Below are 55,435 nucleotides of genomic sequence, written 5' to 3' on the forward strand. Positions count from 1 at the left end.
CGGCTGCGCCATGCCGATGGCCGGTGGGTCTGGGTGCTCAGCCGCGGCCACGTCGCCGAGCGCGATGCCGACGGCCGCATCCTGCGCATGGTCGGCAGCTTTGCCGACATCACCGACGTGAAGGCGGCCCAGGCGGCACGCGAGCAGCAGCACGCGGCAGAGCAGGCGAACGCGATGAAGTCGCAGTTCCTCGCGCGCGTGAGCCACGAGCTGCGCACGCCGCTGAACGCGGTGCTGGGTTTCTCGCAGCTGCTGCGGCTCGACACCGCGACGCCGCTGCACCCCCAGCAGCTCGAGCGCGTCGACCACATCGAGCGCGCCGGCCAGCACCTGCTGCGCCTGATCACCGACCTGATGGACCTGAGCAAGGTCGAGGTCGGCGCGATGGACATGCACAGCGTGCCGGTCGACCTGCGGGCGCTGGCGGACGAGGCGCTCGCGATGGTGGCAGGCGACATCGCACAACGCCGGATGCAGCTCGAGCGCGCGTTCGACCCCGAGCTGCCGCCGGTGCTGGCCGATCCGCTGCGGCTGAAGCAGGCGGTGCTGAACCTGCTGTCGAACGCGATCAAATACGGTGCCCCCGGCGGAACCGTCCGGGTGACGCTGCACCGCGCCGAGGCAGGCGCACTGCAACTGGCAGTCTGGAACACCGGCCCGGGCCTCAGCGACGAACAGCTCGCGCGCCTGTACGAGCCGTTCAACCGGCTGGGCCGCGACACCGGTGCCGAGCCCGGCAGCGGCATCGGCCTGGCGATCAGCCGCCAGCTGATCGAGAGCATGGGCGGGCGCATCGACGCTCGCAGCCAGCAAGGCGCCTGGGCGGAGTTCACGCTCACCCTGCGCAGCGCGCCGGTGCCCGCCGCGGGCTGACCGCCGCGCGCGCCGTCGGCGCCGCATCCGACGCGCGGCCGCGCTCCGGCCGCTTCGAACCATGTCGTGGCCCACCACTTGCTTTACCGTCTGTCACACGGACGTCATCAACACATACCTGTTTGTGACGGACTGAACAGCTGCGGTTTCCCCGGGCTCACAACCGGGGCCGCTCTGCGCACGATGAGGGCAGAGGCAAGGGGCCGGCCGATGGACCGACCCTGCGCACATGGCGGCAGCGGAGGGATCCTTTCGCTGCCTTTGTTTTGGCGCCAGAGATCCTGGCACTTGATCGAGGGATGCGAATGTTTCGCTTGAAGTACATCAGCGCCACCGTCATGGCGCTGTGCGCCGCCGGCTCTGCGCCGGTCTGGGCCCAGTCCGACACCCCGGCCCCCGAGACCCCGGGCACCGCGCAGAAGACGCTGCAGCGCGTCGAGGTCACCGGCTCGCGCATCAAGCGCATCGATGCCGAGACCGCCTCGCCGGTGCAGGTGATCACGCGCGAGCAGATCGACCGCTCCGGTGCGCAGTCTGTCACCGAGCTGCTGGGCCGCCTGCCCGCGAGCAACGCCGGCAACTTCAATTCGAATGCGGTCGCGAGCTTCACGCCCGGCGCTGGCGGCGTCTCGCTGCGCGGCCTCGGTGCGCAGGCCACGCTGGTGCTGATCAATGGCCGGCGCATGGCACCGTACGGCTTCGCATCGGGCGGCCAGCAGTCGTTCTTCGACATCAATTCGATCCCGCTCGACGTCGTCGAACGCATGGAGGTGCTGCTGGACGGCGCGTCGGCCATCTACGGCTCCGACGCGATCGCCGGCGTCATCAACGTGATCCTGCGCAAGAACTACAACGGCCTGTCGCTGTCGGGCTCGGGCTCGCAGTCGGGCTACCACGACGGCGCCTCGGGCAAGTTCAGCACCACCTGGGGCAAGGGCGACCTCGACAACGACAAGTACAACTTCTTCCTGAACTACTCGCACGAGCAGCAGAACGCGGTGAAGGCCTCGGCGCGGCCGATGACCTCGACCGCCGACTTCCGGCGCTTCGGGCTGACCGACCTGCGGTCCACCTACGGCTACCCGGGCAACCTCTACTCCACCGGCGGCGCGTTCCTTGCCCCGATGCCGGGCTGCACGCCGCTGAACGACCCGACGGCGGCCGCCAACGGCCGCTGCATCTACCAGGGCACCGATCACCAGGATGTCATCCCCGAAACCAAGCAGGACGCGCTGTTCGGCGCCGGAACGCTGGACCTCGGCGGCGGTTTCGAGCTGTTCGGCGATGCGCTGTTCGTGCGCAACAAGTACAACGGCGAGTCGCCTTCGTACAGCAGCTCGACCTACCAGTCGACCGGCACGCTGCCCAACGCCTACATCACGCTGCCGGCCAACCACCCGCAGAACACCACCGGTGCCGACGTGGCGTTGCGCTACCGCTTCATGGACGTGCTGCACACCACCGAGGTGACGGCCGACACGTCTCGCCTGGTGTTCGGGGGACGCGGCGTCATTGCCGGCTGGGACGCCGAAAGCGCGCTGATGTACTCCGGCACGCATGCCCGCGTGTGGACCAACGGCCTGCTGAACGATTCGGTGCTGATCGGCGGCAACGTGCTCGATGCCAACGGCGTCGCGAACCCGAACTTCATCTTCGGCAACCCGGGCGCGAACAACCCGGCGCTGATGGCCGCGCTCTACCCGACGCTGCACGATGAAGGCAAGACCAAGACCACGTCGATCGACGTGCGCGGCTCGCGCGAGCTGATGAAGCTGCCGGCCGGCGGGCTGGGCCTGGCGATCGGCGCCGAGTTCCGCCGCGAGTCGTTCAAGAGCACGCCGGACCCGCTGACCGCCAACGGCGACATCAGCGTGCTGGGCGGCTCGTCGTCGGACGGCAGCCGCAACGTCAGCGCGTTCTTCGCCGAGCTGTCGGTGCCGATCACGAAGTCGCTCGAAGCCTCGCTTGCCACGCGGACCGACCGCTACAGCGACTTCGGTTCGGCCACCGTGCCGAAGGCCGGCATCAAGTGGAAGGTGGCGTCGAACCTCGCGCTGCGGGCCACCTATGCCGAAGGCTTCCGCGCCCCGTCGCTGACCGAGACCACGCAAAGCCCGTCGACCGGCTTCTATTCGCTGCGCGATCCGAAGCTGTGCCCGGACCCGAGCGACACGACCAACCCGCAGTGCGATGCCTCGATTCGCGCGATCTCGGGCTCCAACCCGAACTTGCAGCCCGAGAAGTCGAAGAGCCTGACGGCCGGCATCGTGTTCGAGCCGAGCGACAACGTCTCGTTGTCGTTCGACGCGTACAAGATCAAGCGCCGCGACGAGATCGCGTCGATCGATCCGGACTACCTGCTGGCCAATGAATCGACCTACCCGGGTTACGTGCAGCGCGATCCGGTGACGCAGGAGATCCAGCAGCTGAACCTGCAGTACACCAACCTCGGCTCGACCAGGGTGTGGGGCTACGACATCGAGCTGAAGGCGCGCCAGGACCTCGGCTCGGCCGGGCGCGTCGGCCTGACCATCGTCTACAACAAGATGCCGCGCTACCTGGTGGCCAACGTGAAGGACGCACCGGAAGTCGACTATGCCGGCACCTACAGCCAGCCGAAGGAACGCTTCAAGGCCGGCATCGACTGGGACATCGGCGACTGGTCGACCACGCTGACCGGCAACTACACCGGCGGCTTCCTGCGTGCCTTCTCGCCGGCCGACCTGAGTTGCCCCTATTCGGGCGGGGCACACCCGGAACTGTGCCGCGTGAAGGCCTGGTCGACGGCCGACCTGTACGTGGCCTACAAGGGCATCAAGAACCTGACGCTGAGCGTGAACGTCGACAACATCGAGAACCGCGAAGCACCGCTCGACGAGAACCGGGTCACCCGGTACTTCGCGTACAACGCGGGCTACCACAGCCAGATGGGCCGCAAGGTCACGCTGGCGGGCAAGTACACGTTCTGGTGATGCGAAGCGGCGCCAGCCGCAACTGCAACTGCAGCGAAGGGGGCCCGCGAGGGTCCCCTTTTTTCATCGGGCGCCGACCTTCTTTTTCGATTCGATTCCGGCACGCGCTCGTTCGAACCCCGGACCGCCGCTGACAAGATCCGTGATCATCACGTTCTGGCAATCGGATTCGTACAAGAGGCAAAGCCGCCGCCGATCGCTGCTGTAGTCGATGTCCGCCGACAGGGCCTTCAGCAGGAGCTGGACAAATGCTTTCGCTTCGAGGCCGCTGTACCGATACGACGCGATGTAATAGACGAGACCGCAGTCATAGGGTTCACGATAGAAAGTCGTGTGGCCACTGAGCTTCTGCAGCCAGGATGTCTCGGAGTTGTGCTGCGCGCACTCCTGCAACGCATTCCTGACGAGGCCGTCCTCCTGGTGGGCGTCGATGAGGCCCGACTCGCGAAGAACGAACAGCTTCAGGAACTCCGCGCTTCCTTCCGTCAAATATCTGCCATACGGATTCTCGAACAGCGATGGGTGTTGCGCCTTGTGCGCCAACTCATGCGCGTACGTGCGTGAGAAGACGTCGGCAATGTCTTCGGGCAGCGGGTTCGGATTGTCGTAGGTGATGCGAATGAGGTTGAGCGCGTCGCCGCCATACCCGAAGTATTTCCCCTGGTTGTGAGTCAATGCCACAACCGCGCTCGTGGACTGAACCGCCTCGACGCCGAGATCTTTCCTGTAGTAGTCCGAGATCACCGGGAAGGCGTGTTTCAACCGACGCACTGCGGGGCCCGGGATGGCGCGGTCGAAGTACGCCGCATCAGACATGTCGGGATCCGATTCATTGGTGAAAAAGACGGATTTGTAGAAAACGTCGCGCCCATCGATCCGGAGCTTTCCGCTGTACGACTTGCCGTCCCACAGGATCCGCTTGCCCTCGATTTCGAAGGTCACGTCGCCGCAGGAATCGCCGGGATGGAAGTAGGGAAGGTGCAGGTAGATCCCACCTCCCTGCCGTGCAGCGACAAGGTACTTGCCCAATTCCTTTTCAGAATTGAGTCGCCTGAGGAAGACACGATCCGATTCCTTGCGAAAGCCCGGTGAATCGCCGTACACATCGGCCGGAAGGCCGGCAGTGCAAGCCTCATTCCCCGGGATCAGCACAATCTTCACATCGTCCGACACCTCGGAGAGGCGCACCACCATGGCGGCATGGGCGCAGCCTGTGACGAGGGCAAGAAGAACACAGGTCCGCTGGATTCGTCTGATCATGGTCTGTGGGCCTCACGCCTCGCGCTTGAGATCGCGGAACGCCGCGAACAGCCACGACCGCATGCCGACCACCAGCGTGTACGCCCGCCGCTGGTCGGCCGGCAGCTTCTGGTCGGCCAGGTGCTGCTGCGCGAAATCCTGCCCGACGCGCTGCAGCCGCTCGACGAAGCTCGCGGCCAGGCTGGTGCCGATCTGGCCGTGCACCAGCATCATCAGCTCGCCCTCGCCGTCGAAGCCGCTGTTGAAGTAGTCGTCGGCCACGTGATCGCGGAAGAACGCCATCACCGGCCCGTTCGGCCGCCAGCGGAAGGTCTTCGCCACCTGCAGCCGGTAGCGGTTCATCGGCCGCAGCTCGATGATGCCGAGCCGGTCGAGCTGCAGCAGGTAGCGCACGCAGTCGGCCTCGCTGAAGGTGTAGGTGCCGATCATCTGCTCGTAGGTCCACTGGCTCATGCAGCAGATCGCCAGCAGCAGCAGCCGGCGGTCCGCCACCACCGCCTTCTCCTGCTCGAGCGTCAGCTCGCGGCGCAGCGGCTGCGCATCGGCGATCTGGCGCGCCAGTTCGGCGAAGTCCATCTTCAGCACGCGCAGCACGTCGTCGATGCGCGACAGCGGCATGTCGCCCTTCGCGAAGATGCGCTTGATGCTGGATTCCGACATGTCCAGCTCGTCGGCCAAGCGGGCGTAGGTGATGTCGGCGCGCTTCAGCTCGGCCTTCAGCGCCTGGACCAGGTCCTGGGTGGTGCTCATCTCGACCTTCAAAAAGTATCGCCAGACGATACCTGATGGCCATGCCGCCGCAACCCCTCCTGGGAGGGATTGAACTTCGGTTCGGAACGAATGAACATCCGCTCCGTCATCCACCATCCATCGAGAGTTCCATGCAAGCCACCCTGATCCGCAAAGACACCAAGGCCTGGAAGGCCCAGGTCTGGATCTCGTTCGGTACCGCCGCGACGCTGTGCGCGACCGGCCTCGCCTACCTGCCCGGCGAAGACATCCAGCGCGCCTTCATGGTGATGGGCTACGTGTTCTGCCTGTCGACCGCGTTCGCGCTGGCCAAGTACATCCGCGACAACGAGCTGCGCAAGAACGACACGCCGATGTGGGGCTTCGTCGTGTGGGGCGGCTTTGCGCTGGCGATGGCGCTGACCGGCTGGGGCCTGTGGCGCATGGACATCAACCCGACCTGGAAGGCCTACCTGGGCGTGTGCTGGCTGTTCCTGATCTCGAGCGTGTTCACGCTGGCCAAGACGCTGCGCGATGCCCACGAAGCGGCGCTGGCCGAAGCCCGCCGCGACGGCATGCGCTCGATGCGCGAAGCCGAGTGAGCGCCCTTTCCTCTCCACCGGAGACGACCATGAAGCCCCTTCGACAACCGGCCCTGCATGCCCTGATCGCGGCCAGCCTGCTGGCCGCCGCTGCCCCGGCGGTGCATGCCCACCCGCCGAACGCGTCGGACGCCAGCGCGCTGTCGCTGCTGCCGATCGCGATCTCGGTCAGCGCACCGGTGACGCTGCTGTCGGCCGGTGCGGTCCTCAGCGTCGTCGCGGTCGAGGCCTCGGCCGACGGCGCGGTCTGGGTGCTCGAACGCGCATCCGACGGCGCCCGCGCCAGCCTGCGCCTGTCCGGCCAGTTGGCCGGCGCGATGTCGGTGGCCGCCGGCACCACGGTGATGGTCGCGGCGATCAGCACCGGCTGGGTGCTGTCGGCGGCCGGCCAGGCCATCGCCTTCATCCCGAACGAGATCGGCAAGGCACTGCTCTACAACGAGCGGGTCACGCTGTGAACGCCCGGGCGGTGCTCGCGCTCGCGCTGCTGGCCGCGGCGCCGGGCGCCCAGGCCGGCCGCTCGTGCGAGCGCAGGCTGCCCGACAGCCGCAGCGTCGAACGCGCGATGACGCTGGCCGAGCACACCGCGCAACGCCTGGACGCGAGCGGCGCGCAAGTGGTGCTGCTGGCGCGCGTCGGCCAGAACCTGAGCGAGTACGGCCAGCGCTACTCGCACGTCGGCATCGCGTACCGCGACACCCCCGGCGCGCCATGGCGCATCGCGCACAAGCTGAACCAGTGCGGCACCGCGAAGGCCGCGGTCTACCGCCAGGGCCTCGGCGAGTTCTTCCTCGACGACCTGTACGACTACGAAGCCGGCCTGGTCGTGCCGATGCCCGAGGTGCAGGCCCGGCTGCTGCCCGCGCTGCGCGACAACCGCCGGCTGGCCCAGCTGCACACGCCGGCCTACAGCATGGTGGCCTACCCGTGGGCGCAGGCCTATCAGCAGTCGAACCAATGGGCGATCGAGACGCTCGCGGCAGCGCAGGAACCGTCGATCTCGACCCGCCCGCAGGCCCAGGCCTGGCTGCGCGAGCACGGCTACGTGCCGGACACGCTGCACCTGTCGGCCTTCCAGCGGCTCGGCGCGCGCATGACGGCGGCCAATGTCGCGTTCGACGATCACCCGAATGCGAAGCGATTCACCGATCGCATCGAAACCGTCACGGTCGACTCGGTCTTTCGCTGGATGGGCCGCAGCGGACTGGGCGGCGCGGTCACCGTTGTGCGGTAGATTGCCCGGCGGCGCACCAGACGACCACCCGACAACCACCAGGAGACACCGTGGACCCCCACGCGCACCCCAACCAGTTCGCGCTGCTCGGCCAGCGCCGCTTCGCGCCGTTCTTCTGGACGCAGTTCCTCGGCGCCGGCAACGACAACCTGTTCAAGTTCGCGTTCACCGTGCTGGTCACCTACAAGGTGCAGGTGTCGTGGTTGTCGCCACAGCTCGCCGGGCTGGTGATCGGCGCGCTGTTCATCCTGCCGTTCCTGCTGTTCTCGGCCACCAGCGGGCAGCTGACCGACAAGTACGACAAGACGCGCGTGATCCAGCTCGTCAAGTCGCTCGAGATCGCGATCATGCTGCTGGCCGCGTGGGGCTTCTGGGCCACCAACGTGCCGGTGCTGCTGGCTTGCGTGTTCCTGATGGGCCTGCATTCCACGCTGTTCGGCCCGGTGAAGTTCGCCTACCTGCCGCAGCACCTGGGCGAGCGCGAGCTGACCGGCGGCAACGGCATGGTCGAGATGGGCACCTTCGTCGCGATCCTGCTCGGCCAGGTGGCCGGCGGGCTGCTGGTGGGCATCCCCGAGGTCGGGCGCCACTACGTCGCGATCGGATGCGTCGCGGTCGCGCTGCTCGGCCGGCTGACCGCGCAGTACGTGCCGCCGTCGCCGTCGACCGACCCGGGGCTGAAGATCAACTGGAACCCGGTCACCGAGACCTGGCGCAACCTGAAGCTCGCGAACCAGAACGTCGCGGTGTTCCGCTCGCTGCTCGGCATCTCGTGGATGTGGTTCTTCGGCGCGGCCTTCCTGTCGCTGTTCCCGGCCTTCGCGAAGGAGGTGCTGCACGGCGACGAGCAGGTCGCGTCGCTGCTGCTGGTGGTGTTCTCGATCGGCATCGGCACCGGCTCGCTGCTGTGCGAGGTGGTGTCGCGCCGGCATGTCGAGATCGGCCTGGTGCCGCTCGGCGCGATCGGCATGAGCATCTTCGCGATCGACCTGTTCTTCGCGTCGCGCGGGCTGCCGCCGTCGGCGCAGCTGTCGCTCGCCGGCTTCGTCGCGGTCAGCGCCCATTGGCGGGTGATGGCCGACCTGGCGCTGCTGAGCCTGTTCGCCGGGCTGTACAGCGTGCCGATGTACGCGATGATCCAGCTGCGCTCGCAACCCAGCCACCGGGCCCGCATCATCGCGGCCAACAACATCCTGAACGCGCTGTTCATGATCGTCAGCGCGGTGCTGGTCGGCGCGCTGCTGAAGGCGGGGCTCTCGATCCCGCAGGTGTTCCTGATCGTCGGCGTGCTGAACGCGGTCGTCGCGTTCTACATCTTCCTGGTGGTACCGGAGTACCTGCTGCGCTTCATCGCGCTGATCGCCACGCGCTGCATCTACCGCTTCAAGGTGCGCGGCGACGAGCACATCCCGCTGAAGGGCCCGGCGATCCTGGTGTGCAACCACGTCAGCTTCGTCGACGCGGTACTGCTGATGGCAGCCAGCCCGCGGCCGATCGCCTTCATCATGGACCACCGCATCTTCAAGCTGCCGGTGCTGGGCTGGATGTTCAAGCTGGCCAAGGCGATCCCGATCGCGCCGCAGCGCGAGAACGCCCAGGTCTACGAACAGGCCTTCGAACGGGCACGCGCGGTGCTGGCCGACGGCGAACTGGTGTGCATCTTCCCCGAAGGCGCGATCACGAAAGACGGCCAGCTCGGCGAGTTCAAGGGCGGCGTGATGAAGCTGCTCGAAACCCACCCGGTGCCGGTGATCCCGCTCGCGCTGCAGAACCTGTGGGGCTCGTTCTTCTCGCGGGTGGAGCAGGGCGGCGCGATGGTCAAGCCGTTCCGGCGCGGCATGTTCAGCCGCGTCGGCATGGTGGCCGGCCCGCCGCTGGCCGCCGGCGACGTGACGCCGGACGGGCTGCGCACGCGCGTCGGGGAGCTTCTCGCCAGTTGAGCTTGGACCGCAGAGAGGCGGGCCGAGCGCCGGGCCGCCCCGAGCCGGGCGAGGGGCTGTCATCCTCCGGGCACACCGATTGCCCCTTGGGTCTTGCATCCTTCAGCTCGACCCATACCTACAAGCCGCCATGAATCTTCCGAACCTGTCCTTCCTCGGCCGCCGCGGCAACGACTGGGATTTCCAGGCCGTGTGGCCTTCGCTGCAGCGCGCTCGTCATTGCATGGTCACGACGCGCCTGAACAGCGGCAACCCGCACGCCGCCCGGGTGCGGATCTCGATGACCTCGGGGGATGGCCCGCCCCACGTCTGGCTGATGGTGCCGCGCGACAGCCGCCTCGCGCACGACATCGAACTGGATCCGAGCCTGACGCTGTCGTTCAGCGAACCGCGCTCGCAGCAGCTGGTGCATCTGACAGGCGAGGTCGCGCTGGTCGAGGCGCACCACAACCCGGTCTACCTGCACCCGAGCGTGCGCCATGCGCCGGACCTGACCGTCGTCGAAGGCGAGCAGGATTTCGTGATGCTGCGGGTCGACATCCCGAGCGACCAGCGCCCGCGCACGCAGATGGACAGCGGGCGTCCGGCCGACTTCAGCATCTCGCGGCCGCAGCCGTGGTCCGAGACGATGCCGTCGGCCTGAATCTGCGGAGTTGATTCGCCCGGGCCGCGCGCTCAGCGACCCGCGACGATCGCCCGCGAGAAGGTCTTGCGCACCGTCGCCAGGTGCCGCCGCATCGCCTGCCGGGCGGCCGCCGGGTCGTGCGCCGCGATCGCTTCCAGCACGCGCCGGTGATCGTCGACCGCGGCCACATGCAGGCCGGGCGTCGTGAACAGGGTTTCCATCCGCTCCTGCATCGGCGTGTAGCGCTGGTCCCACAGCGTCGTCACGATGAACAGCAGCGCCGCGTTGCCGCTGGCGCGCGCGATGCCGAGGTGGAAGGCCCGGTCGCCGTCGTGCAGCAGGGGGTTGCGGGCATGGTCCTGCACCATCTGGTCGAGGCTGCGCTGCAGCGCCTGCACGTCCTGCGCGGTGGCATGGCGCGCGGCGAGCGCGGCGGTCTCGGTCTCGACGACCAGCCGCGCCTCCAGCAGCTCCAGCGGGCCGACCGGCGGTTCATCGGCCGGGGTCACCACCGCGGCACCGGCCGCCGCGGCCTTCGGCGCCGACGCATCGAGCACCTGCACGCCCGCCCCGACACGCACCGACACCCGCCCCTGCACTTCCAGCGCGATCAGCGCTTCGCGCACCGAGGCCCGGCTGACGCCCAGCTGGTCGGCCAGCTCGCGCTCCGGCGGCAGGTAGCTGCCGATGCCGAAGCGGCCGCTGTCCATCGACTCGCGCAGCACGCCGGCGATGTGCTGGTACAGGCGCTTGGTCTCGATCGGCGGCAGTCGCTGGTGGCTCATCGGTCGATTTTCCCATCAGGGTCAACCCGGTTGCCGCGGATCGCTGGCGATCGCAACAATGGTCTATTGGCCTGACCTTTATACCTTTTCGGGCCGACCCAAGGAAGCCGGAATGACCCCCGCCACCGACCCGCCCGTCACCGATCCGCGCCTGCTGCTGCTGAACCCGGCCGACAACTGCCTGGTCGCCTGCCGGGCCTTGCCGGCCGGCGAGACGCTGCTGATCGACGGCGTGCCGGCGACGCTGCCGCGGCCGGTCGCGATGGCGCACAAGCTGGCGCGGCGCGCGCTGGCGGTCGGCGACAAGGTGCTGCGCCATGGCGCGGCGATCGGCAGCGTGCAGCGGCCGATCGCGCGCGGCGAGCACATCCACACCGACAACCTCGCCAGCGACTACCTGCCCACCTACACGCTGCAGGACGGCTCGAAATATGTCCTCACTTCGCACGACTGAGCGCACGACCGGGCAGGCGACGCAGCCGATGCCCGCGCTGGCCGGCTTCCCGCGCGCCGACGGCCGCAAGGGCATCCGCAACGTGGTCGCGGTGGCCTACCTGGTCGAATGCGCGCACTTCGTCGCGCACGAGGTCACGCTCGCGTTCCGCGGCGAGCCGGTGCACCTCGTCGGCTTCCCAGGGTGCTACCCGAACGCCTATGCCGACAAGGTGATGCGCCGGCTGCTGACGCACCCGAACGTCGGCGCGGTGCTGCTGGTCTCGCTCGGCTGCGAGAGCTTCGACAAGCGCGGGCTGGAGGCCGAGGTCGCGGCCAGCGGCCGGCCGGTGCACACGCTGACGATCCAGGAGCGCGGCGGTACGCGCAAGACGCTGAACGAGGGCATCGAATGGGTGCGCTGGGCGCTCGCCGAGCTCGACGCGCAGCCGCGGGTGCCGATGCGCTGGGACGAGCTGGTCGTCGCGACCGTCTGCGGCGGCAGCGACGGCACCAGCGGCATCACCGCGAACCCGGCCGTCGGCCGTGCGTTCGACACGCTGATCGCGCGGGGCGCCGCCTGCATCTTCGAGGAGACCGGCGAGCTGGTCGGCTGCGAGTTCCACATGCAGCGCCGCGCCGCGACCCCCGAGCTCGGCGACGAGATCGTGCGCTGCGTCGCGAAGGCGGCGCGCTACTACGAGACGCTCGGCCACGGCAGCTTCGCGCCCGGCAATGCCGACGGCGGCCTGACGACGCAAGAGGAGAAATCGCTCGGCGCCTACGCCAAGAGCGGCGATTCGCCGATCAGCGGCCTGATCAAGCCCGGCGATATCCCGCCGACCGGTGGCCTGTACCTGCTCGACGTGGTGCCCGACGGCGAGGTGCGCTTCGGCTTCCCGAACATCTCGGACAACGCCGAGATCGTCGAGCTGATCGCCTGCGGCGCGCACCTGACGCTGTTCACCACCGGCCGCGGCTCGGTGGTCGGCTCGGCGATCTCGCCGGTGATCAAGGTGTGCGCGAACCCGGACACCTACGACCGGCTGGCCGACGACATGGACGTCAATGCCGGCCGCATCCTGCGCGGCGACGCGACGCTCGACCAGGTCGGCGCCGAGATCGTCGCGCTGGTGCAGGACGTCGGCCACGGTCGCGAAACCGCCAGCGAAGCGCTCGGCCACCGCGAGTTCATCCTCACCTACAAGGCCTTCGAGCCGATCGGCCCGAGCTGCCTGCCCGTGCGGCAAGCGACGCCCGCGATGCCGCTCCCGTCCTCCACGCGAGCCACGCCATGACCACGACGACCCCGCTGCCGACCCGCATGCTGCCGCGCACCCGCCACGCGCTGACCACGCTCGGCATGGGCGGCGCGCCGCTCGGCAACATGTACGACCTGATTTCCGAGGACGCGTCGCGCGCTGCTTTCGACGCCGCATGGGCGGCCGGCATCCGCTTCTTCGACACTGCGCCGTTCTACGGCTACACGCTGTCGGAGCGGCGCTTCGGCGAGGCGCTGCGCGAGCACCCGCGCGACCAGTGGGTGCTGAGCAGCAAGGTCGGCCGGCTGCTGAAGCCGCTGTCGCCGCATGCCGCGCCGCGCGAGCTGCCGGCCGGCGAAACGGCGTGGCAGAACCCGCTGCCGTTCGAGGTGCACTACGACTACAGCGCCGGCGCGATCCGCCGCTCGGTCGAGGACAGCCTGCAACGCCTCGGCACCAACCGCCTGGACATCGGGCTGGTGCACGACATCGGCCGCGTGACGCACGGCGACCGCCACGAGTTCCACTGGCGGCAGCTGACCAGCGGCGGGGGCTTGCGCGAGATGGAGGCGTTGCGTCGCGAAGGACTGATCGGCGCGATCGGGCTCGGCGTCAACGAATGGGAGATCGTGCGCGACACGATGGAGCACGTCGACCTCGACTGCACGCTGCTGGCCGGCCGCTACACGCTGCTGGAGCAGCAGGCGCTCGATCCGTTCCTCGCGCGCTGCGTGGAGCGCGGCGTCGGCATCATCGTCGGCGGGCCGTTCAATTCCGGCATCCTCGCGGCCGGCCTGCGCCGGCCCAGCAGCACGCTGAAGTTCAACTACGCGGCCGCACCGGCCGAGGTGGTCGAGCGCGTCGCGCGGCTGCAGGCGGTGTGCGACGGCTTCGAGGTGCCTCTGGCGGCCGCCGCGCTGCAGTTTCCGCTCGGGCATCCGGCGGTGGTGTCGTGCGTGCCGGGGCCGCGCAATGCGGACGAGTTGAACGGCATCGTGCGCTGGATGATGCAGCCGATCCCCGCCGCGCTGTGGACTGCGCTGCGCGAGCAGGGCCTGATCGCCGCCGACGCCCCGGTGCCGGCGGGAGCCGACCGATGACGACGCCGTACCGCATCGATGCGCACCAGCATTTCTGGTCGCTGGCACGCGGCGACTACGGCTGGCTGAGCCCCGACTTGGCGCCGCTGTACCGCGACTTCGCGCCCGCCGACCTGCAGCCGCTGCTCGCCGCCCACGAGGTGCGCGGCACGGTGCTCGTGCAGGCCGCGCCGACGCGGGCCGAAACGCAGTGGCTGCTGGAGCTCGCAGCCACGAACGACCTGGTGCGCGGCGTCGTCGGCTGGGTCGACCTCGCGCACGGCGACGCGGTGCCGGCCCTCGATGCGCTCGCCGCCGACCGGCGGCTGAAAGGCGTGCGGCCGATGCTGCAGGACCTGCCGGACCCGGCCTGGATCGCCACCGCGCCCCTCGATGCCGCGGTGGGCGCGCTGGTGCGCCACGACTTGCGCTTCGACGCGCTGGTGAAGCCCGCGCACCTGCCGCACCTGCTGGCCTTTGCGCAACGCCACCCGGCCCTGCCGATCGTGATCGACCACGCCGCGAAGCCCGACATCGCGCGCGGCGCCTTCAGCGCCTGGCGCCGCGGCCTGCAGGCGCTGGCCCAGCTGCCGTCGCTGCACTGCAAGCTGTCCGGCCTGGCGACCGAAGCCGGCACGGGCTGGCGCGCCGCCACGCTGCGCCCGTATGCCGAAACGGTGCTCGAACTGTTCGGCCCGCAGCGCGTGATCTGGGGCAGCGACTGGCCGGTGCTGACGCTGGCCGGCGGCTATGGCGACTGGGTCGCGGCGACCGACGAGTTGCTGGCGCCGCTGGATGACGCCGATCGCCATGCGGTGTGGGCCGGCAATGCCGAGCGCTTCTACCGGCTGGACTGAGCAGGCCGGGCCGAGAAGGTGTGAACAACGACAACGATGGAGACAACATGAACCAAAGGTCGATTTCCCTCTGGGCCGCGCTGGCCTGCACGGCCGCGCTCGGCCTGTCCGGCGCGCAGGCGCAGACCAAGGCCTACGCCGGCGTCACGCTGAACGTGATGACCTTCACCGGCCCGCAGATCGCCGAGCCGCTGCAGCGCCGCGGCAAGGAGTTCGAGGCCGCCACCGGCGCCAAGGTCAACGTGATCACGGTGCCGTACTCCGACCTGTACCAGAAGCTGCTGACCGACTGGTCGACCGGCACCAACTCGATCGACGCCGCGATCCTCGCGCCGCAGTGGATGCCCGACTACGTCGGCTTCCTCGAAGACCTGAGCCCGCGCGTGAAGGCCGACAGCAAGCTGCGCGAGGACGACGTCGCACCGTTCTTCCGCGAGTTCTCGCAGAAGTACGGCGGCAAGACCTACACCGTGACGCTCGACGGCGATTTCCACATCGCCTACTACCGGACCGACGTGCTGGCCAAGCTCGGCAGGAAGCCGCCGCAGACCTGGGACGAGTACCTCGACATCGCGAAGGCCGCGCACGGCAAGGACTTCGGCGACGGCAAGCCGATCGTCGGCTCGTGCATCGCGAAGAAGCGCAGCGCGCAATCGTTCTGGATGATCACCTCGGTGGCCGGCGCCTTCCTGCAGGCCAAGGGCACCAGCGAGGGCGCGTTCTTCGACCCGGCGACGATGAAGCCGCTGGTCAACAACGACGCCTTCGCGCGGGCGCTGGAGATCTACAAGGAAACCGGCAAGTACGGCCCGCCGAACGAGATCAACATGGACGTCGGCGACACCCGCACGCTGTTCGTCGGCGGCGGCTGCGCACTGACCGTCGACTGGGGCGACATCGGCCCGCTGGCGGTCGACCCGAAGGCATCGAAGGTGGTCGACAAGGTCGGCGCGCTGATGCTGCCCGGCTCGACCCGGGTGCTGGACCGCGCGAGCGGCAAGCTGGTGGCCTGCGACGCGACGCGCTGCCCGCACGCGGTGAACGGCGTGAACCGCGCACCGTTCGCGGCCTTCGGCGGCTGGTCGGGCGCGATCAACGCGAAGGCGAAGCCGCAGGCCAAGGACGCGGCGTATGCGCTGTTCTCGTACATGTCGCAGCCGGAGCAGTCGAACGCCGACGTGACGGTCGGCGCGACCGGCTTCAACCCATACCGACAGAGCCAGTTCAAGGACATGGGCCCGTGGAAGAAGGCCGGCATGTCGGACAAGGCGGCGAAGGACTACCTGGGCGCGATCCAGGATTCGCTGAACTCGCCGAACATGGTGCTGGACCTGCGCATCCCGTTCAACCAGCGCTACCAGCAGGTGGCGCTGGACACCGCGATGGCGCGCTTCCTGGCCGGCGAGCTCGACGTGAAGGGCACGATGAAGAACATCGAGGACACGTGGAACGAGTTGAACGACGAACTCGGGAAGGCGAAGCAGCAGGCGGCGTACAAAGCGAGCATCGGCGCGAGGTGACGGCCCCCCAGTCGCTTCGCTCCTGCCTTGCGGGCCGCGCTGAGCCGGAGGCCCAGCCCCTCGCCAGGCACCAACAGTCCTCGGGACTGTCTGTGTCCGGGCTCGGCCCCCAAGGGGCGCCTCCCCCCGGCCCGGCCAGGCCGGCGCCTGGGGAGTGGCTTGGCAACTGGCTCGATCGGCAAGCCGGCACCGTGTTCATCGCGCCGGCCGTCACCGTCGTGCTGCTGTTCTCGATCTTCCCGCTGCTCGCCTCCGCCTGGCTGTCGCTGACCCGCTTCTCGCTGCAGGCCGGCGGCTACGAGCTGAGCTTCGTCGGCGCGCTGAACTACCGCAAGCTGATCGCCGGCTCGCAGCAGTTCCACCTGCTGGGCACGGCGGGCGAGATGGCGGTCGCGACCTGGCTCGCGCTCGCTGCCGCGCATGCGCTGCTCGCGTGGGCGCTGCTGCGCAGCCTGCGGCGCCGGCAGGCCTATGCGCAGGCCGCGCCGCGCGCGCCGCAGGGCGCGGCAGCGGTGCTGACGCTGGCCTGCGTGATCGTCGCCGCGCTGCTGTCGCCGCTCGGCCCGTTCGCGGCTGCGGCGCAATCGGCGCGCGATGCGCTCGACCTGCCGTGGTTCGCATGGCTGCTGTTCGCGTTCGCCGGCTTCGTGGTCGCCGCGCTGATCGCCCGCAGGCTCGGCGCACCGGCCCGCGTCGCCGGCCTGGTCGGTCGCCAGCTCGCCGGCAGCGTGTGGCTGCTGGTCGCGCTGGTCGCCGCCGGCACCGCGGGCGGCCAGCAAGGCTCGCTGCTGACGACGCTGTTCTACGTGGCCGGCGGCGTTGCGCTGCAGTTCGCGCTCGGGCTCGGCCTCGCGCTGCTGTGCGCGCAGCCGATCCGCGGGCGCAACCTGTTCCGGCTGTCGTTCTTCCTGCCGCTGATGGTCACGCCGGTCGGCATCGCCTACATGTTCCGGATGCTGGCCGACATGGGCGTCGGCCCGTTCGCACCGGTCGCCCGCCTGCTCGGCCTGGGCGCGGTGACCTGGGCGCAGAACGCCTGGTCGGCGCGCTGGGTCGTGCTGATCGGCGACACCTGGCAGTGGGTGCCGTTCATCTTCATCGTGCTGCTGGCCGCCATCGAGGGCCAGCCGCGCGACCAGCTCGAGGCGGCGCAGCTCGACGGCGCGCCGTCGTGGCGCATCTTCCGCGACATCACCTGGCCGGCGATCGCGCCGACCGCCGCGGCCGTGGTGCTGATCCGGCTGATCGAGGCCTTCAAGATCGTCGACCTGCCGAACGTGCTGACCAACGGCGGCCCCGGCATCGCGACCGAGAGCATGACGCTGCATGCCTTCATCGACTGGCGCTCGCTGAACCTCGGCGGCTCGGCGGCAGTGGCCTACCTGCTGCTGCTCGTCTCGACGCTGGTGGCGGTGAGCTTCTTCCACTTCGTCGTGCGGCCGGCGCGCGGGGAGCCGGCGGCATGAAGCGCTGGCTCGAACCGCAGCGCCTCGGCGAGCTTGCGCCGCTGCCGCGCGCGCTGGTCTACGGCGCGTTGCTGGCGTGGACCTTCGTCGTGTTCTTCCCGCTGTACTGGGTGCTCGTCACCTCGTTCAAGGAGCCGCTGCAGGTGGCCGACGGGCCGGTGTTCCTGCCCTTCGTCGATTTCCAGCCGTCGCTGCATGCGTGGAAGTACATCCTGGTCGAGACCGGGCGCGACACGCTGCGGCCGTACCTGAACTCGATGCTGATCGCGAGCCTGTCGACGCTGCCGGCGGTCGCGATCGGCTCGATGGCGGCGTACGCGCTGACGCGCATCGTCTACCGGCCGAGCGTCGCGGCGGTGCTGCTGTTCGTCGCGAGCGTCGCCGCGGTGGTCGCGCTGGTGCTGTCGGCCGGGCTGTCGCTCGGCTGGGCCCTGCCGCTCGGCGCGATGCTGTTCGTGCTCGGCTTGCGGCCGCTGCAGCGGCGCATCACCGCGCGCCTCGGCAACGACGACATCCTGTTCTGGATGATCTCGCAGCGCATCCTGCCGCCGGTGGTGTCGGCGATCCCGATCTACGTGATGTTCCAGCAGGTGCACCTGCTGGACACGCAGTTCGCGCTGATCGTGACCTACATGACCGCCAACCTGCCGATCGTCGTCTGGCTGATGGTCGACTTCTTCGACGGCATCCCGCGCGAGCTGGAAGAGAGCGCGGCGCTGGACGGCGCGTCGCGCTTTCGCATCCTGTTCGACCTGATGCTGCCGCTGGCGCGGCCGGGGCTGGTCGCGACGACGCTGCTCGTGCTGATCCTGAGCTGGAACGAGTACCTGCTCGCGCTGTTCCTGTCGACCGCGAACGCGCAGACCATGCCGCTGCTGGTGGCGGCGCAGAACGCGACGCGCGGGCCGCAGTGGTGGACGATGAGCGTGCTGATCCTGCTGATGATCGTGCCGGTGGTCGTGATGACCTTGTTCCTGCAGAAGTTCATTGCCCGCGGCCTGCTGACCGGCGCGGTGAAAGGCTGACCCTTGACGACCCCGCTTTCCACGACACTGCGCACGACCCCGCACCCGGTCACCTTCGACCACCTCGGCAAGCGCTTCGGCGCGGTCGAGGTGCTGCGCGATTTCAACCTGCAGGTGGCGCCCGGCGAGTTCCTGGTGCTGCTCGGCGAATCCGGCTCGGGCAAGAGCACCGCGCTGCGGGTGTTCGCCGGGCTCGAGACGGCCAGCGCCGGGCGCATCCTGATCGGCGAGCGCGACGTGACGAACGTGCTGCCGAAGAACCGCGACATCGCGATGGTGTTCCAGAGCTATGCGCTGTACCCGCACAAGACGGTGGCCGAGAACGTCGCCTACCCGCTGGACGTGCGCGGCGTGCCGAAGCCGCGGCAGCAGGAGCAGGTGCTCGCGGTGGCGAAGCAGGTGCAGCTCGACGGGCTGCTCGACCGCTACCCGCGGCAGCTGTCCGGCGGGCAGCGGCAGCGCGTCGCGCTGGCACGCGCGATGGTGCGGCGGCCGTCGGTGTTCCTGATGGACGAGCCGCTGTCGAACCTCGACGCGAAGCTGCGCGGCCACATGCGCGCCGAGCTGAAGCACCTGCAGCAGCAGCTGGGCATCACGACGCTGTACGTCACGCACGACCAGGTCGAGGCGATGACGCTGGCGCACCGCGTCGCGCTGCTCGACAAGGGCGTGCTGCAGCAGCTCGACACGCCGGCGCGCATCTACAACGACCCGGCCAACCTGTTCGTCGCCGGCTTCATCGGGTCGCCGCCGATGAACTTCCTGCGCGGGGCCTTGTCGGGCGGCTGGCTGGAGGGCGCGGGCTTTCGCGTGCCGACGCCGGTGACCGCGAGCGCGTCGGATGCGGTGCTCGGCATCCGGCCGGAGGACTGCCGGATCGCGGGGCCGGGCGAACCGCAGGGCGGTGCGGTGCAGGGCGAGATCTACGCGGTGGAGCTGATCGGCGACCACACGCTGGTCACGCTGCACATCGGCGAGCACAAGCTGACGGTGAAGGGCGCGAAGGATTTCGACCAGGCGATCGGGCGGCGCGTCGGCGTGGCCTTCGATCCGGGCGCGGCCTTTGTCTTCGATGGAGCGACGGGCGCGCGGATGCGCTGAGCGTTCACAGCTGGCGCGACAGCAGCATCCGCAGCCCGGCGAAGCCGAAGAACAGCGCGATCGTGCCGTCGAACACGCGCCGGGTCGAGCGGTAGAGGCGGCGCGCGACGGCGGTCGAGAACAGCAGCGCGTAGCTGCCGAAGATCAGCACGCCCAGCAGGCCGCAGGCGGCGAACACGACCAGCGAATCGGTCGGCGACGCGTGCAGCGGCAGGCCCATCGAGATCGTCGACAGCCACACGAAGATCGCCTTCGGGTTCGTGATGTGCATCGCGATGCCCTTCAGGAACACCTGCCGCAGGCTACCGGTGCGGCCGGCCGCGCCGGCATCGACCGGGTCGTGCCGCGCCAGCGCCGAGCGACCGGCCTTGAACGCGAGCCACAGCAGGTAGAGCCCGCCGATCGCCTTGACCACCGTCAGCGCACCGGACCACGCGGCCAGCAGAGATGCGAGGCCGAGCGCGGCGGTGAGCCCGAGCGTCCATGACGACAGCGTGATGCCGGCCGCCAGCGCGAACGCCGGCGCGCGACCGCCGTTCATCGCGGTGCCCATCAGCGCGACGATGCTCGGGCCGGGGCTCGCGCAGCCGATGAAGTAGGCGGTGCAGGCGACGACGAGGTTGGGGTTCGAGGTGAGGGTGTCGATCGGCATGGGTTGACTTCGTTCAGCTGCGGATCATCGCGCCGATGCGATCGGCGCGGTCCTTGGTCAGGCTCTCCATGCTCAGCGTGACGCCGCTGTCGCAGGCGTCGTGGTCGCGTCGGATGTCATCGGCCGGGATGTGGGTCTGCCTGGCCATCTCGCGGACGACGGCCTCGTCCGGCGCCGCGGTGGCGGCGACGGTGGCGGCGAGCAGCAGTGCGGGAGCGAGCGGCTTGAGCAGGTGCGACGGAGGTTTCATGGCGGTGAGGCGACAGGGGTTCAGGCGTTCTGAAGGCCGCCGCTCACGAAGGAGTAGCGGTGGATGTCGGTGCGCAGCTGCCAGCCCTGGTGCTCCCAGTACGCCTGCGCGAGCGCGTTGGTGCGGAACACGTCGACGTGCGACTTCAGGATGCCGAGCTGTGCCAGCGCCGCGAGGCAGCGGTCGACCAGCGCGTTGGCGATCCCTTGCCGGCGATGCCCGGCGAGCACGACCAGGTGCTGCAGGTAGCCGCGCCGCCCGTCGTGCCCGCACATCAGGCAGCCGACCAGCCGTCCTTCCTTCTCGGCGACGAGGCTCAGGCCGGGATTGCGCGCGAGGTAGCGCGCCGTCGCGTCGCGCGAATCGGCATCGCGGAACGAGACACCCGGCGTGGCCTTCATCAGCTCGATCACGGCGTCGTAGTCGGCGATCGTCATGGCCCGCAACGTGGCCTGGCGCAGCGCGCTCACTTCGGCGCTTCCGGCATGAAGGCCTGCATGAAGCGCTTCGTCGTGGCGAGCAGCAAGCCGTCCAGCGTCCTCGTCACCGGTTGGGCGATGGCCGGCGGAACCCCGCCGTAGAAGGCCTCGGCGATGCCGCCGGTGATGCAGGCAATGGTGTCGCTGTCGCCGCCGATCGAGATCGCATTGCGGATCGCATCCTCGAAGTCGGTCGATTCCAGGAAGGCGATGATCGCCTCGGGCACCGTGCCCTGGCATGAGCTGTCGTAGCGGTAGACGAGCCGGATGTCGTCGAGCCGGCGCGACAGGTCGTAGCCGAACGTGGTCTCGACATAGCGCATGACGTCGTCGCGGCTGCCGCCGGTGCGGGCGATGAAGATGCTGGCCGCGACGGCCTGCGCGCCCTTGATGCCTTCCGGATGGTCGTGCGTGACGCGGGTGTAGCGATCGGCCTGGGCCAGCACCTCGTCGAGGGTGTCGAACGCGAAGCCGACCGGGCTGATGCGCATCGCCGCGCCGTTGCCCCAGCTGTGGTACGGCGTCGGGTCGGGCGAGCGCGCCCACTGCTTGAACCGCCCGCCATAGCCGGCACGCGGGTAGCGGGCGGCGTAGGCCTTCAGCAGCGGCCCGTAGTCGACGCCGTCGAGGATGGCCTCGGCCAGCGCGACGGTCAGCACGGTGTCGTCAGTGAACGAACAGCGCGGGCTGAGGAGTTCGAACGCCTTGGTCTTGATGTTGTTCCACTCGTAGATCGAGCCGATCACGTCGCCAGCGATTGCTCCAAGCATGGGGGGGGCCTCCTTGGGGCCTACTCTACCGGCACGCCGCCGATCGATGCCGAGCGCACTCGCTCGTTCACTTCTTGCGCGCACCCATCGCCGGACGCATTTGGTCGAACAAGTCGAAGACCGTCATCCCCAACGCATTGGCGATGACTTCGATGGCATTGAGCGTCGGATTGGCGTGGCCGTTCTCGATCCGGCTCAGGTAGGTTTGATAGAACCCGCAGCGTTCGCCGAACTCGACCTGGCTCAGGCCCGCCTCGGTTCGCAGCGTCCGCACACACTCTCCGAATTGCTGGGACAGGCTCGGTTTCACAGGCAGAACTGTCGGTGTTATGCCTTCATTCGCATAAACACTAATTCGCATACAGCGCTTCGCTTGGCTGCACGGCGCAACGAAAGGCCGATGCCATGTCCCTCGATTCAAGGCTGACTCGGCAGCCGATGACGGCCCGCCGCATCAGCCGCCTGCTCGCCCAGGTCATCGACATCACCGACGGCACGCGCCATCTGCTCGAACTCGCCGAGCAGGACGCCTGGCCGACTGTCGACGACCAGGCGCCGGTGCGACAAGCTCAGTCCCTGCTCAGGGCGAACGGGGCGGGGCGAACGGGGCAGGCGGGTCAGGGCGCGCGATTGAGTCAGTTGGCTTCAAGCATCCGCATACGCCCGCAGCACCATCTCCTCGTCCCCCCGGTCGCTGATCTCGATCAGCACCGTGTGCTGCAGCTCGACCACCGGGTGGTTCGCGCAGTGCTTGCAGAACCACAGCACCTCGCCCAGCGACTCGACCTCGTGCGAAGTCGTCACGACCTGCCCTTCGGGCGGGATCGGGCCGAAGCCGAACTGCTCCAGGTTGGCCATCGCGACCGCGTGGTCCCACAGGCTCGCATCCCGGCCCCAGGCCATCACGTGCAGGCAGCCGCTGTCGACCAGCCACTCGCTGACCGCGATCTGCCAGGTCACTGTCAGCTTGGCATCGATCATCACGACGGCGCGGAACGGCGCCAGCGCCGACAGGTCGGGCAGCCCGCCACCGGGGGTCACGTGCCGGTACTGCGCCGGAGGCCCCTGCAGCGACGGCTCGCCCGCCAGTACGCGCAGCGTTTCGCGGATCGCCGCCAGCACGTCGAAGAAGCTGCCGTAGACATCTTCGTCGGCGTCGTAGCGTGCCTGGTTCTCGGCCAGGTACTCGACCGCCGGCAGCAGCTCGGGCATCAGCGGCACGATGGCCTCGGGCTCGTCCTCGAGCCGCCGCAGGATCAGGTTCAGGAACGCATCGGCCGCGGTCGACGCGTACAGCCCCTGGTTGATCTCGAAGATGCGAGGCGACACGACGAAGTCGCGGAACACCGGCAGGTAGAAGCGGAACGGCGCGGCCGGCATCGCGCCCAGGTCTTCGGCGCGCGACAGCACGTCGCTGTGCTCGAAGAGCGCCAGCGCCTGCTCGCGCGTCTTGTCGGCGAACTGCCGGTAGGCGTAGGCGATGTCGAGGTCGGCTGCGAAGTCACCCCATTCGGCAGCGTCCGGCGGCGTCGCGGCGATCGGCCCGTCCACCCTAGCGCCGATGGCCTTCGTCATTGCGCGGGCCGCGTCCACGCGGACCTTGGGGTCGCTCTTGCGACGGACGTTCCGACGGGCGTTGCGACGCGCGTTGCGGCGGGCCGTCGCGGCGCGGGCCGGGCGGGCGGCCCTGCGGGCGCGCATCGGGCGGCGGGCGCCGCTGCTGGTCCTGCGCCGCTTCGGCACGGGCGATCTCCAGCAGCCCGTCCAGTTCTTCCTCGGCCACCTGCTTCAGCACGCAGAAATTGGCCCGCGTCAGCGTGGTGCGTTCGTAGTCGAACAACAGCCCGGCCCGGTTGCGCCGCTGCTGCTCTTCGAGCTCGCGGCGCGACTGCAGGCCGACGCCGCGTCGCGTCAGCTCGTCGATCGCGATCTGGCGGTGCTCGTCGCTGATCTCGCCGCCGGGCTTGCCGTCGAGGTCGAAGCGCTGGCGGCCGCGTGCCACCGACAGCAGGTACGAGGTGCTGCCGGTGTAGCGGCGGAAGAACGCCGTCAGCACCTGCTTGCTGAACACGCCGGGGGCACGCGCTTCGATGTCGACGTGGGTGCGCAGCTTCAGCGGCTTCGGCGGGCCGTCGAACAGCGCCGGGAAGCGCTGGCGCAGCGCCTGCGCGCAGGCGGCAGGGCTCATGCCCGGGGCCTTGGCGGGTGCCGGTGCCTTGGCAGGCGCGTCGGCCGATGCGTCGGCAGGCGCTTCCACAGGCAACTCGGCGGACGCCTCGACGGGCGCGTCGGCCGCGGAGGTGGCTGCCACGGGGCTACCGTCGACAGGCGGCTGTGCCGACGGCGTGGCCGGGGAAGGGGGCGTTGAACTCATGGAGGAAGCGACAAGCGGGAAAGGAGGGGATTGTGACGCCGTGCGGCCAGGTCGGTGTGTCAGGGGGTGAGGGCGCCGGGCACTCAGCGCCGCGCGCGGTGCCGCACCTGGGCCAGCGGCCGCTTGCCCTTCAGCTGCCGCTCGATGCCGTCGTTCAGCTGGCTGCGCAATGCCGTCACCTCGTCGACCTTGCCGTACACGCCGGGGAAGCGCAGGTCCAGCCACAGCCACAGCGTGCACGAGCGCAGCGCCTGCTCCATGCGGTCGAGCCGGCTGTGGCCGTCGACGTCCTGCAGGAACCACGGCGAGCCGGCGCGGCCGGTCAGCGCATGGCTGCTGCTCCAGTCGAGGAACTCCTGCACCTGCGAGACGGTGCGGGTGTCGACCGGCGCCTGCGCGTAGATGAAGCGCTCCTTCAGCGTGAGCTTCGCGGCGCTGCGGTCGAGCTGCTCGGCCAGTTCGAGCATCTGCTCCAGCTCGGCCACCGCGAAGTGCGCGTTGTCGAGCTTCAGCTGCTCCATGAACACGCCCAGCACCTCGCGCAGCTGCGTCTTGCGCATCCGCGACGCGATGGTGTCCACATGCCAGCCGTTCGGCGCGACCGGCGCCTTGAAGTCGCGCGGCGCGCGCGGCGTGCGCGGCAGCCGCTCCTTCAGCATGCGCAGCGCCTGCGGCTCGGCCTCTTTCAGCACGCCGACGAAGCCCTCTTCATGCATGCCGAAGCGGCCGGCGCGGCCGCCGATCTGGTGCACCTCGGATTCATCGAGCGGCCGGTCGCCCTGGCCGTCGAACTTGCTCATCGTGCTGAACAGCACGCGGCGGATCGGCAGGTTCAGCCCCATGCCGATCGCGTCGGTGGCGACCAGCACATGCGATTCGCCCTGCGCAAAGCGCTCGGCCTCGCGCCGGCGCACCTCGGGCGGCAGCGCGCCGTAGATCACCGACACCGGGTGGCCGCCGGCGGCGATCTGGTCGCGCAGCGTCAGCACGTCGCGCCGGCTGAAGGCCACCACCGCATCGCCCTTCGTCAGCGCGCCGATCGGCACCGGCGCCTCGATCAGCTGCACATGCTGCTTGCGCTCGAAGTGCCGCACGCTGCAGCGTTCGCCGCACAGCCCGAGCAGGTTCTCGATCGCCGGCACCGCATAGGCCGAGCAGATGATGATCACCTCGCTGGCCGGCACCGCGACGATCGCCTGCGTCCACGCCCAGCCGCGGTACGGGTCGAAGATCATCTGGGCCTCGTCGATCACCGCGACGTCGACCACCTTGCTGGTGTTCACCATCTCGATGGTGCTGGACACCAGCCCGGCGCCTTCGGCCGGCACGTTCTCTTCGCCGGTCAGCAGCGAGCACGCGACCCCACGGCCGACCAGCCGGTCGCGGCCTTCCAGCGCCAGCAGCCGCAGCGGTGCGAGGTAGGCACCGTCGTGCGCGCGCGCCAGCTGCTCGAAGGCCGCGTAGGTCTTGCCGCTGTTCGGCGGGCCGACGTAGAGCGTCACGTTGCGCTGCAGCCGGCGCGCCTTCACGAAGGTGTCGGGGTAGCCCTGGAACGCGAGCTCGCTGTTCAGCCCGGCCAGCGTGTCGAGTTCGGCCACCTGGTGTTCCCAGCGCTCCTGCGCGCGCACGCAGGCGGCACGCAGGTCGGCCACCGGCTGCGGCGTCGCGCATTCGGCCAGCAGGCGCGGCAGAAGCATGTCGAGGTGGCGCGGGTTGTGCGCGCGACTGCGCTGCACCAGCGCCTCGAGCGCCGCTTGCACTTCGCCGGCGTGCGGCCAGGCCGCGATCGGCCCGAGCGCGGCCAGCAGCGCCGGCTTGTCGCCGTTGCGGAAGAAGGCCCACACCGGTTCCGACGCGATCGGGATCCGGAACATCACCGGCACGCGCCAGTTCACGTCGGCCAGCTGCAACGGCTGGCTGATCAGGCGCGTCCAGCGGCCGCCTTCGCGGACGATGCCGAGTGCATCGAGCGCGGCGGTGCGGTCCAGCATCACGGTGCGCACCTCGGGGCCGTTGCCGACCTCGTCCAGGTGCTGCAGCGCCGCGTCGATCACGTCGGGCGCGATCCAGCGGCTCGGCCGGGCGCCGGCCACCGCCTTCTGCAGCAGCACGAGGCCGAGCTTGTCGAGGCGCTCGTCGAGCCCCGACGCGTGTTCGTCGAAATAGTCGGCGGGCTTGACGACCTGGGGCAGCGCGTAGGCGGCCTGGCGGATGCGGGCGAGCTGCTCGGGCGAGACGTGCGCGGGCACGCGCGCCGCATGGCGCGGGTTGGGAAGATTCACGGTGGGGGAGGCACTCACAAAGGCTGGGGTACGGCGGAAAAGCCCCGGAACTCTAACCGGTGTGCCCCGCAGGCCCGCCAGCGCGCATGCCCTTCCACCGCATGGGGCCGCTGCGGCTGTTCAACAATCGGCGCATGAACCACCGACTCTCGGTCCCGAAGGACAAGCTCAAGTTCGTGCTGCTCGAAGGCATTCACGCGTCGGCCGCCGACGTGTTGCGGCGCGACGGCTACTCGCAGGTCGTCACGTCGCCGAAGGCGCTCGCCGGCGACGCACTGCACGCGGCGATCGCCGACGCGCACTTCCTCGGCATCCGCTCGCGCACCCAGCTGACGGCCGAGGTGCTGAAGGCCGCGCCGAAGCTCGCGGCCGTCGGCTGCTTCTGCATCGGCACCAACCAGGTCGACCTGCGCACGGCGATGGACCTGGGCGTGCCGGTCTTCAACGCGCCGTTCTCGAACACCCGCAGCGTGGCCGAGCTGGTGCTGGCCGAGATCATCATGCTGATGCGCGGCATCCCGGCGAAGAACGCGATCCTGCACCGCAACGGCTGGACCAAGAGCGCCGAGAACTCGTTCGAGGTGCGCGGCAAGACGCTCGGCATCGTCGGCTACGGCCACATCGGTACGCAGATCGGCGTGCTGGCCGAGCAGCTGGGCATGGCGGTTGTATTCCACGACGTCGAGGCCAAGCTGCCGCTCGGCAACGCACGTGCGCTGGACAGCCTCGACGAGCTGCTGGCCGCCTCCGACGTGGTCACGCTGCACCTGCCGGAGCTGCCGTCGACCAAGGGCCTGATCGGGCGCGCGCAGATCCGCGCGATGAAGCGCGGCGCGCACCTGATCAATGCGTCGCGCGGCACGGTGGTCGACATCGACGCGCTGGCCGAGGCGCTGAAAGACGGCCACCTGCTCGGCGCCGCGATCGACGTGTTCCCCGAGGAGCCGCAGGGCAACGACGCGCGCTTCGAATCGCCGCTGGTCGGCATGGACAACGTGATCCTGACGCCGCACATCGGCGGCTCGACGCTGGAGGCGCAGGCCAACATCGGCAAGGAGGTCGCGGCCAAGCTGGTGCGGTACAGCAACAACGGATCGACCACGTCGGCGGTCAATTTCCCCGAGGTCGCGCTGCCGGAGCACACCGGCCGCAGCCGGCTGCTGCACATCCACCGCAACGTGCCGGGCGTGATGGCGCGGGTGAACGAGCGGCTGTCGAAGGCCGGCATCAACGTCGCGGCGCAGTACCTGAGTACGCGCGACGAGGTCGGCTACGTCGTGATCGACGTCGACACCGCGGCGCCGGAGGCGGCGCTGGCCGACCTGGCGTCGCTGCCGGACACGATCCGGTCGCGGCTGTTGTATTGAGCCCCGGCGCGGCTCAGGCCGGACTCGCGAGCTTCAGCCCGACGATGCCGGCCACGATCAGCGCCAGGCTCACGAGCCGTGCGGTGGAGGCCGGTTCGCCGAACAGCACGATGCCGAGGATCGCGGTGCCGACCGCGCCGACGCCGACCCACACCGCGTAGGCCGTGCCGACCGGCAGCGACTTCATCGCGTAGCCCAGCAGGCACACGCTGATGACCATCGCCGCGATGGTGCCGACGCTCGGCCACAGACGCGTGAAGCCGTCGGTGTACTTCAGGCCGATCGCCCAGCCGATTTCGAACAGGCCGGCGGCCACCAGGATGATCCAGTTCATGCGAAGTCCTCGTCGGTGGGGAGCCCGGGTTGTACCAGCGTTGGCGTGTCCGTGACGGGCGATGTGCCGGAGGTGGTAAAACCTCGGCTCTTTCAACCCATTGGAGATTGGCATGAGCGCCGACAAGGACCGCGGAATTCGCCGTGTGAAGCAAAAGCGTGCGAAGGACGCGAAGAAACAAGAGCGCCTGGTGCGTGAAGCGGCAGCCCAAGCGGCCACGGCCGCGAAGCCCGCCGGCAAGAAGGCGACCGCCTGATCGCGTCCTGAACGGACCGGGGCGACGACGGCCGCGCAGGCTGACGACCGCTCGCCTGCTCAGGCGCCGTCGTCCACGTCGTCCGGTCCCCCGCCCCGGCCCTCACTCCGCACCACGCGGCGGATCACTTCGGCCGAGAAGCCGCGCTGCGCGAGAAAGCGCTGCTGCTTCGCGCGACCGGCCGGGTCGGTGGCTGCCGCGCCGAACTTGCGCCGCCACACCTCGTGGGCCCGTGCGAGTTCACTGTCCCGGAGTTTTGCCGCGGTGTCGGCATCGAGCGCGACACCGTGCTGCGCCAGTTCCTGGCGGATGCGCAGGTTGCCGTAGCGGCCCTCGCGCACATGGACCCGGCTTTCGACGAAGCGCTGCTCACTGAAGTAGCCCTTGTCCTGCAGCCAGGACAATACCTCGTCGACCTGCTGGTCGGCGTCGGCATCGGCATCGTCTTCGCCAACAGCGTCGGGCGATGCACGCTGAAGCAACGCAGGATCAAGCAGCGCAGGATCAAGCAGCGCAGCGCTCTCCGCGCCCTCGCGCTGCGTCTTCCGCAGGTGCTGCAGCAGCTTGCGCCGCAGTTCCTGGCGGCTGTGCTCGCGCTGCGACAGCAACTGCACGCCGCGCCCGCGCAGCGACAGCCGCTGCCGCATCATCGACCCGCCGACGCCAGCCGCTTACACCAGCCGCTTACTCGCGGTCTTCCTTCGGTTCCTTGGGCTCTTTCGACTCTTTCGCGGCCTTCTTGGCCGGCTTCGCGCCATCGGCGGCCGGCGCCGCGCCGCCACCGGTCGGCAGCAGCGGAATGCCCATCGCCTCGCGCACCTTGTTCTCGATCTCGATCGACAGGTCGGGGTTCTCGCGCAGGAACTCGCGGGCGTTGTCCTTGCCCTGGCCGATCTTCTCGCCGTTGTAGGCGTACCAGGCACCGGACTTCTCGAGCACCTTGGCTTCGACGCCCATGTCGATCACCTCGCCTTCGCGGCTGATGCCCTGGCCGTAGAGGATGTCGAACTCGGCGGTCTTGAACGGCGGCGAGACCTTGTTCTTGACGACCTTGACCTTGGTCTCGTTGCCGATGACCTCTTCGCCCTTCTTGATGCTGCCGATGCGGCGGATGTCCAGGCGCACCGACGCGTAGAACTTCAGCGCATTGCCGCCGGTGGTGGTTTCGGGGCTGCCGAACATCACGCCGATCTTCATACGGATCTGGTTGATGAAGATGACCATGGTGTTGGTCTTCTTGATGGTGCCGGTGAGCTTGCGCAGCGCCTGGCTCATCAGGCGGGCCTGCAGGCCGGGCAGCGAATCGCCCATCTCGCCTTCGATTTCGGCCTTCGGCGTCAGCGCCGCGACCGAGTCGACCACCACCAGGTCGACCGAGCCGGAGCGCACCAGCGCGTCGACGATCTCGAGCGCCTGCTCGCCGGTGTCGGGCTGGCTGATCAGCAGCTCTTGCAGGTTGACGCCCAGCTTCTGCGCGTACGAGGTGTCGAGCGCGTGCTCGGCGTCGATGAAGGCGCAGGTGCCGCCGAGCTTCTGCATTTCGGAGATGACCTGCAGCGTCAGCGTGGTCTTGCCGGACGATTCAGGACCGTAGATCTCGACCACCCGGCCGCGCGGCAGGCCACCGACGCCCAGCGCGGCATCGAGGCCCAGCGAGCCGGTGGAGACGACTTCGATGTCTTCGATCACCTCGCCTTCGCCGAGCCGCATGATCGAGCCCTTGCCGAACTGCTTTTCGATCTGCGCCAGCGCAGCTTGCAGGGCCTTGGCCTTTTCGGTGTTGAGGGTGGCGACTTTGACGGGGGCATCCATGGGGCGATCTCCTTGAGTTGCGCGGATTATCGCAAAGGCTGGATGTTTGTACAGTCTTTTCTGCCGGTCACGGACCCCTCCCTACAATCCCGGCAGCGGCCGAGTTCATGCGCCGCACTGGAGGCAGCCATGCGGGTGTTGATCGCCGAAGACGACCAGGTGCTGGCCGACGGGCTGCTGCGTTCGCTGCGCAATGGCGGCTATGCGGTCGACCACGTGGCCAGCGGCACCGAGGCCGACGCCGCGCTGTCGGCCCACGAGTTCGACCTGCTGATCCTCGACCTCGGGCTGCCGAAGCTGCACGGGCTGGAGGTGCTGCGCAAGCTGCGCGCCCGCGGCTCGGCGGTGCCGGTGCTGATCCTGACCGCGGCCGACAGCGTCGAGCAGCGGGTGCAGGGCCTGGACCTCGGTGCCGACGACTACATGGCCAAGCCGTTCTCGCTGCAGGAGCTCGAAGCCCGCGTGCGCGCGCTGACGCGGCGCGGCCTGGGCACCGCGTCGAGCGTGATCCGGCACGGCCCGCTGACCTTCGACGCGACCGGCCGCGTCGCCTACCTGAACGAGCAGATGGTCGAGCTGTCGGCGCGCGAGCTGAGCCTGCTCGAAGTGCTGCTGCAGCGGGCCGGCCGGCTGGTCAGCAAGGACCAGCTGGTCGAGCGCTTGTGCGAATGGGGCGAAGAGGTCAGCAACAACGCGATCGAGGTCTACATCCACCGGCTGCGCAAGAAGATCGAGCAGGGACCGGTGCGGATCGCGACGGTGCGCGGGCTCGGCTACTGCCTGGAAAAGATCGCGGCTTGAACTTGCGAGCACCCTTCCGCCGCGGTTCGGCGGGCCGAGCGCCGGGCCGCCCCAAGCCGGCCCGCGTCCCCGCGGGGGACCGCCTGGCGTACTCGCCGGGCGAGGGGTCGTCATGAAGGAACAACGCTCGCTGTTCGGCGAGATCCTCGACTGGATGCTCGCGCCGCTGCTGCTGCTCTGGCCGATGAGCGTCGTGCTGACCTGGCTGGTCGCGCAGGGCATCGCCAACAAGCCCTTCGACCGCCAGCTCGGCGAGATGGCGCGCGTGCTGTCGCAGCAGGTGACGGTGCAGGACGCCGGCGGCGGCACGCTGCCGTCGGCCAGCTTCGCGCTGCCGGCGAGCGCCGCCGAGCTGCTGCACACCGACGAGACCGACACGCTGTACTACCAGGTGCTCGGCCTGGACGGCCAGTACCTGAGCGGCGACCGCGCGCTGCCGATGCCCAACGACGAAGAGCGCGCCGCGCCCGGCGTGGTGCGCTACCGCGACGACGAGATCAACCGCGAGCCGGTGCGCATCGCGTACGTGCGGATCGGGCTGCCGGCGAGCGCCGCCGGTGCCGCGCCGGCCGGCGTCGAGCCGCCGATCGTGCAGGTGGCCGAGACGCTGGGCAAGCGCTCGCGGCTGGCCACCGAGATCATCAAGGGCGTGATGCTGCCGCAGTTCGTGATCCTGCCGCTGGCGGTGCTGCTGGTGTGGCTGGCGCTCGCGCGCGGCATCGCGCCGCTGAACGAGCTGCAGCAGCGCATCCGCCGCCGCGAGAGCCACGACCTGAGCCCGATCGACGAGCGCGACGCGCCGGAAGAGGTGTCGCCGCTGGTGCGCGCGATCAACGACCTGCTGGCCCGGCTGGACCGCAGCATCGGCGCGCAGAAGCACTTCCTCGCCGACGCCGCGCACCAGCTGAAGACGCCGCTCGCCGGGTTGCGCACGCAGGCCGAGCTGGCGCAGCGCGAGATCGACGCCGGCCAGCGCGATCCGCAGGCGCTGAAGAAGTCGCTGCAGCAGATCGCGCGCTCGAGCCAGCGCGCCGCGCGCATGGTCAACCAGCTGCTCGCGATGGCGCGCGCCGAGGACGCCTCGCAGGCGCTGCAGCGCCAGCCGGTCAACCTGGCGCGGCTGGCGGCCGAGGCGGTGCACGACTTCGTGCCGCGCGCGCTGGAGAAGCGCATCGACCTCGGCTACGAAGGCCCCGATACGGCGTATGCCGCGCGGCGCGGCGCGGCCGGGCTGTCGGTCTCCGGCCAGCCGGTGCTGCTGCGCGAGCTGATCCGCAACCTGGTCGACAACGCGCTGCAGTACACGCCCGAAGGCGGCACGGTCACGGTGCGGGCGGTCGACGACCCGTTCGGCCAGGTGGTGGTGGTGCAGGTCGAGGACTCCGGCCCCGGCATCCCGGCCGGCGAGCGCGACAAGGTGTTCCAGCCGTTCTACCGCTCGCTGGGCACCAACGTCGACGGCTCCGGGCTCGGGCTCGCGATCGTGCGCGAGATCGCGCAGCAGCACGGCGCCGAGATCACGCTGGAAGACGCCAACCTGCGGCATCGCCCGGGGCTGAACGACCAGGGCGGCGCGGCATTCGGGCCCGGGGCGCGCTTCACGGTGCGCTTTCCTGTCGAACCCACGGCCAGGCCCGCGGCCGGACCCACGACAGAGACGGGCCCGCTGACCGACGGAAACACCAGCGGAAACACGGACGAAGCCCATCCGACTTAGACTGCCCCGGGTTGACCCGAAGGCATTCCGAATGGCAGTCCACGAAGCATCCGCCCCCACCCTGGGCCTCGACCTCGCGCTGCAGGGCGGCGGCTCGCACGGCGCCTTCACCTGGGGCGTGCTCGACCGGCTGCTCGAAGACGATGGCCTGCACTTCAGCGGCGTCTCCGGCACCAGCGCCGGCGCGCTGAATGCCGCGGTGATGGCCAGCGGCTACAGGAAGGGCGGGCGCGACGGCGCGCGCGAGGCGCTGACCGAGTTCTGGCGCGACGTCAGCCGCTCCGGCTCGATCTTCTCGCCGTTCTCGGCAAGCCAGACCCATTCGCTGGGCGACAACTTCAAGCTCGACAAGCTGCCCGGCTACCAGTGGATGAGCTCGTTCTTCCGCTCGTTCAGCCCCTACGAATTCAACCCGCTGAACCTGAACCCGCTGCGCGACGTGCTGCGCCGCCATGTCGACGAAGACGCGGTGCATGAGAGCGGGCTGCGGCTGTTCATCACCGCGACCAGCGTGACGACCGGCCAGGCCCGCGTGTTCACCGGCCGCGACATCACGGTCGACGTGCTGCTCGCGTCGGCCTGCCTGCCGTTCCTGTTCCAGGCGGTGCACATCGACGGCGAGCCGTACTGGGACGGCGGGTACACCGGCAACCCGGCGATCTACCCGCTGATCTACCAGACCGCGGCACTCGACATCCTGCTGGTGCGCATCAACCCGCTGGTGCGCGAGGGCACGCCGACGCGCAGCGAGGAGATCATGGACCGGCTCAGCGAGATCACCTTCAACGCGAGCCTGATGTCGGAGATGCGCGCGATCTCGTTCGTCTCGCGGCTGGTGCGCGAAGGCAAGCTGGACCCGGGGCGCTACAAGGACCTGCGGCTGCACATGGTGGCCGACGACGACGGCCTCGGGCCCTATGGCGCGAACAGCAAGTTCAACACCGACCGCGCCTTCCTCGACGACCTGTTCGCGCTCGGCCGCGCCGCGGCGACGAACTGGCTGAAGAAGCACCGTGCCGACATCGGCGTGAAGTCGACGCTCGACGTCGACCGCGAGTTCCTGCGCGGCCCGAAGAAGCACAAGCCGTAGCGCGGATGCCCCCGCCGGGAATCGTCCTTCGCATCGACGGCCCCCCGGATCGGCATCCCGCCAACGCAAGCCGCGACAGACTGGGGCAACCGTTTGCGGCGATGATCGCGCTTTCGCGCCGCCCGCACCATGCCCGCCACCCCGCCCATCGCCCCGCTGCACCGCCCGAGCCTGATCGCGCTGACCTGGCCGCTGCTGGCCGAGCTGGTGCTCGGGCTGCTGGTCGGCCTGACCGGCCTGTGGCTCGCGTCGAAGCAATCGGACACCGCGTCCGGCGCATTCGCGCTCGCGAACAACGTGCAGGCCTCGTTCTTCCTGCTGTTCCGCATCATCAGCATGGGCGTCAGCGTGGTGATCACGCAGAACCTGGGGGCCGGAAACCGGCTCGGGGCCGACCAGACCGCGCGCGCCGCGCTCGGCGCGAGCACCTGGCTCGGACTCGGCGCCGGGCTGGTAGTGGCCGCCTGCGCGAACCCGCTGCTCGCGCTGCTGAACGCGCCGGCCGACGTGCTGCCGATCGCCGGGCCCTACCTGCGGGTGCTGGCCGTCGCGCTGGCGCTCGATGCGTTCAACGCCAGCATGTCGTCGGTGATGCGAGCCCACCTGCATGCGCGCGACACGCTGATGAACATGCTGGCGATGCACAGCCTGCACCTGCTGATCTGCACGCCGCTGATGACCGGTTTCGGTCCGGTGCCGGGGCTCGGGCTGCCGGGCTTCGCGCTCGCGATGGCGCTGAGCCGCGCGTTCGGCGTCGGCTTCCACCTGTGGCTGTGGCAGCGCCGGCTCGACCTGGTGCCGAGCGCGCGCGACTGGTGGGTGATGCGCTGGCGCCGCCTCGGGCCGGTGCTGCACATCGGGCTGCCGGGCGCGGCCGAGAACGTCGCCTACCGGCTCGCGCTGCTGGTGACGATCGCGCTGGTCGCGCGCATGGGCGCGGCCGAGCTCGCGATCCACAGCTACACGATGCAGATCATGTACTTCATCCTGGTGTCCGGTCTCGCGATCGGCTTCGCCAGCGAGATCCTGGTCGGCCACCTGATCGGTGCCGGGCAGCTGCATGCGGCGCACCGGCTGGTGCGCAAGAGCCTGCGCTGGGGGCTGGTGGTGTCGACCAGCCTCGCGCTGGTCGGCGCACTGACGGCACGCTGGACGATGCAGCTCTTCACGCACGACCCGCACATCATCCAGGCGGCGACGACGCTGCTGTGGATCACGGTGGTGCTGGAACCGGGGCGCACCTTCAACCTGGTGGTGATCAACGCGCTGCGCGCGACCGGCGACGCGAAGTTCCCGGTGATGGCCGGCGCGGCGTCGATGGTGTTCGTGATGGCCGGCGGCGCATGGCTGCTGGGCGTCTACTTCGGGCTCGGGCTGGTCGGCGTGTGGATCGCGTACGCGGCCGACGAATGGCTGCGCGGGCTGACGATGGCCGCGCGCTGGTACCGGCACGGCTGGGTGCCGTCGGCACGCGCGACGCACCGGCGCGTGGTGCGCCAACGGCACGGCCTGACCGCCGCGTAGGCCGGATGCCGATCCGGGTTCGGCGTCGGCCCGTCCCGGATCGGGGCGGCCCGGCGCCCGGCCCGCTTGACGCCCGGCACGGAGCCTACCGCTGGACGGGCATGCAGAGTTCGCAGACCACGGACCCCTTGCTCGGCAGCGCCTGCTCCACCGGATAGACCTCGAAGAACGGCACGTCGCCGACCACCAGCCCCGAGGTCGGCAGCCAGTCGTTCAGCAGCTGCCGCCACGCCTGGTGCATCAGCGGACCCGGACCGTCATAAGCCAGGCAGGCGTGCAGCCCGCCGGCCACCCGCTTGCGCGACACCCGACCGCTGACCGGCTCGTGCCAGTTCGGCGGCAGCACCACGCAGGCATCGAAGCGGCAGCGCGACACCGGCGCGATGTCCGGATCGTCCAGCCCCATGCCCAGCCGCGGCTGCCCGGCCAGCCCGAGCGCCTCGATGTGCGGCGTGAAGGCGGCCCAGGCCGGCGACACCATCGTGTCGTAGCGGCCCTGCACCCGCCAGTACAGCACCTCGCGCTCGGGCAGCTGCTTCAGCACCACCGGGTAATGCGGGCCGATCGGTGCCGGCCGCGTGCGCACCATGCGCTGGCGGCGCTCCCACAACAGCTGCCCGCCGCGCCGCCAGGCGGTCGGCGTCATGCCGAAGTGCTGCTTGAACGCGCGCGAGAACGCCTCGCCCGATTCGAAACCGACCGCGAACGCGATCGCCGTGATGCTGTCGCGCGGCGCATGGCGCAGCCGCCCACCGGCCACCTCGAGCCGGCGCCGGCGCACGAAGTCGAGCAGCGTCTCGCCGGTCCACGCGCGGAACACCCGGTGGAAATGGAAGGGCGAGAACGCCGCCACCTCGGCCAGCGTCTCCAGCCGCAGGTCGTCGGCCAGGTGCGCATCGATGTGGTCGAGCACGCGGTTCATGCGCCGCAGGTGCGCCTCGGGCGCGTCGGACGCATACGCGGAAGGCTGGCGTCGCGAGGTCAACGTGCTTGCCGCAGCAGTTCGTAGACGCTTGCGTCGTCGAGCCCCGCGAAGCCGCGCTCGCAGGCGCGCGCGAACACCGCGGCCGCCGCCTCGCCGAGCGCGGTGGCCGCGCCGGCCTGGCGCGCGACGCCCAGCGCCAGGTGGGTGTCCTTGTTCAGCAGCCGGGTGTGCGCGCGCGGCAGGTAGTCGCCGCGCAGCGCGCGGTGCAGCCGGTCGCTGCCGATCCAGCTCTGGCCACTCGACTGCTCGACGACCTGCAGCGTGCGCGCGACGTCCAGCCCCATGCGTTCGGCCAGCGCCAGCGCCTCGGCCGCACCGGCCAGGTTGATGCCGGCCAGCAGGTTGTTGACGAGCTTGGTGCGCGCACCGTCGCCCGGCCGCTCGCTGATGCGGAACACCCGCGACGACAGCGCGTCGATCAGCGCGCCGTGCCGCTCGATCGCGTCGCCCGGGCCGGCCAGCATCAGGCTCATGCTGCCGTCGCGGGCACGGTCGGGGCCGCCGGACATCGGCGCGTCGATGCAGGCGATGCCGTGCCGGTGCAGGCCGGTGGCGAAGCGCTCGACATCGGCCGGCGCGATGGTCGGACACAGCAGCACGGTGCCGCCGCGCGCCAGCCCGCGCGCCGCGCCGTGCGGGCCGAACAGCACCGCCTCGGTCTGCACCGCATCGACGACCGCGACGATCAGCACGCTGCTCGTCGCGGCCACGCCGGACGGTGTCGCGCAAGCCATCGCGCCGGAGCCGACCGCCAGCGCCTCGCAGCGGTCGTCGATGTCGTGCACCGCGACCTGCCAGCCGAGCGACAACAGCCGCGCCGCGATCGCGCCGCCCATGTTGCCGACGCCGACGATGCCGACGCAGCGAGCGGGGCCCGGGTGGGAAGCGGAAACGGCGTCTGCGGGGTGCTGCAGGCTCATGGGGGTCGTCCGGTGGTGGCGGCGAGGCGCAAGCTTAGCGTGCCGGCAGGGGTATCGCACCCACGCGCGCACCCGCGCGGCCTCAGCGCTGCATCAGCCGCCGGCTCTTCGAGATCGACATCAGGATGCCGAGCCCGAGCCCGAGCGTCAGCATCGCGGTGCCGCCATAGCTGATGAACGGCAGCGGCACGCCCACCACCGGCAGGATGCCGCTGACCATGCCCATGTTGACGAACGCGTAGGTGAACCAGCTCAGCGTCACCGCGCCGGCCAGCAGCCGGGTGAACACCGTCGGCGCATCGGCCGCGATGACCAGCCCGCGGAAGATCAGGAACGTGAAGCCGAGGATCAGCGACACGCAGCCGACCAGCCCGAACTCTTCGGAGAAGGCCGCGAAGATGAAGTCGGTGGTGCGCTCGGGGATGAACTCCAGGTGGGTCTGCGTGCCCTTCATGAAGCCCTTGCCCTCGATGCCGCCGGAGCCGATCGCGATCATCCCCTGGATGATGTGGAAGCCCTTGCCGAGCGGGTCGGTGGTCGGGTCGAGCAGCGTGCAGACGCGGTTCTTCTGGTAGTCGCGCAGCATCGGCCACACCACGTCGGGCTGGCAGATGCGGTCCTCGGACACCACCACCGCGGTGATCGCGGCGCCGCCGACCAGCAGCACCGGCACGATCAGCTTCCACGACAGCCCGGCGAAGAAGATCACGTACAGGCCGGCCGACAGCACCAGGATCGCGGTGCCCAGGTCGGGCTGCTTGACGATCATGCCGACGGGCACCGCCAGCAGCCCGAGCGCGACGACGAAGTCGAGCACGCGCAGCTGGCCCTCGCGGCGCTGGAACCACCACGCGAGCATCAGCGGCATCGCGATCTTCATGATCTCGCTCGGCTGGATCACGATGCCGACGTTCAGCCAGCGCGTCGCCCCCTTCTTCGTGACGCCGATCACCGCGGTGGCGATCAGCAGCGCAACGCCGACGGTGTACAGCGGCACCGCCAGCTGCATCAGCCGCTGCGGCGGCACCTGCGCGACGACGAACAGGATGATCAGCGCGAGGACCATGTTGCGGCCGTGGTCGACGAAGCGCGAGCCGTTGTCGAAGCCGGCCGAGTACATCGTCACCAGCCCGGCCGCGCCGAGCAGCAGCAGGCCGACCAACAGCGGCGCGTCGAAGCCGGTGAAGACCGGCTTCAGCCGCTGCCAGACCGACGGCTTCTCGAAGACGACGCTCATGGCGCGCGGCCGGCCGATCGGACGGCGGAGGCGGGTGCCGACGCGGCCGGCGGCGAGACCAGCAGCGACGGTGCCGATGCAGCCACCGGCACCACCAGCGCCGGCGGCACATCGGTGGGCGCGGCTGCCACGTTGTTGATCGACACGCCCGGCAGCGGCACGCCGGCGGCCGGCCGAGGCTTGCCGATGGGTGCGTAGGTCTGGCCGCCGCGCGTCGCGAGGATGTCTTCCTCGCTCGGGTACTGGCCTTCGAGCACGTAGTCGAACACCCGGCGCGCGATCGGCGCCGCGGCGCCGGCGCCGAAGCCGGCGTTCTCGACCACCAGCGCGATCGCGATGTGCGGCTCTTCGAGCGGCGCGAACGCGGTGAACAGCGCATGGTCGCGGTGCCGCTCGTCGAGCTTGCTGGCGTCGTACTTCTCGTTCTGCTTGATCTGGATCACCTGGGCCGTGCCGGTCTTGCCGCCGGAGCGGTACGGCGCGCCCTGGAACGCGCGCGCCGCCGTGCCCTCCTGCGTGACGCCGTACAGCGCCTGGTGGATCACCGCGACGTGGTCGGGATTCCACGGCAGCGGCTCCAGTGCGTCACCGCTCAGCGTCTGCTGGCTGCGCGTCTCGACGTTCTCGATCGCGCGCACCAGGTGCGGCTTGAAGCGCTTGCCGCCGGCCGCGAGCGTCGCCTCGGCCTGCGCGAGCTGCAGCATCGTGAAGGTGTTGTAGCCCTGGCCGATGCCCAGCGAGATGGTCTCGCCGGGGTACCACTTCTGCAATTCCTTGCGCTTGTAGCTGGTGCGCTTCCATTCGGTGGACGGCAGCGTGCCGCGCAGCTCGCCCTGCATGTCGATGCCGGTGATCTGGCCGAGCCCGAGCGGCGCCATGAAGTCGTGGATCGCATCGACGCCCATGTCGTTGGCGAGGATGTAGTAGTAGGTGTCGCACGACTGCACGATCGAGCGGTACATGTCGACCACGCCGTGGCCGCCTTCCTTGTCGTCGCGGAACTTGTGGTTGCCGAACCAGAAGAAGCCGGGGTCGCTGATCGCCTGCTGCGGCGTGCGCTTGCCCAGCGTCAGCGCGGCCAGCGCCATCAGCGGCTTGTAGGTCGAGCCAGGCGGGTAGGCGCCGCGCAGCGCGCGGTTCAGCAGCGGCTTGTCCTCGGATTCGTTCAGCGCCTTCCAGTTCTCGGCGTCGATGCCGTCGACGAACAGGTTGGGATCGAAGTTGGGCTTGCTGACGAAGGCCAGCACCTCGCCGTTGCGCGGGTCGATCGCCACCAGCGCGCCGCGCCGGTCGCCGAACAGCTGCTCGACCAGCGCCTGCAGCCGGATGTCGATCGACAGCACCAGCGTGTTGCCGGGCGTCGCCGGGTTGCTCTTGAGCTGGCGCACCGCGCGGCCGCCGGCGCTGGTCTCGACCTCCTCGAAGCCGGTCGCGCCATGCAGCTGGGCCTCGTAGGCCTGCTCGATGCCGAGCTTGCCGATGTACTCGGTGCCGCGGTAGTTGGCGTCGTCTTCCGACTCCTCGATCTTTTCCTTCTCGGCCTGGTTGATGCGGCCGATGTAGCCGATCAGGTGGCTGCCGACCTCGCCGAGCGGGTAGTTGCGGAACAGCCGGGCCTTGATGTCGACGCCCGGGAAGCGGAAGCGCTGCGCGGTGAAGCGCGCCACTTCCTCGTCGGTCAGCTTGGTGCGGATCGGCAGCGATTCGAAGCTGCTCTTGGTTTCCTCCATCAGCCGCTTGAAGCGTTTGCGGTCGCGCGGCTGCACCTCGACCACCTCCGACAGCTGGTCGATCAGCGCATCGAGGTCGTCGACCTTGGTCGGCGTGATCTCCAGCGTGTAGGCCGAGTAGTTGTTGGCCAGCACGACGCCGTTGCGGTCGACGATCAGCCCGCGGTTGGGCACGATCGGCACGACCGCGATGCGGTTGTTCTCGGCCTGCGTCGAGAGTTCGTCGTGGCGCATCACCTGCAGCACGACGAGGCGGAACACCAGCAGCCCGAACGCGCACAGCACGAACAGCGCGGCCGCGAGCAGCCGGGTGCGAAACCGCCCCAGTTCCTGCTCGACGTTCTTCAACTCAGTCATGACGGGACCGCACGAGGATCACAAGGGCCGGTTCTGGTCGGGATCCGGCGGCCGGCGCTGCGGCGCGAGCAGCACCCATGAGGCTACCGGCCACAGCAGGCTTTCGAACACCGGCGCGAGCATCAGTTCCCACCCCGGCAGCATGCCGCCCACCAACATTCTCACGATCAGCGAGACCGCGTGCGCCGCGACGAACAGCGGCAGGATCTGCAGCGCCTGCTGCGGCAGCCCGAACCACAGCAGGCGCCGGTGGATCGTGATCGTGAAGAAGCTCAGCAGCGTGTAGGCCAGCGCATGCTGGCCCAGCACCGCGCTGTCGTGCACGTCCATCAGCAGCCCGAACATGAACGCGATGCCGACGCCGATGCGCCGCGGCTGGTGCACGTTCCAGAACACCAGCGCGAGCGCCAGCAGGTCGGGGATGGCCGGCAGCCGGCCGAACGGCACCAGGTTGAACAGGAAGGCCAGCAGCAGCGAACCCCAGATGAACCAGGGGTTCGCCGGCAACAGCAGCTGGTCGGCGCCACGCGGCATCATCTGCGGGGTCCCTTTCGTCCGCTGGCGGCGCCGGGCTTGGCATTCGGATCGATCGCCGGCTCGGGCTTGGGCTGCATCTGCACCCCCAGCGGCTCCAGCACCAGCACATGGCGCACCGCGTCGGGTTGCGCGACCGGCGTCAGCGCGATGCGAGCGAAGCCGGTGTCGACGCGCCGGTCGACGCTGACCACCTTCGCGACCGGGATGCCCGACGGATAGACGCCGTCGACGCCCGAGGTCGCGAGCACGTCGCCGACCTGCACGTCGGCATTGCCGGCCATGAAGCGCAGCTCCAGCCCGGCGCCGGTCGAGTTGCCGAAGGCGGCGCTGCGCACCTGGGTGCGCATGTTCAGCACCGGGATCGCGGCGTCCTTGTCGGTGAGCAGCGTGACCTCGGCGCTGTACGGGAAGGCCCGCGTCACCTGGCCGAGCACGCCGGCCTCGTTGATGACAGGCGACGCGACCGCGATGCCCTGCTGCGTGCCGCGGTCGATGATGACCTTGCGCGAATACGGATCGGGCGCGTCGTACAGCACCTCGGCCGTCTGCGAGCGCACCTTCAGGCCCGGCCGCAGATCGAGCAGCGCGCGCAGCCGCAGGTTCTCCTGCTCGAGCTGCTCGACGCGCGCCGAGCGGGCCGCCTGCTCGGCCAGTTCGCGGCGGGCACGGGCCTCGGCCGACAGCGCATCCTGCAGCCCCATCGCGTAGTCGCCGGCCGCGCTCACCGCGTCGACCGGCGCCCGCAGCGCCCGCTCGACCGGGTTCAGCACCGTCGCCAGCACCGCACGCACCGGCTGCGTCAGCTTGAAGCGGGTGTCGGCCACCATCAGGAACAGCGCGAGCGCCGAGAAGAACATCAGCCGCGTCAGCGCCGAGGGGCCCTGCCGGAAGAAGGGTGGCGGTGTCCGATCAAGGGTGCCGAGGGGCATGTCTGTACGGCGAACTTGAAGTGAAAAAGCCGGCCGCGTCAGTGACGCGCCGGCCGTGTGAGAAGGATCACGTTCACTCGGAGGTGAAGATGGATCCGAGGCGCTCCATCCGCTCCAGGGCCATGCCGCAGCCGCGCACGACGCAGGTCAGTGGGTCTTCGGCAACCAGCACCGGCAGGCCGGTTTCCTCGGCGAGCAGGCGGTCGAGGTCGCGCAGCAGCGCGCCGCCGCCGGTCAGCATCATGCCGCGCTCGGCGATGTCGGCGCCCAGTTCGGGCGGCGTCTGCTCGAGTGCGTTCTTGACGCTGGAGACGATCTGGTTGAGCGGGTCGGTCAGCGCTTCGAGGATCTCGTTGCTGCTGATCGTGAAGCTGCGCGGCACGCCTTCGCTGAGGTTGCGGCCCTTGACTTCCATCTCCTTGACCTCGGAGCCGGGGAAGGCCGAGCCGATGTTCTTCTTGATGGATTCGGCGGTGGGCTCGCCGATCAGCATGCCGTAGTTGCGTCGGATGTAGTTGATGATGGCTTCGTCGAACTTGTCGCCGCCGACCCGCACGCTGCCCTTGTAGACCATGCCGCCCAGCGAGATCACGCCGACCTCGGTGGTGCCGCCGCCGATGTCGACCACCATCGAGCCGCTCGCCTCGCTGACCGGCAGGCCGGCGCCGATCGCCGCGGCCATCGGCTCTTCGATCAGATAGACCTCGCTCGCGCCGGCGCCGAGCGCCGATTCACGGATGGCCCGGCGCTCGACCTGCGTGGAACCGCAGGGCACGCAGATGATGATGCGCGGGCTCGGCTTGAGCATCCGCGAGTCGTGGACCATGCGGATGAACTGCTTGAGCATCTGCTCGGTGACCGTGAAGTCGGCGATCACGCCGTCTTTCATCGGCCGGATGGCCTCGATGTTGCCGGGCACCTTGCCGAGCATCGCCTTGGCTTCGGCGCCGACCGCCTGGATCGTCTTCTTGCCGTTGGGGCCGCCCTCGTGGCGGATCGCGACGACCGACGGTTCGTCCAGCACGATGCCCTTGCCACGCACGTAGATCAGCGTGTTGGCGGTGCCGAGGTCGATGGCCAGGTCGGTGGAGAAGTAGCGGCGCAGGGATGCAAACATGTGCGGGAGAGTTCTTGTTGGCGCCGATCGGCCGGGTCGGGCGGATCGCCGCAATCGCGAATGGGGGTCCGGGCAGGGTCCGCGAGCCGCTCGAAAGTCCTGCAAACCCTTGAATTTGCACGCCGAAAGAGGCTTGTGGATAACCGGGGATAATACCCCAACCCCCCTGATTTCCAGCCCCGTCGGCACCCTCATCTCCCCTCAAATTCCAATGGCACTGGACTCCAAAGACGTGAGCCGCATCGCGAACCTCGCCCGCCTCGAACTGAGGCCCGCCGAAGAGGCGGCGATGCTGCAGCAACTGAACGGCTTCTTCTCGATCGTCGAACAGATGAGCGCGGTCGACACCAGCGGCATCGAGCCGCTGTACACGCCGCTGTCGGCGGTGCAGGAAGTGACGCTGCGCCTGCGCGACGACGTCGTCACCGAAACCGATCGCCGCGAGGCCAACCAGCGCAGCGCGCCGTCGGTCGAAGACGGCCTGTTCCTCGTGCCGAAGGTGATCGAGACATGAAGGACCTGCATCAACTGGGCGCGGCCGAGCTGTCGCGCGCGCTCGCCGCGCGCCAGGTCTCCAGCGTCGAAGCGACGACACAACTGCTTGCACGGGTTGCCGCGCACGAGCACCTGGGCGCCTTCCTGTGCGTCGACACCGAAGGCGCGCTGCGCCAGGCGGCGCAGGCCGATGCCCGCCGCGCCGCCGGCGAGACGGGTGCGCTGCTGGGCGTGCCGCTCGCGCACAAGGACATCTTCGTCACCGAGGCGCTGCCGACCACCGCCGGCTCGAAGATGCTGGCCGGCTACCGCAGCCCGTTCGACGCCACCGTGGTGACCCGGCTCGCCGCGGCCGGCACCGTGACGCTGGGCAAGCTGAACTGCGACGAGTTCGCGATGGGCTCCAGCAACGAGAACTCGGCCTTCGGCCCGGTGAAGAACCCGTGGGATGCGGCGCGCGTGCCGGGTGGCTCGTCGGGCGGCTCGGCCACCGCGGTGGCGGCGCGGCTGGTCCCGGTGGCCACCGGCACCGACACCGGCGGCTCGATCCGGCAGCCGGCCAGCTTCACCGGCATCACCGGCATCAAGCCGACCTACGGCGTGTGCTCGCGCTACGGGATGATCGCGTTCGCGTCCAGCCTCGACCAGGCCGGCCCGTTCGGCCGCAGCGCCGAGGACTGCGCGCTGATGCTGTCGGCGATGAGCGGCTTCGACGAACGCGACGCCACCAGCGCGCAGCGCCCGCCGCAGGACTACACCGCGGCACTCGGCACGGCGCGCCCCGGCGCCAGCGCCGCGCAGCCGCTGAAGGGCCTGCGCATCGGGCTGCCGGCCGAGTTCTTCCCGGCCGCGCTGGCCGCCGACGTCGACGGCGCGGTGCGGGCCGCGCTGGCCGAGCTGCAGAAGCTCGGCGCGACGCTGGTCGACGTGAGCCTGCCGCGCACCGAGCTGTCGATCCCGGTGTACTACATCATCGCGCCGGCCGAGGCCAGCTCGAACCTGAGCCGCTTCGACGGCGTGCGCTTCGGGCACCGCGCCGCCCGGTACACCGACCTGCTCGACATGTACAAGAAGAGCCGCGCCGAGGCCTTCGGCGCCGAGGTCAAGCGCCGCATCATGATCGGCACCTACGTGTTGAGCCACGGCTACTACGACGCCTACTACCTGCAGGCGCAGAAGCTGCGGCGCATGATCGCCGACGACTTCCAGCACTGCTTCACGCAGTGCGACGTGATCGCCGGCCCGGTCGCGCCGACGGTGGCCTGGAAGCTCGGCGACAAGAGCGACGACCCGGTCGCGAACTACCTGGCCGACATCTTCACGCTGCCGGCCAGCCTGGCGGGGCTGCCGGGCATGAGCCTGCCGGCCGGCACCGGCGAAGGCGGCATGCCGGTCGGCCTGCAGCTGATCGGCAACTACTTCCAGGAGGGCACGCTGTTGCACGCGGCCCATGCCTTCCAGCAGGCGACCGACTGGCACGCGAAAGCCCCCTCGATCTGACCATGGCGACTCTTTCCAAACTGATCCGCGGCTACGAGGTCGTCATCGGCCTCGAGACGCACGCACAGCTGTCCACGCGCAGCAAGATCTTCAGCGGCTCCAGCACGCAGTTCGGTGCCGCGCCCAACACGCAGGCCTCGCCGGTCGACCTGGCGCTGCCGGGCACGCTGCCGGTGATGAACCGCGGCGCGGTCGAGCGGGCGATCCGCTTCGGGCTCGCGGTCGGCGCGACGGTGGCGCCGCTGTCGATCTTCGCGCGCAAGAACTACTTCTACCCCGACCTGCCGAAGGGCTACCAGATCAGCCAGTACGAGACGCCGGTGGTGCAGGGCGGCTCGGTGGAGTTCTTCGTCGGCGACCTGAAGCACAAGGTGCAGCTGACGCGCGCGCACCTCGAGGAAGACGCCGGCAAGTCGCTGCACGAGGACTATGCCGGCCAGACCGGCATCGACCTGAACCGCGCCGGCACGCCGCTGCTGGAGATCGTCACCGAACCCGACATGCGCGCGAGCATCGAGGCGGTCGAGTACGCGAAGGCGCTGCATTCGCTGGTGGTCTGGCTCGACATCTGCGACGGCAACATGCAGGAAGGCAGCTTCCGCTGCGACGCGAACGTGTCGGTGCGCCGACCGGGGGCCGAGTACGGCACGCGCCGCGAGATCAAGAACCTGAACAGCTTCAAGTACCTGCAGCAGGCGATCGACTACGAGATCCAGTGGCAGATCGACCTGATCGAGGACGGCGGCACGGTGCAACAGGCCACCGTGCTGTTCAACCCCGATACCGGCGAGACGCGGGCGATGCGCACGAAGGAAGACGCGCACGACTACCGCTACTTCCCCGATCCCGATCTGCCGCCGCTCGCGATCGCGCCGGAATGGGTCGAGCAGGTGCGCGCCGCAATGCCGGAGCTGCCGCGCGTGATGGCCGAGCGCTTCCAGAAGGACTACGGGCTGCCGGCGTACGACGCGTCGATGATGACGCAGGGCAAGGCGGTCGGCGCGTTCTTCGAGGCGGCGGCGAAGGCCTGCGGCCAGCCGAAGCTGGTGGCGAACTGGCTGATGGGCGAGGTGTCGCGCCGGCTCAATGCCGAAGAGAAGGACATCGCGGACAGCCCGGTGAGTGCTGCGACGCTGGCCGCGCTGATCGGCCGCATCGCCGACGGCACGCTGTCGAACAGCGGTGCGCGCCAGGTGTTCGACCAGCTGTGGACCGCCGGTGGCGAGATCGACGCGATCATCGATGCCAAGGGCCTGAAGCCGATGAGCGACAGCGGCGAGCTGGAGCGCATCCTCGACGAGGTGCTGGCGGCGAACCCGAAGTCTGTCGAAGAGTTTCGCGCCGGCAAGGACAAGGCGTTCAACGCGCTGGTCGGCCAGGCGATGAAGGCCACGAAGGGGAAGGCGAACCCGTCGCAGGTGAACGAGTTGCTGAAGAAGAAGCTCAGCTGATCGCAGTCGCCCCGGCCGAGAAGCGCGGCGCACGACCAAGCAACGCCCCGGGGGAACCGGCTTTGCCGGACCCCTGGGGTGGCGCCCCTTGGGGGCAGGAGCGAAGCGACTGGGGGGCTACTTCTTCCGGGGGGTGGGTGCCGACGCGGCCGGCAGGGCGCCCATCGACCCCGGTGACGCGCCGCCCCACAGCTTCTTCAGCCGTTCGAGCTCGACGTCGTAGAGGTTGTTGATGCGCACGATCTCGTCTTCCTGGTTCTGCACCAGCGACTTCTGCGCGGCCACCGCCGCGTCGTTCGCGTCGAGCTGCTGGCGCAGCTTGGCCGGCGGCTTCTTGCCCTTGTAGAACTCCTGCTCCTCGAGCAGCGGCTTGCGCTCGCGCTCGAGCTCGGCCAGGCGCCCCTGCGAGAACGCGACACCCTTGCGCACGTCGTCGAGCGCCGCCTCGCGCGCCTTCATGTGGGCGGCATAGTCGGGAAAGCGGGTCACCAGGTTGCGATCGCGCCGGATCGCATCCTGCTGCGCGACACGGTCGGCGGCAGCCTGCCGCTCCTTCGCCTCGGCCTCGGCGCGCTCGTCGGCCGTCATCGTCGGCGGCACGACCCGGCGCACCGACCCGTCGGTGTTGAGCTCGCGCTGCTCGCGGGTCGAGCATTCGACGATCGGACGGTCGGAGGTCAGGCGCCGGCCACTGCCGTCGACGCAGCTGTAGATGGCGGCGTGTGCCGAGGAACCGGCCGCGAGGCCTGCCAGCAGCGCCATGCAGCGCCAGGTTCGCATCGATCGATTCACCACAAACAGGCTCGTCATTTACACCCCGTAACGGTCCCGGTAGGCGACCACGCGCGCAAGGTGGCTGCGCAAGGCCGGATCGTCATCTGACTGAAGATACTGCAGCAAGTCGGCCAGCGTCGCAATGGCCAGCACCGGCATGCCGTACGCCGCTTCGAACTCCTCAACGGAGGAACGGGCGCTCAGGTTGTCATCGGGCCCCTTGCGTTCCATGCGGTCCATCGCGATCAGCACCGAAACCGGTTCCGCTCCGGCGGCGCGGATCATCTCGACCGATTCGCGCTTGGAGGCGCCGTCGGTGATCACGTCGTCGATGATGACGACGCGGCCCTTCAGCGGCGCGCCGACCATCAGGCCGCCTTCGCCGTGGTCCTTGGCTTCCTTGCGGTTGTGGCAGAACGGCACGTTGCGGCCCAGGCCGGCCAGCGCCACCGCCGTGGCCGATGCGAGCGTGATGCCCTTGTAGGCCGGGCCGAACAGCATGTCGAATTCGATGCCCGACGCGAGCAGGCGGCGCGCATAGAATTCCGCCAGACGGCCCAGCTTGGCGCCGTCGTCGAACAGGCCGGAATTGAAGAAATAGGGCGACAGCCGCCCGGCCTTGGTCTTGAACTCCCCGAACCGCAACACGCCGGCTTCCACCGAGAAGCTGACGAAATCTTTGGCCAAGGTGTCAGCGGTGGGGCTCATCGGAGGTCTCTCGTGTTCCGTCTGGTGTCTTTGAATCTGAACGGCATCCGCTCGGCGGCCACGAAGGGGCTCCTGCCGTGGGCGGAAAGCATTGGCGCCGATTGTATGGGGGTGCAGGAGGTGAAGGCCCAGGCCGCCGACATCGCCGGCCGCTTCGAGCGGGTGCACGACATGCACGGCCATTTCCACTTCGCCGAGAAGAAGGGCTACTCCGGCGTCGGCGTGTACAGCCGCAAGACGCCGAGCGACGTGGTGGTCGGCTTCGGCTCGCCCGAGTTCGACGCCGAGGGCCGCTACGTCGAACTGCGCTTCGACACCCCGCAGCGCAAGCTCAGCATCATCAGCTGCTACTTCCCGAGCGGCTCCAGCGGCGAGGAGCGGCAGCTCGCGAAGTTCCGCTTCCTGGCGCTGATGACACCGTACCTGCAACAGCTGAAGGCCGAGCGCGAGTTCATCCTGGTGGGCGACGTGAACATCGCGCACAAGGAGATCGACCTGAAGAACTGGCGCAGCAACCAGAAGAACAGCGGCTTCCTGCCGGAAGAGCGCGCCTGGATGACGCACACGCTGGACGAGCTCGGCCTGGTCGACGTGTTCCGCACGCTGAACCCGAAGCCCGAGCAGTACACCTGGTGGAGCAACCGCGGCCAGGCCTGGGCGAAGAACGTCGGCTGGCGGCTCGACTACCACCTGGCCACGCCGGCCTTGGCCGCGAAGGCGCTGCGCGAGCACATCTACCTCGAGCAGCGCTTCTCGGACCACGCGCCGCTGATCATCGATTACGACTTCACGATCTGACCCCCGGGCCGGAAGCGTCGAACAGCGCCGCCCGGGCCGCGTTGTTCGGCGCTTGGGACCGCCTCGGTCGGCTGAAAAATGAGCGCTCACCCGCCACCACGGGCAGGCCTTCATTCGAGACGCAGTACGAGGAGCTCCCCATGATCAAGACGCTGGCCGCATCGGCCGCCCTGGCACTGGCCCTGGCCACCGCCGCCCACGCCGGCGAGGTCTACACCGGCATCGGCACGCACGGCGCGATGCTGGGCTACGCGCAGCCGGTCGCACCATCGGTGACGCTGCGCGCCGATGTGGCATCGCTCGGCTCGCACAGCACCACGAAGACCGAGGATGGCATCCACTACGACGCCGACCTGAAGCTCAGCCGTGGCGGCGTGTTCGCCGACTGGTTCTTCCGCGGCGGCTGGCGCCTGACCGGTGGCGTGACCTTCAATGCGATGAAGCTCGACCTGGTCGGCCGCCCGACCAACAACCAGATCACGATCGGCGACACCACCTACGCGACGCAGGACGGCGACCGTTTCGATGCGCAGGTGAAGTTCCCGAAGACGACGCCGTTCCTAGGCTTCGGCTACGGCCACCAGGGCAGCACCGAAGGCGCCTGGGGCTTCCACTTCGACGTCGGCGCGAGCATCGGCCGCGCGACCGTGAGCGCCGCGGCCAGCGGTCCGACCTTCAACGGCCTGAGTGCGACGGACCGCGCCACGCTGAACGCCAACGTCGACAAGGAAACGCAGGAGCTGCGCGACGGCGTCGGCAAGATCCGCGCGATCCCGCAGCTGAGCCTGGGCGTCAACTACCGCTTCTGACCGGGTGGCGGGCCGTGTCGGGCTAGCATCGCGGCATGCAGCTCGACACCATCGAAACCGAAACCGGCCCGAATCCGACGGCCACCATCATCTTCCTGCACGGGCTGGGCGACAGCGGCAATGGCTTCGCACCGTTCGCGCACGAGCTCGACCTCGCGGCGGCCGGCCCGCTGCGCTTCATCTTTCCGCACGCACCGACGCGGCCGGTCACCGTCAACGGCGGCTACGTGATGCGCGCCTGGTACGACATCCTCGCCGCCGACCTGGTGCGGCGCGAGGACGAGGCCGGCCTGCGCGAATCGCAGGCGCTGGTCGAGGCGCTGATCGCCCGCGAGCAGCAGCGCGGCATCCCGGCGTCGCGCATCGTGCTCGGCGGCTTCTCGCAAGGCTGTGCGATGACGCTGCTGACCGGGCTGCGCCACCGCGAACGGCTGGCCGGCCTGGTCGGGCTGTCGGGCTACCTGCCGCTGGCGGCGCAGACCGCGGCCGAGCGCGATGCCGCGAACCACGGGCTGCCGATCTTCCTGGCGCACGGCCGGCAGGACCCGGTGGTGCCGATCGCCCGCGCGCTCGCCTCGCGCGACGCGCTGCTGGCGTTCGGGCACCCGGTCGAGTGGCACGAATACCCGATGCCGCATTCGGTGTCCGGCCCGGAGATCGCCGACCTGACGCGCTGGCTGACCGCGCTGCTCGGGCCGCGAAGCGGCCGAGGTGAATAAATCACAAGCCGGCCCGGCGGTTTTCACCACCCGGCGAGACCTGACGCCCCTACGCTGTAACAAGGTGCACAGCGGTGCTGCTGCACCTTCCATCAGAAGGACAGCGCCATGTTGGATGAACTGCTCTCGCCCCCGGTCGACACCCACCCGACCGCCCACCTGAACCTGCGGGCCGCGCCCGCGGGGACCACCCACGTCACGCCGCCATACCCCGGACCGGAGCGCCGCCACGGCCCGTCCGCGATGAACCGCTGGCTGACGATGATGCTCGACGAGATGGACCACGGCCTGCTGCTGGTCGATGCGAACTGCGGCCTGCGCCATGCCAACCAGCTCGGCTGGCAGTCGCTGCAGGCCGGCGACGGCCTGCGCGTCGTCAAGAACCAGGTGCTGCCGCGCCATGCGGAAGAACTGTCGGGCTTCCTCGGTGCGCTGCTCGGCGCCTGCAGCGGCCGGCGCCGCATGCTGAACCTGGGCAGCGCCGACGGCGCGATGCCGGTCGCCTTCGTGCCGATGTCCTCGCCCGAGGACGACGGCCTCGCGATGCTGGTGCTCGGCAAGCGTCACCGCTGCGAATCGCTGACGCTCGACTTCTTCGCCCGCACCCACGGCCTGACCGCGGCCGAGACCAAGGTGCTGCGCGCGCTGTGCGACGGCCAGCGGCCGAAGGAAGTGGCGCGCGGCTTCAGCGTCGCGGTCTCGACGGTGCGCTCGCAGATCAGCAGCATCCGCATCAAGACGCAGACCGCCAGCATCGGCGACCTGCTGAACCGCGTCGCGGTGCTGCCGCCGATCACGCCGGCGATGAAGACGGCGCTGTCGCACTGAGGTGTCACGGCCACGCCGGGGCGGCGTGCTAGATTCGACGGGTTCCCGGGCCGCCGCCCGGGCTGTCCCCTTCGCCGCCGCTTCTCCATGGACGCCGCCACCGGCCCAGCATCCGCTCCCGTGCTGTCCGAATCCCTGGGCCTGCTCTCGGCCCGGGGCGAACAACGCCGCTACCGCAAGGGCGTGCTGCTGATCCAGGAAGGCGATCACGGCGACACCTTGTTCATCCTGCTGTCGGGCCGCGTCAAGGCGTTCTCGATGGACGACCGCGACCGCGAGATCGTCTACGGCGTCTACGGCCCGGGCGAGTACCTCGGCGAGATGTCGCTCGACGGTGGGCCGCGCTCGGCCTCGATCATCACGCTCGAACCCACGGTCTGCTCGGTGGTCACGCGGCACACGCTGCGCCAGCACATCGCCGAGCGGCCGGAGTTCGCATTCGAGCTGATCTCGCGCGTGATCCACCGCGCCCGCCTGGCGACGCACAGCGCGCGCAGCCTGGCGCTGCTCGACGTGTACGGCCGCGTCGCGCAGTTGCTGACCGACCTGGCAGTGACCGAGCCCGACGGCACGCGGGTGATCCGAGAACGGCTGACGCACCAGGAGATCGCGAGCCGCGTCGGCTGCTCGCGCGAGATGGTCAGCCGCCTGCTGAAGGACCTGGATGCCGGCGGCCACATCGCCGTCAGCCGCACGCAGATCGTGCTGAAGCGGCCGCTGCCGGCACGCTGGTGAGCGTCAGGGCTTCTTGGCCGGCGGCTCGAAGCGCTGTGGCGGCTTGGCCGCCCTGGCGTACAACCCTTCGACCCGCGGCAGGTTCGCCTCGATGTCGCGGATCCGGGTCGGCCCGGACGGGTGGGTCGACAGGAACTGCGGCGGCGCGCCCTTGCTGGCCTGCGCCATCTTGTTCCACAGGCTGACACCGGCGCGCGGGTCGTAGCCGGCGCGCGCGGCCAACTCCATGCCGACCAGGTCGGCCTCGGATTCGTCCTCGCGGCCGAACTTCAGCGTCAGCAGCTGGCCGCCCATGTCAGCCACCGAGCGGCCGATGCTGCCCAGCCCGAGGATCGCGGCGCCGAGCCCGATCGCGCCCTGCGTCGCCATGTTCTTGCCCATGCGCTCGCGCGCGTGCTCGCGCAGCGCATGCGCGACCTCGTGGCCCATCACCATCGCGACCTCGTCGTCGGTCAGTTGCAGCTGTTCAAGAATGCCGGTGTAGAACGCGATCTTGCCGCCGGGCATGCAGAACGCATTGATCTGCTTCGAGCCGATCAGGTTGACCTCCCACTTCCAGCGGCTCGCGCGTTCGTTCCACTCCGAGCTGAACGGGATGATGCGCTGCGAAATGGCGCGCAGCCGCACCACCTGCGGGTGGCTGTCGGGGCCGAGCGCGCGCTGCTGCGCAGCCTGCTGCTTCATCTGCGCGTACTGCTGCGCGGCGGCCTGCTCGATCTGGTCGGCCGACACCAGCTTCGTGAAGCGCGACTCGCTGCCGACGTCGACGCCCTCGCGCGCCCAGGCCGGCATGGCGAGCGATGCGCCGGCGGCGGCCAGCGTCATCGCGAAGCGGCGCCGCGCATGGAAGGCGCAGCTGCAGGTGATCAAGGGGAGGTCGGCGTCGTGGTTCATGGCAACTCAGATGGCAAATGGGAGGCCTGGTTCCGATGCTCAATCGTCGACCGGAATCGTTGTCGGATCGACCTCGAGCGCCTGCACCGGCGCGCGCAGCCAGACGAGCATCAGCAGCGCCGGCAGCGCCAGCACCGTCGACAGCAGGAAGAAGCTCGGCCAGCCGATGGTCTCGGCGGTGACGCCGGCCACCGGCCCGACCCAGACGCGGCCGACCGACGCGAACGCGCTGAGCAGCGCGTACTGCGTCGCGGTGAAGCGCTGGTTGCACAGGCTCATCAGGAACGCGACGAATGCGGTCGTTCCCATGCCGCCGGTGATGTTCTCCAGCGCGATCACCATCAGCAGCCCGCCGTCGACCGGCGTCGCCTGCTTCAGCCAGACCACCGTCCAGTCGAAGGCCGGGATCGTGACGCCCGGCAACAGCCCGTGGCCATGGCCGGCGAGCCACCAGAAGCCGAGGTTGCTCAGCATCTGCAGCACGCCGAACAGCAGCAGCGCGCGCCACAGGCCGAGCTTCAGCATCAGCGCGCCGCCGAGCAGCGCGCCGCCGATGGTCAGCCACAGCCCGATCAGCTTGTTCGCGACACCGACCTCGGCCGGGCCGAACTGCATCGCCTTCAACAGGAACGGCGTCATCAGCGAGCCGGCGAACGCATCGCCCAGCTTGTAGAGCACGATGAACGCGAGGAAGGCGCCGGCGCCCGGCTGCACGAAGTAGCTGCGCAGCCCGCCGAGCAGCGTCTCGAAGCGCGCCGCGCGCGCCGCCCACGCGGCCAGCGGCAGCGTGAACGCGATGCCCAGCAGCAGCGCGAGCAGCTCGGTCCAGCGCTGCTGCAGCGCGGCCGGCAGGCTGCTGCCGGCCCACCAGGGCGACAGCACGGCCGCGGCGATCGGCGGCCCGAAGCGCTCGCTCAGCACGAACCCCACCGCGACCGCGGCCAGCACCGCGGCGAAGCCGAACACGTCCTGGCGCGCCACCGACGACGGCCGCAGCGCCGCCGGCAGTCGCGGCAGCGCGACCGCCGACAGCACCGCCGCGCCGACCATCAGACCGGCCATCACGCGGTAGACCTCGGGCCAGGACCAGCCGCCGCCCTGTGTCGGATCGACCCAGATCAGCGCGATGCCGCCCGACAGGATCATCGCGAGCCGGTAGCCGAGCACGTACAGCGACGAGCCGAGCCCGCGCTCGCGCGCCGGCAGCAGGTCGGTGCGGTAGGCGTCGACGACCACGTCTTGCGAGGCCGAGACGAACGCGACCAGCACCGCCAGCAGCGCGAAGCTGCGCGTCGCGCTGCCGGGCGAGGTGGAGCTCATCAGCAGCAGCGCACCGGCCAACGCGAGCTGCGTCAGCACCAGCCAGCCGCGGCGCCGGCCGAGCCACGGCAGCTCGAAGCGGTCCATCAACGGCGCCCACAGGAACTTGAAGGTGTAGGGCAGGCCGACCAGGCTCAGGAAGCCGATGGTCGCCATGTCGATGCCCTCGACGCTGAGCCAGGCCTGCATCGCCTGGCCGGTCAGCGCGAGCGGCAGCCCGGAGGCGAAGCCGAGCACGCTGACCACCAGCAACCGGAAGGCGACGGCGGCCCGGGACGAGGGCAGCACAGGCTGCAGCGGAACGGAATCGGACATCCGCCGATTCTATGGACTCACTTTGGCGCGGAGGCCGCAGGCACGGGTTGCTGCCGGTAGATCGCCTCGGCCAGCGCCAGCAGCTGCTCGCGCGGCAGGCTGCCAGCCAGCGCGTAGCCGGTGCCGGCCTCGACCCAGTAGAAGAGGTTCACGTCGCCGTCGCGCTCGAAGCGGAACGCCGCCGGCGCGGCCTCGTCGGGCTTGCGCAGGTAGACGGTCACGCGGGCGGTGCCGCCGGCGGCCTGGTACATCAGTTGCGCACCGGGGCCGGCCCCAGGGCCGTCGGGCAGCAGCCGCCCGCCGACCAGCTCATAGCCCTGCTCGCGCAGGTCGAACAGCTTGACCGGCACGTTCAGGCGCCGTGTCAGCCAGCGCGACAGATGTTCTTCCTGCGCGCGGGTCTCTTCGGCCGTCCTGCCGGCGACCGCGACCTCGACCGGGTGGCGCTGCTCGGGCACGTAGACGCTGTGCGCCAGGGCGGCGCGCTGCACCCAGCCGCCGACCGGCGCCTGGGCCATGACCGGTCGGGCAGGCTGCACCCGCCACATCGCGCCGGCACCGATCAGCCCGCCGAGCGCGAACACCGCGAGCGCGGCGGCCCACTGGCCGCGGCCTTGCCACCACGGCGTCGCCGCGTCGGGCGCATGCTGCAGCACGAGCTGCTGAAGCCGGTCGGGCACCGGCTCGCTCGCCGTCGAGGCCAGCCGCGCGCGCAGCGCATCGCGGTCGGCGGCCCACAGCCGCACGCGGGCCGCTTCTTCGGGGTTCGCTTGCAGCCAGGCCTCGACCTCGGCGCGGCGTTCGACC

The 55,435-nt window shown here is 69.6% G+C and carries 56 protein-coding genes (2 of these 56 cut by a window edge); 29 read left to right on the plus strand and 27 right to left on the minus strand.

The window, feature by feature from the left end:
• Window positions 1–873, plus strand: partial view of a sensor histidine kinase gene (locus FHT26_RS21600; protein WP_168562161.1) — the final stretch only. It extends 903 nt beyond the left edge of the window; the window shows 873 of its 1,776 coding nt (coding positions 904–1,776); the start codon falls outside the window, past its left edge; it ends in the stop codon at window positions 871–873.
• Window positions 874–1,178: 305 nt separating this feature from the next.
• Window positions 1,179–3,845, plus strand: a complete 2,667-nt coding sequence (locus FHT26_RS21605; protein ID WP_168562162.1) for a TonB-dependent receptor plug domain-containing protein — start codon at window positions 1,179–1,181, stop codon at window positions 3,843–3,845.
• A gap of 63 nt (window positions 3,846–3,908) precedes the next feature.
• Here the strand turns inward: FHT26_RS21605 and FHT26_RS21610 are convergent, their stop codons facing one another.
• Window positions 3,909–5,105, minus strand: coding sequence for a hypothetical protein (locus tag FHT26_RS21610; RefSeq protein WP_168562163.1), 1,197 nt, complete (start codon window positions 5,103–5,105; stop codon window positions 3,909–3,911).
• A 12-nt stretch (window positions 5,106–5,117) separates the two neighbouring features.
• On the minus strand, window positions 5,118–5,855 hold the full coding sequence (locus tag FHT26_RS21615) for a helix-turn-helix domain-containing protein (protein ID WP_168562164.1): 738 nt from the start codon (window positions 5,853–5,855) through the stop codon (window positions 5,118–5,120).
• A 131-nt stretch (window positions 5,856–5,986) separates the two neighbouring features.
• On the opposite strand from FHT26_RS21615, the gene FHT26_RS21620 reads away from it, so the two are divergent.
• From FHT26_RS21620 to FHT26_RS21635, 5 genes are all read left to right on the plus strand, one after another.
• Complete coding sequence (locus tag FHT26_RS21620; RefSeq protein ID WP_168562165.1) at window positions 5,987–6,436, plus strand: YiaA/YiaB family inner membrane protein; 450 nt, start codon at window positions 5,987–5,989, stop codon at window positions 6,434–6,436.
• Window positions 6,437–6,465: 29 nt separating this feature from the next.
• Window positions 6,466–6,894, plus strand: coding sequence for a hypothetical protein (locus FHT26_RS30100; RefSeq protein WP_246868034.1), 429 nt, complete (start codon window positions 6,466–6,468; stop codon window positions 6,892–6,894).
• Window positions 6,891–7,670, plus strand: a complete 780-nt coding sequence (locus FHT26_RS30105) for a DUF2145 domain-containing protein (RefSeq protein ID WP_349238194.1) — start codon at window positions 6,891–6,893, stop codon at window positions 7,668–7,670. Before FHT26_RS30100 ends, FHT26_RS30105 begins: the two co-directional genes overlap by 4 nt.
• Window positions 7,671–7,720: 50 nt before the next feature.
• Window positions 7,721–9,610, plus strand: coding sequence for an MFS transporter (locus FHT26_RS21630; RefSeq protein ID WP_168562167.1), 1,890 nt, complete (start codon window positions 7,721–7,723; stop codon window positions 9,608–9,610).
• A 130-nt stretch (window positions 9,611–9,740) separates the two neighbouring features.
• Window positions 9,741–10,253 carry a pyridoxamine 5'-phosphate oxidase family protein gene (locus FHT26_RS21635; RefSeq protein ID WP_168562168.1) on the plus strand — a complete coding sequence of 171 codons (513 nt, stop codon included), beginning with the start codon at window positions 9,741–9,743 and terminating at the stop codon, window positions 10,251–10,253.
• A gap of 32 nt (window positions 10,254–10,285) precedes the next feature.
• On the opposite strand, the gene FHT26_RS21640 is transcribed toward FHT26_RS21635, so the two are convergent.
• Window positions 10,286–11,020, minus strand: a complete 735-nt coding sequence (locus tag FHT26_RS21640) for a FadR/GntR family transcriptional regulator (protein WP_168562169.1) — start codon at window positions 11,018–11,020, stop codon at window positions 10,286–10,288.
• 112 nt (window positions 11,021–11,132) lie between these two features.
• On the opposite strand from FHT26_RS21640, the gene FHT26_RS21645 reads away from it, so the two are divergent.
• The 8 genes from FHT26_RS21645 to FHT26_RS21680 all read left to right on the plus strand — a co-directional run bounded on the left by FHT26_RS21645 (window position 11,133) and on the right by FHT26_RS21680 (window position 19,762).
• Complete coding sequence (locus FHT26_RS21645) at window positions 11,133–11,474, plus strand: UxaA family hydrolase (protein ID WP_168562170.1); 342 nt, start codon at window positions 11,133–11,135, stop codon at window positions 11,472–11,474.
• Window positions 11,452–12,750 carry a UxaA family hydrolase gene (locus tag FHT26_RS21650; RefSeq protein WP_246868035.1) on the plus strand — a complete coding sequence of 433 codons (1,299 nt, stop codon included), beginning with the start codon at window positions 11,452–11,454 and terminating at the stop codon, window positions 12,748–12,750. Before FHT26_RS21645 ends, FHT26_RS21650 begins: the two co-directional genes overlap by 23 nt.
• Window positions 12,747–13,814 (plus strand): aldo/keto reductase, encoded by a 1,068-nt coding sequence (locus tag FHT26_RS21655; protein ID WP_168562171.1) that lies wholly within the window; start codon window positions 12,747–12,749, stop codon window positions 13,812–13,814. The genes FHT26_RS21650 and FHT26_RS21655 overlap by 4 nt, the downstream gene beginning before the upstream one ends.
• On the plus strand, window positions 13,811–14,650 hold the full coding sequence (locus FHT26_RS21660; protein WP_168562172.1) for an amidohydrolase family protein: 840 nt from the start codon (window positions 13,811–13,813) through the stop codon (window positions 14,648–14,650). Before FHT26_RS21655 ends, FHT26_RS21660 begins: the two co-directional genes overlap by 4 nt.
• A 47-nt stretch (window positions 14,651–14,697) precedes the next feature.
• Window positions 14,698–16,170, plus strand: a complete 1,473-nt coding sequence (locus tag FHT26_RS21665; protein WP_168562173.1) for an ABC transporter substrate-binding protein — start codon at window positions 14,698–14,700, stop codon at window positions 16,168–16,170.
• A gap of 191 nt (window positions 16,171–16,361) precedes the next feature.
• Window positions 16,362–17,636, plus strand: coding sequence for a carbohydrate ABC transporter permease (locus tag FHT26_RS21670; protein ID WP_349238195.1), 1,275 nt, complete (start codon window positions 16,362–16,364; stop codon window positions 17,634–17,636).
• Complete coding sequence (locus FHT26_RS21675) at window positions 17,633–18,661, plus strand: carbohydrate ABC transporter permease (protein ID WP_168562174.1); 1,029 nt, start codon at window positions 17,633–17,635, stop codon at window positions 18,659–18,661. Before FHT26_RS21670 ends, FHT26_RS21675 begins: the two co-directional genes overlap by 4 nt.
• A gap of 3 nt (window positions 18,662–18,664) precedes the next feature.
• Window positions 18,665–19,762 (plus strand): ABC transporter ATP-binding protein, encoded by a 1,098-nt coding sequence (locus FHT26_RS21680; protein WP_168562175.1) that lies wholly within the window; start codon window positions 18,665–18,667, stop codon window positions 19,760–19,762.
• Window positions 19,763–19,766: 4 nt separating this feature from the next.
• On the opposite strand, the gene FHT26_RS21685 is transcribed toward FHT26_RS21680, so the two are convergent.
• The 9 genes from FHT26_RS21685 to FHT26_RS21725 form a co-directional block, all read right to left on the minus strand.
• Complete coding sequence (locus tag FHT26_RS21685; protein WP_168562176.1) at window positions 19,767–20,414, minus strand: LysE family translocator; 648 nt, start codon at window positions 20,412–20,414, stop codon at window positions 19,767–19,769.
• Between the two features lie 13 nt (window positions 20,415–20,427).
• Window positions 20,428–20,664, minus strand: a complete 237-nt coding sequence (locus tag FHT26_RS21690; protein ID WP_168562177.1) for a hypothetical protein — start codon at window positions 20,662–20,664, stop codon at window positions 20,428–20,430.
• Between the two features lie 20 nt (window positions 20,665–20,684).
• Window positions 20,685–21,134, minus strand: coding sequence for a GNAT family N-acetyltransferase (locus FHT26_RS21695; RefSeq protein ID WP_349238196.1), 450 nt, complete (start codon window positions 21,132–21,134; stop codon window positions 20,685–20,687).
• On the minus strand, window positions 21,131–21,913 hold the full coding sequence (locus FHT26_RS21700) for an ADP-ribosylglycohydrolase family protein (protein WP_168562178.1): 783 nt from the start codon (window positions 21,911–21,913) through the stop codon (window positions 21,131–21,133). The genes FHT26_RS21695 and FHT26_RS21700 overlap by 4 nt, the downstream gene beginning before the upstream one ends.
• Window positions 21,914–21,980: 67 nt before the next feature.
• Entirely contained in the window at window positions 21,981–22,223 is a 243-nt protein-coding gene (locus FHT26_RS21705; RefSeq protein ID WP_349238197.1) for a helix-turn-helix domain-containing protein, read from the minus strand.
• Between the two features lie 107 nt (window positions 22,224–22,330).
• Window positions 22,331–22,480: a hypothetical protein gene (locus FHT26_RS21710; protein ID WP_168562180.1), complete on the minus strand. Its 150-nt coding sequence runs from the start codon at window positions 22,478–22,480 to the stop codon at window positions 22,331–22,333.
• 78 nt (window positions 22,481–22,558) lie between these two features.
• A complete protein-coding gene (locus FHT26_RS21715) occupies window positions 22,559–23,488 on the minus strand; it encodes a DUF7684 family protein (RefSeq protein WP_168562181.1) in 930 nt (309 codons plus the stop codon).
• Window positions 23,466–24,224: a ProQ/FINO family protein gene (locus FHT26_RS21720; protein ID WP_349238198.1), complete on the minus strand. Its 759-nt coding sequence runs from the start codon at window positions 24,222–24,224 to the stop codon at window positions 23,466–23,468. Before FHT26_RS21720 ends, FHT26_RS21715 begins: the two co-directional genes overlap by 23 nt.
• A 146-nt stretch (window positions 24,225–24,370) precedes the next feature.
• Window positions 24,371–26,569, minus strand: coding sequence for a helicase-related protein (locus FHT26_RS21725; RefSeq protein ID WP_349238199.1), 2,199 nt, complete (start codon window positions 26,567–26,569; stop codon window positions 24,371–24,373).
• 134 nt (window positions 26,570–26,703) lie between these two features.
• On the opposite strand from FHT26_RS21725, the gene serA reads away from it, so the two are divergent.
• On the plus strand, window positions 26,704–27,936 hold the full coding sequence (serA, locus tag FHT26_RS21730; RefSeq protein ID WP_168562183.1) for a phosphoglycerate dehydrogenase: 1,233 nt from the start codon (window positions 26,704–26,706) through the stop codon (window positions 27,934–27,936).
• 13 nt (window positions 27,937–27,949) lie between these two features.
• On the opposite strand, the gene sugE is transcribed toward serA, so the two are convergent.
• Window positions 27,950–28,270, minus strand: a complete 321-nt coding sequence (sugE, locus tag FHT26_RS21735) for a quaternary ammonium compound efflux SMR transporter SugE (protein ID WP_168562184.1) — start codon at window positions 28,268–28,270, stop codon at window positions 27,950–27,952.
• 112 nt (window positions 28,271–28,382) lie between these two features.
• Here sugE and FHT26_RS21740 point away from each other — a divergent pair, with 112 nt between their 5' ends.
• Window positions 28,383–28,526, plus strand: a complete 144-nt coding sequence (locus FHT26_RS21740; RefSeq protein WP_168562185.1) for a hypothetical protein — start codon at window positions 28,383–28,385, stop codon at window positions 28,524–28,526.
• A gap of 59 nt (window positions 28,527–28,585) precedes the next feature.
• Here the strand turns inward: FHT26_RS21740 and FHT26_RS21745 are convergent, their stop codons facing one another.
• Window positions 28,586–29,173, minus strand: coding sequence for a RecX family transcriptional regulator (locus tag FHT26_RS21745; RefSeq protein ID WP_168562186.1), 588 nt, complete (start codon window positions 29,171–29,173; stop codon window positions 28,586–28,588).
• Window positions 29,174–29,210: 37 nt separating this feature from the next.
• On the minus strand, window positions 29,211–30,338 hold the full coding sequence (recA, locus tag FHT26_RS21750; RefSeq protein ID WP_168562187.1) for a recombinase RecA: 1,128 nt from the start codon (window positions 30,336–30,338) through the stop codon (window positions 29,211–29,213).
• Between the two features lie 129 nt (window positions 30,339–30,467).
• Between recA and FHT26_RS21755 the strand changes: the two genes are divergently transcribed.
• The 4 genes from FHT26_RS21755 to FHT26_RS21770 all read left to right on the plus strand — a co-directional run bounded on the left by FHT26_RS21755 (window position 30,468) and on the right by FHT26_RS21770 (window position 35,470).
• A complete protein-coding gene (locus FHT26_RS21755) occupies window positions 30,468–31,139 on the plus strand; it encodes a response regulator (RefSeq protein ID WP_056803153.1) in 672 nt (223 codons plus the stop codon).
• 112 nt (window positions 31,140–31,251) lie between these two features.
• The gene (locus FHT26_RS21760) at window positions 31,252–32,856 is read left to right on the plus strand and encodes a sensor histidine kinase (RefSeq protein ID WP_168562188.1); all 1,605 of its coding nucleotides are present in this window, start codon (window positions 31,252–31,254) and stop codon (window positions 32,854–32,856) included.
• Between the two features lie 31 nt (window positions 32,857–32,887).
• On the plus strand, window positions 32,888–33,946 hold the full coding sequence (locus tag FHT26_RS21765; RefSeq protein WP_168562189.1) for a patatin-like phospholipase family protein: 1,059 nt from the start codon (window positions 32,888–32,890) through the stop codon (window positions 33,944–33,946).
• Window positions 33,947–34,075: 129 nt separating this feature from the next.
• On the plus strand, window positions 34,076–35,470 hold the full coding sequence (locus FHT26_RS21770) for an MATE family efflux transporter (RefSeq protein WP_168562190.1): 1,395 nt from the start codon (window positions 34,076–34,078) through the stop codon (window positions 35,468–35,470).
• Window positions 35,471–35,555: 85 nt separating this feature from the next.
• Here FHT26_RS21770 and FHT26_RS21775 read toward each other — a convergent pair whose 3' ends face one another.
• The 7 genes from FHT26_RS21775 to FHT26_RS21805 form a co-directional block, all read right to left on the minus strand.
• On the minus strand, window positions 35,556–36,455 hold the full coding sequence (locus FHT26_RS21775; protein ID WP_168562191.1) for an AraC family transcriptional regulator: 900 nt from the start codon (window positions 36,453–36,455) through the stop codon (window positions 35,556–35,558).
• The gene (locus FHT26_RS21780; RefSeq protein ID WP_168562192.1) at window positions 36,452–37,375 is read right to left on the minus strand and encodes an NAD(P)-dependent oxidoreductase; all 924 of its coding nucleotides are present in this window, start codon (window positions 37,373–37,375) and stop codon (window positions 36,452–36,454) included. The genes FHT26_RS21775 and FHT26_RS21780 overlap by 4 nt, the downstream gene beginning before the upstream one ends.
• Before the next feature lie 82 nt (window positions 37,376–37,457).
• Window positions 37,458–38,612: a rod shape-determining protein RodA gene (gene rodA, locus FHT26_RS21785; protein WP_168562193.1), complete on the minus strand. Its 1,155-nt coding sequence runs from the start codon at window positions 38,610–38,612 to the stop codon at window positions 37,458–37,460.
• Entirely contained in the window at window positions 38,609–40,699 is a 2,091-nt protein-coding gene (mrdA, locus tag FHT26_RS21790; protein WP_168562194.1) for a penicillin-binding protein 2, read from the minus strand. The genes rodA and mrdA overlap by 4 nt, the downstream gene beginning before the upstream one ends.
• A gap of 18 nt (window positions 40,700–40,717) precedes the next feature.
• Window positions 40,718–41,236: a rod shape-determining protein MreD gene (mreD, locus tag FHT26_RS21795; RefSeq protein WP_056803133.1), complete on the minus strand. Its 519-nt coding sequence runs from the start codon at window positions 41,234–41,236 to the stop codon at window positions 40,718–40,720.
• Window positions 41,233–42,165: a rod shape-determining protein MreC gene (gene mreC / locus FHT26_RS21800; protein WP_168562195.1), complete on the minus strand. Its 933-nt coding sequence runs from the start codon at window positions 42,163–42,165 to the stop codon at window positions 41,233–41,235. The genes mreD and mreC overlap by 4 nt, the downstream gene beginning before the upstream one ends.
• 73 nt (window positions 42,166–42,238) lie before the next feature.
• A complete protein-coding gene (locus FHT26_RS21805; protein WP_056803126.1) occupies window positions 42,239–43,282 on the minus strand; it encodes a rod shape-determining protein in 1,044 nt (347 codons plus the stop codon).
• 211 nt (window positions 43,283–43,493) lie between these two features.
• Here FHT26_RS21805 and gatC point away from each other — a divergent pair, with 211 nt between their 5' ends.
• Genes gatC through gatB form a run of 3 tightly spaced genes read left to right on the plus strand, consistent with a single transcriptional unit; the run spans window position 43,494 to window position 46,728 of the window.
• A complete protein-coding gene (gene gatC / locus FHT26_RS21810) occupies window positions 43,494–43,796 on the plus strand; it encodes an Asp-tRNA(Asn)/Glu-tRNA(Gln) amidotransferase subunit GatC (protein ID WP_168562196.1) in 303 nt (100 codons plus the stop codon).
• Entirely contained in the window at window positions 43,793–45,277 is a 1,485-nt protein-coding gene (gatA, locus tag FHT26_RS21815; RefSeq protein WP_168562197.1) for an Asp-tRNA(Asn)/Glu-tRNA(Gln) amidotransferase subunit GatA, read from the plus strand. Before gatC ends, gatA begins: the two co-directional genes overlap by 4 nt.
• A gap of 2 nt (window positions 45,278–45,279) precedes the next feature.
• Window positions 45,280–46,728, plus strand: a complete 1,449-nt coding sequence (gatB, locus tag FHT26_RS21820) for an Asp-tRNA(Asn)/Glu-tRNA(Gln) amidotransferase subunit GatB (protein WP_168562198.1) — start codon at window positions 45,280–45,282, stop codon at window positions 46,726–46,728.
• Window positions 46,729–46,845: 117 nt separating this feature from the next.
• Here gatB and FHT26_RS21825 read toward each other — a convergent pair whose 3' ends face one another.
• The gene (locus FHT26_RS21825; RefSeq protein ID WP_246868036.1) at window positions 46,846–47,508 is read right to left on the minus strand and encodes a DUF4124 domain-containing protein; all 663 of its coding nucleotides are present in this window, start codon (window positions 47,506–47,508) and stop codon (window positions 46,846–46,848) included.
• Between the two features lie 30 nt (window positions 47,509–47,538).
• The gene (pyrE, locus tag FHT26_RS21830; RefSeq protein ID WP_168562200.1) at window positions 47,539–48,210 is read right to left on the minus strand and encodes an orotate phosphoribosyltransferase; all 672 of its coding nucleotides are present in this window, start codon (window positions 48,208–48,210) and stop codon (window positions 47,539–47,541) included.
• Between the two features lie 12 nt (window positions 48,211–48,222).
• Here pyrE and FHT26_RS21835 point away from each other — a divergent pair, with 12 nt between their 5' ends.
• From FHT26_RS21835 to FHT26_RS21855, 5 genes are all read left to right on the plus strand, one after another.
• The gene (locus FHT26_RS21835) at window positions 48,223–49,008 is read left to right on the plus strand and encodes an exodeoxyribonuclease III (protein WP_168562201.1); all 786 of its coding nucleotides are present in this window, start codon (window positions 48,223–48,225) and stop codon (window positions 49,006–49,008) included.
• Window positions 49,009–49,148: 140 nt separating this feature from the next.
• Window positions 49,149–49,817, plus strand: coding sequence for a hypothetical protein (locus FHT26_RS21840; protein WP_168562202.1), 669 nt, complete (start codon window positions 49,149–49,151; stop codon window positions 49,815–49,817).
• A 35-nt stretch (window positions 49,818–49,852) separates the two neighbouring features.
• Window positions 49,853–50,536 (plus strand): alpha/beta hydrolase, encoded by a 684-nt coding sequence (locus FHT26_RS21845; RefSeq protein ID WP_168562203.1) that lies wholly within the window; start codon window positions 49,853–49,855, stop codon window positions 50,534–50,536.
• Window positions 50,537–50,644: 108 nt separating this feature from the next.
• On the plus strand, window positions 50,645–51,364 hold the full coding sequence (locus tag FHT26_RS21850) for a helix-turn-helix transcriptional regulator (RefSeq protein WP_168562204.1): 720 nt from the start codon (window positions 50,645–50,647) through the stop codon (window positions 51,362–51,364).
• Between the two features lie 120 nt (window positions 51,365–51,484).
• On the plus strand, window positions 51,485–52,099 hold the full coding sequence (locus FHT26_RS21855) for a Crp/Fnr family transcriptional regulator (RefSeq protein WP_235581127.1): 615 nt from the start codon (window positions 51,485–51,487) through the stop codon (window positions 52,097–52,099).
• 3 nt (window positions 52,100–52,102) lie between these two features.
• Here the strand turns inward: FHT26_RS21855 and FHT26_RS21860 are convergent, their stop codons facing one another.
• The 3 genes in view from FHT26_RS21860 to FHT26_RS21870 are tightly spaced (at most 39 nt apart) and all read right to left on the minus strand, a layout consistent with a single transcriptional unit that may run on beyond the window.
• The gene (locus FHT26_RS21860) at window positions 52,103–52,993 is read right to left on the minus strand and encodes a M48 family metallopeptidase (protein WP_168562205.1); all 891 of its coding nucleotides are present in this window, start codon (window positions 52,991–52,993) and stop codon (window positions 52,103–52,105) included.
• Window positions 52,994–53,032: 39 nt separating this feature from the next.
• Window positions 53,033–54,628, minus strand: coding sequence for an AmpG family muropeptide MFS transporter (locus FHT26_RS21865; RefSeq protein ID WP_168562206.1), 1,596 nt, complete (start codon window positions 54,626–54,628; stop codon window positions 53,033–53,035).
• Between the two features lie 17 nt (window positions 54,629–54,645).
• On the minus strand, window positions 54,646–55,435 hold the 3' portion of the coding sequence (locus FHT26_RS21870; RefSeq protein ID WP_168562207.1) for an anti-sigma factor family protein. It continues 74 nt past the right edge of the window; only the last 790 of its 864 coding nucleotides appear in the window; the start codon falls outside the window, past its right edge — the gene reads right to left on this strand; the stop codon is at window positions 54,646–54,648.

Origin of the sequence: Rhizobacter sp. SG703 (genome assembly GCF_012275445.1) — a bacterium.
In the GTDB taxonomy this organism is placed as follows: Bacteria; Pseudomonadota; Gammaproteobacteria; order Burkholderiales; family Burkholderiaceae_C; genus Rhizobacter.

Excerpts from the sequence above, each read along its gene's own strand:
- FHT26_RS21605 (WP_168562162.1), top strand. The coding sequence starts at position 1,179 with ATGTTTCGCTTGAAGTACATCAGCGCCACCGTCATGGCGCTGTGCGCC.
- FHT26_RS21610 (WP_168562163.1), bottom strand. The coding sequence starts at position 5,105 with ATGATCAGACGAATCCAGCGGACCTGTGTTCTTCTTGCCCTCGTCACA.
- FHT26_RS21615 (WP_168562164.1), bottom strand. The coding sequence starts at position 5,855 with ATGAGCACCACCCAGGACCTGGTCCAGGCGCTGAAGGCCGAGCTGAAG.
- FHT26_RS21620 (WP_168562165.1), top strand. The coding sequence starts at position 5,987 with ATGCAAGCCACCCTGATCCGCAAAGACACCAAGGCCTGGAAGGCCCAG.
- FHT26_RS30100 (WP_246868034.1), top strand. The coding sequence starts at position 6,466 with ATGAAGCCCCTTCGACAACCGGCCCTGCATGCCCTGATCGCGGCCAGC.
- FHT26_RS21635 (WP_168562168.1), top strand. The coding sequence starts at position 9,741 with ATGAATCTTCCGAACCTGTCCTTCCTCGGCCGCCGCGGCAACGACTGG.
- FHT26_RS21640 (WP_168562169.1), bottom strand. The coding sequence starts at position 11,020 with ATGAGCCACCAGCGACTGCCGCCGATCGAGACCAAGCGCCTGTACCAG.
- FHT26_RS21645 (WP_168562170.1), top strand. The coding sequence starts at position 11,133 with ATGACCCCCGCCACCGACCCGCCCGTCACCGATCCGCGCCTGCTGCTG.
- FHT26_RS21650 (WP_246868035.1), top strand. The coding sequence starts at position 11,452 with ATGTCCTCACTTCGCACGACTGAGCGCACGACCGGGCAGGCGACGCAG.
- FHT26_RS21655 (WP_168562171.1), top strand. The coding sequence starts at position 12,747 with ATGACCACGACGACCCCGCTGCCGACCCGCATGCTGCCGCGCACCCGC.
- FHT26_RS21660 (WP_168562172.1), top strand. The coding sequence starts at position 13,811 with ATGACGACGCCGTACCGCATCGATGCGCACCAGCATTTCTGGTCGCTG.
- FHT26_RS21665 (WP_168562173.1), top strand. The coding sequence starts at position 14,698 with ATGAACCAAAGGTCGATTTCCCTCTGGGCCGCGCTGGCCTGCACGGCC.
- FHT26_RS21675 (WP_168562174.1), top strand. The coding sequence starts at position 17,633 with ATGAAGCGCTGGCTCGAACCGCAGCGCCTCGGCGAGCTTGCGCCGCTG.
- FHT26_RS21685 (WP_168562176.1), bottom strand. The coding sequence starts at position 20,414 with ATGCCGATCGACACCCTCACCTCGAACCCCAACCTCGTCGTCGCCTGC.
- FHT26_RS21690 (WP_168562177.1), bottom strand. The coding sequence starts at position 20,664 with ATGAAACCTCCGTCGCACCTGCTCAAGCCGCTCGCTCCCGCACTGCTG.
- FHT26_RS21700 (WP_168562178.1), bottom strand. The coding sequence starts at position 21,913 with ATGCTTGGAGCAATCGCTGGCGACGTGATCGGCTCGATCTACGAGTGG.
- FHT26_RS21715 (WP_168562181.1), bottom strand. The coding sequence starts at position 23,488 with ATGACGAAGGCCATCGGCGCTAGGGTGGACGGGCCGATCGCCGCGACG.
- serA (WP_168562183.1), top strand. The coding sequence starts at position 26,704 with ATGAACCACCGACTCTCGGTCCCGAAGGACAAGCTCAAGTTCGTGCTG.
- sugE (WP_168562184.1), bottom strand. The coding sequence starts at position 28,270 with ATGAACTGGATCATCCTGGTGGCCGCCGGCCTGTTCGAAATCGGCTGG.
- FHT26_RS21740 (WP_168562185.1), top strand. The coding sequence starts at position 28,383 with ATGAGCGCCGACAAGGACCGCGGAATTCGCCGTGTGAAGCAAAAGCGT.
- FHT26_RS21745 (WP_168562186.1), bottom strand. The coding sequence starts at position 29,173 with ATGCGGCAGCGGCTGTCGCTGCGCGGGCGCGGCGTGCAGTTGCTGTCG.
- recA (WP_168562187.1), bottom strand. The coding sequence starts at position 30,338 with ATGGATGCCCCCGTCAAAGTCGCCACCCTCAACACCGAAAAGGCCAAG.
- FHT26_RS21755 (WP_056803153.1), top strand. The coding sequence starts at position 30,468 with ATGCGGGTGTTGATCGCCGAAGACGACCAGGTGCTGGCCGACGGGCTG.
- FHT26_RS21760 (WP_168562188.1), top strand. The coding sequence starts at position 31,252 with ATGAAGGAACAACGCTCGCTGTTCGGCGAGATCCTCGACTGGATGCTC.
- FHT26_RS21765 (WP_168562189.1), top strand. The coding sequence starts at position 32,888 with ATGGCAGTCCACGAAGCATCCGCCCCCACCCTGGGCCTCGACCTCGCG.
- FHT26_RS21770 (WP_168562190.1), top strand. The coding sequence starts at position 34,076 with ATGCCCGCCACCCCGCCCATCGCCCCGCTGCACCGCCCGAGCCTGATC.
- FHT26_RS21780 (WP_168562192.1), bottom strand. The coding sequence starts at position 37,375 with ATGAGCCTGCAGCACCCCGCAGACGCCGTTTCCGCTTCCCACCCGGGC.
- rodA (WP_168562193.1), bottom strand. The coding sequence starts at position 38,612 with ATGAGCGTCGTCTTCGAGAAGCCGTCGGTCTGGCAGCGGCTGAAGCCG.
- mrdA (WP_168562194.1), bottom strand. The coding sequence starts at position 40,699 with ATGACTGAGTTGAAGAACGTCGAGCAGGAACTGGGGCGGTTTCGCACC.
- mreD (WP_056803133.1), bottom strand. The coding sequence starts at position 41,236 with ATGATGCCGCGTGGCGCCGACCAGCTGCTGTTGCCGGCGAACCCCTGG.
- mreC (WP_168562195.1), bottom strand. The coding sequence starts at position 42,165 with ATGCCCCTCGGCACCCTTGATCGGACACCGCCACCCTTCTTCCGGCAG.
- FHT26_RS21805 (WP_056803126.1), bottom strand. The coding sequence starts at position 43,282 with ATGTTTGCATCCCTGCGCCGCTACTTCTCCACCGACCTGGCCATCGAC.
- gatC (WP_168562196.1), top strand. The coding sequence starts at position 43,494 with ATGGCACTGGACTCCAAAGACGTGAGCCGCATCGCGAACCTCGCCCGC.
- gatA (WP_168562197.1), top strand. The coding sequence starts at position 43,793 with ATGAAGGACCTGCATCAACTGGGCGCGGCCGAGCTGTCGCGCGCGCTC.
- gatB (WP_168562198.1), top strand. The coding sequence starts at position 45,280 with ATGGCGACTCTTTCCAAACTGATCCGCGGCTACGAGGTCGTCATCGGC.
- FHT26_RS21825 (WP_246868036.1), bottom strand. The coding sequence starts at position 47,508 with ATGCGAACCTGGCGCTGCATGGCGCTGCTGGCAGGCCTCGCGGCCGGT.
- pyrE (WP_168562200.1), bottom strand. The coding sequence starts at position 48,210 with ATGAGCCCCACCGCTGACACCTTGGCCAAAGATTTCGTCAGCTTCTCG.
- FHT26_RS21840 (WP_168562202.1), top strand. The coding sequence starts at position 49,149 with ATGATCAAGACGCTGGCCGCATCGGCCGCCCTGGCACTGGCCCTGGCC.
- FHT26_RS21845 (WP_168562203.1), top strand. The coding sequence starts at position 49,853 with ATGCAGCTCGACACCATCGAAACCGAAACCGGCCCGAATCCGACGGCC.
- FHT26_RS21850 (WP_168562204.1), top strand. The coding sequence starts at position 50,645 with ATGTTGGATGAACTGCTCTCGCCCCCGGTCGACACCCACCCGACCGCC.
- FHT26_RS21860 (WP_168562205.1), bottom strand. The coding sequence starts at position 52,993 with ATGAACCACGACGCCGACCTCCCCTTGATCACCTGCAGCTGCGCCTTC.
- FHT26_RS21865 (WP_168562206.1), bottom strand. The coding sequence starts at position 54,628 with ATGTCCGATTCCGTTCCGCTGCAGCCTGTGCTGCCCTCGTCCCGGGCC.